This is a genomic window from Silicimonas lutimaris, from assembly GCF_047314965.1.
GTDB lineage: Bacteria > Pseudomonadota > Alphaproteobacteria > Rhodobacterales > Rhodobacteraceae > JAVJUV01.
On sequence record NZ_JBLBVK010000056.1, the window covers coordinates 109,567 to 165,080 of the forward strand.

General features: G+C 61.9%; 60 protein-coding genes (2 of these 60 only partly in view). 30 read left to right on the forward strand and 30 right to left on the reverse strand.

All coding sequences use genetic code 11. The annotated features are described in order from the left end of the window. Positions 1-989, reverse strand: the 5' portion of a protein-coding gene (gene hisS, locus ACKLNI_RS18010; protein WP_413720484.1) for a histidine--tRNA ligase. 493 nt of this gene lie to the left of the window's left edge; 989 of the gene's 1,482 nt are visible here — the first part of the coding sequence; it begins with the start codon at positions 987-989; the stop codon falls past the left edge of the window. Between the two features lie 69 nt (positions 990-1,058). Here hisS and ACKLNI_RS18015 point away from each other — a divergent pair, with 69 nt between their 5' ends. The 15 genes from ACKLNI_RS18015 to ACKLNI_RS18085 all read left to right on the forward strand — a co-directional run bounded on the left by ACKLNI_RS18015 (position 1,059) and on the right by ACKLNI_RS18085 (position 14,003). Further along, the gene (locus ACKLNI_RS18015) at positions 1,059-1,256 is read left to right on the forward strand and encodes a SlyX family protein (protein ID WP_413720485.1); all 198 of its coding nucleotides are present in this window, start codon (positions 1,059-1,061) and stop codon (positions 1,254-1,256) included. Positions 1,257-1,536: 280 nt separating this feature from the next. After that, positions 1,537-2,031 (forward strand): VOC family protein, encoded by a 495-nt coding sequence (locus tag ACKLNI_RS18020; protein ID WP_413720486.1) that lies wholly within the window; start codon positions 1,537-1,539, stop codon positions 2,029-2,031. A gap of 70 nt (positions 2,032-2,101) precedes the next feature. Further along, positions 2,102-2,968, forward strand: a complete 867-nt coding sequence (locus ACKLNI_RS18025) for a branched-chain amino acid aminotransferase (protein ID WP_413720487.1) — start codon at positions 2,102-2,104, stop codon at positions 2,966-2,968. A gap of 3 nt (positions 2,969-2,971) precedes the next feature. After that, on the forward strand, positions 2,972-4,003 hold the full coding sequence (locus ACKLNI_RS18030) for a hypothetical protein (RefSeq protein ID WP_413720488.1): 1,032 nt from the start codon (positions 2,972-2,974) through the stop codon (positions 4,001-4,003). A gap of 37 nt (positions 4,004-4,040) precedes the next feature. Next, on the forward strand, positions 4,041-5,003 hold the full coding sequence (locus ACKLNI_RS18035; RefSeq protein WP_413720489.1) for an ornithine cyclodeaminase family protein: 963 nt from the start codon (positions 4,041-4,043) through the stop codon (positions 5,001-5,003). A 52-nt stretch (positions 5,004-5,055) separates the two neighbouring features. Continuing rightward, the gene (locus tag ACKLNI_RS18040; protein ID WP_413720490.1) at positions 5,056-5,511 is read left to right on the forward strand and encodes a universal stress protein; all 456 of its coding nucleotides are present in this window, start codon (positions 5,056-5,058) and stop codon (positions 5,509-5,511) included. Between the two features lie 90 nt (positions 5,512-5,601). Beyond that, positions 5,602-6,162 carry a NifU family protein gene (locus ACKLNI_RS18045; RefSeq protein WP_413720491.1) on the forward strand — a complete coding sequence of 187 codons (561 nt, stop codon included), beginning with the start codon at positions 5,602-5,604 and terminating at the stop codon, positions 6,160-6,162. A gap of 79 nt (positions 6,163-6,241) precedes the next feature. Further along, complete coding sequence (gene tsaB / locus ACKLNI_RS18050) at positions 6,242-6,961, forward strand: tRNA (adenosine(37)-N6)-threonylcarbamoyltransferase complex dimerization subunit type 1 TsaB (protein ID WP_413720492.1); 720 nt, start codon at positions 6,242-6,244, stop codon at positions 6,959-6,961. Beyond that, positions 6,958-7,377 (forward strand): GNAT family N-acetyltransferase, encoded by a 420-nt coding sequence (locus tag ACKLNI_RS18055; RefSeq protein ID WP_413720493.1) that lies wholly within the window; start codon positions 6,958-6,960, stop codon positions 7,375-7,377. The genes tsaB and ACKLNI_RS18055 overlap by 4 nt, the downstream gene beginning before the upstream one ends. Positions 7,378-7,544: 167 nt before the next feature. Beyond that, positions 7,545-8,546 carry a BMP family lipoprotein gene (locus ACKLNI_RS18060; RefSeq protein ID WP_413720494.1) on the forward strand — a complete coding sequence of 334 codons (1,002 nt, stop codon included), beginning with the start codon at positions 7,545-7,547 and terminating at the stop codon, positions 8,544-8,546. After that, positions 8,546-10,171 carry an ABC transporter ATP-binding protein gene (locus tag ACKLNI_RS18065; protein ID WP_413720495.1) on the forward strand — a complete coding sequence of 542 codons (1,626 nt, stop codon included), beginning with the start codon at positions 8,546-8,548 and terminating at the stop codon, positions 10,169-10,171. The genes ACKLNI_RS18060 and ACKLNI_RS18065 overlap by 1 nt, the downstream gene beginning before the upstream one ends. A gap of 4 nt (positions 10,172-10,175) precedes the next feature. Next, positions 10,176-11,273, forward strand: coding sequence for an ABC transporter permease (locus ACKLNI_RS18070; protein WP_413720496.1), 1,098 nt, complete (start codon positions 10,176-10,178; stop codon positions 11,271-11,273). Between the two features lie 3 nt (positions 11,274-11,276). After that, on the forward strand, positions 11,277-12,245 hold the full coding sequence (locus ACKLNI_RS18075) for an ABC transporter permease (RefSeq protein ID WP_413720497.1): 969 nt from the start codon (positions 11,277-11,279) through the stop codon (positions 12,243-12,245). 91 nt (positions 12,246-12,336) lie between these two features. After that, positions 12,337-13,254 (forward strand): sulfite exporter TauE/SafE family protein, encoded by a 918-nt coding sequence (locus tag ACKLNI_RS18080; protein WP_413720498.1) that lies wholly within the window; start codon positions 12,337-12,339, stop codon positions 13,252-13,254. Beyond that, positions 13,254-14,003: a TIGR02186 family protein gene (locus ACKLNI_RS18085; protein WP_413720499.1), complete on the forward strand. Its 750-nt coding sequence runs from the start codon at positions 13,254-13,256 to the stop codon at positions 14,001-14,003. The genes ACKLNI_RS18080 and ACKLNI_RS18085 overlap by 1 nt, the downstream gene beginning before the upstream one ends. A 5-nt stretch (positions 14,004-14,008) precedes the next feature. Here ACKLNI_RS18085 and ACKLNI_RS18090 read toward each other — a convergent pair whose 3' ends face one another. From ACKLNI_RS18090 to ACKLNI_RS18115, 6 genes are all read right to left on the reverse strand, one after another. Next, entirely contained in the window at positions 14,009-14,746 is a 738-nt protein-coding gene (locus ACKLNI_RS18090) for an SDR family oxidoreductase (RefSeq protein WP_413720500.1), read from the reverse strand. After that, positions 14,743-16,272 (reverse strand): ATP-dependent DNA helicase, encoded by a 1,530-nt coding sequence (locus ACKLNI_RS18095; RefSeq protein ID WP_413720501.1) that lies wholly within the window; start codon positions 16,270-16,272, stop codon positions 14,743-14,745. Before ACKLNI_RS18095 ends, ACKLNI_RS18090 begins: the two co-directional genes overlap by 4 nt. A 70-nt stretch (positions 16,273-16,342) precedes the next feature. Beyond that, a complete protein-coding gene (locus ACKLNI_RS18100) occupies positions 16,343-16,981 on the reverse strand; it encodes an acyl-homoserine-lactone synthase (protein ID WP_413720502.1) in 639 nt (212 codons plus the stop codon). 83 nt (positions 16,982-17,064) lie between these two features. Further along, positions 17,065-17,769, reverse strand: coding sequence for a helix-turn-helix transcriptional regulator (locus tag ACKLNI_RS18105; RefSeq protein ID WP_413720503.1), 705 nt, complete (start codon positions 17,767-17,769; stop codon positions 17,065-17,067). 385 nt (positions 17,770-18,154) lie between these two features. Then, the gene (ccrA, locus tag ACKLNI_RS18110) at positions 18,155-19,447 is read right to left on the reverse strand and encodes a crotonyl-CoA carboxylase/reductase (RefSeq protein ID WP_413720504.1); all 1,293 of its coding nucleotides are present in this window, start codon (positions 19,445-19,447) and stop codon (positions 18,155-18,157) included. Between the two features lie 106 nt (positions 19,448-19,553). Further along, positions 19,554-20,966, reverse strand: coding sequence for a 1-acyl-sn-glycerol-3-phosphate acyltransferase (locus ACKLNI_RS18115; RefSeq protein ID WP_413720505.1), 1,413 nt, complete (start codon positions 20,964-20,966; stop codon positions 19,554-19,556). 225 nt (positions 20,967-21,191) lie between these two features. Here ACKLNI_RS18115 and ACKLNI_RS18120 point away from each other — a divergent pair, with 225 nt between their 5' ends. Both ACKLNI_RS18120 and deoD read left to right on the forward strand, forming a co-directional pair. Continuing rightward, positions 21,192-23,156: a methylmalonyl-CoA mutase family protein gene (locus ACKLNI_RS18120; RefSeq protein WP_413720506.1), complete on the forward strand. Its 1,965-nt coding sequence runs from the start codon at positions 21,192-21,194 to the stop codon at positions 23,154-23,156. A gap of 39 nt (positions 23,157-23,195) precedes the next feature. Continuing rightward, positions 23,196-23,906 (forward strand): purine-nucleoside phosphorylase, encoded by a 711-nt coding sequence (gene deoD / locus ACKLNI_RS18125; protein ID WP_413720507.1) that lies wholly within the window; start codon positions 23,196-23,198, stop codon positions 23,904-23,906. Positions 23,907-23,973: 67 nt separating this feature from the next. Here deoD and ACKLNI_RS18130 read toward each other — a convergent pair whose 3' ends face one another. Continuing rightward, the gene (locus ACKLNI_RS18130; protein ID WP_413720508.1) at positions 23,974-24,234 is read right to left on the reverse strand and encodes a hypothetical protein; all 261 of its coding nucleotides are present in this window, start codon (positions 24,232-24,234) and stop codon (positions 23,974-23,976) included. 52 nt (positions 24,235-24,286) lie between these two features. On the opposite strand from ACKLNI_RS18130, the gene ACKLNI_RS18135 reads away from it, so the two are divergent. Then, complete coding sequence (locus tag ACKLNI_RS18135; protein WP_413720509.1) at positions 24,287-24,763, forward strand: GNAT family N-acetyltransferase; 477 nt, start codon at positions 24,287-24,289, stop codon at positions 24,761-24,763. 48 nt (positions 24,764-24,811) lie between these two features. Here the strand turns inward: ACKLNI_RS18135 and creD are convergent, their stop codons facing one another. From creD to ACKLNI_RS18215, 16 genes are all read right to left on the reverse strand, one after another. Then, positions 24,812-26,233: a cell envelope integrity protein CreD gene (creD, locus tag ACKLNI_RS18140; RefSeq protein WP_413720510.1), complete on the reverse strand. Its 1,422-nt coding sequence runs from the start codon at positions 26,231-26,233 to the stop codon at positions 24,812-24,814. Positions 26,234-26,353: 120 nt separating this feature from the next. Beyond that, positions 26,354-26,545, reverse strand: coding sequence for a hypothetical protein (locus ACKLNI_RS18145; protein WP_413720511.1), 192 nt, complete (start codon positions 26,543-26,545; stop codon positions 26,354-26,356). Positions 26,546-26,551: 6 nt separating this feature from the next. Further along, positions 26,552-27,700 (reverse strand): WD40/YVTN/BNR-like repeat-containing protein, encoded by a 1,149-nt coding sequence (locus tag ACKLNI_RS18150; RefSeq protein ID WP_413720512.1) that lies wholly within the window; start codon positions 27,698-27,700, stop codon positions 26,552-26,554. 81 nt (positions 27,701-27,781) lie between these two features. Beyond that, positions 27,782-28,561, reverse strand: coding sequence for a succinate dehydrogenase iron-sulfur subunit (locus ACKLNI_RS18155; RefSeq protein ID WP_413720513.1), 780 nt, complete (start codon positions 28,559-28,561; stop codon positions 27,782-27,784). Positions 28,562-28,573: 12 nt separating this feature from the next. Beyond that, positions 28,574-28,906, reverse strand: coding sequence for a hypothetical protein (locus tag ACKLNI_RS18160; protein WP_413720514.1), 333 nt, complete (start codon positions 28,904-28,906; stop codon positions 28,574-28,576). Continuing rightward, entirely contained in the window at positions 28,903-29,688 is a 786-nt protein-coding gene (locus tag ACKLNI_RS18165) for an FkbM family methyltransferase (protein ID WP_413720515.1), read from the reverse strand. Before ACKLNI_RS18165 ends, ACKLNI_RS18160 begins: the two co-directional genes overlap by 4 nt. Next, positions 29,685-29,963: a hypothetical protein gene (locus tag ACKLNI_RS18170; RefSeq protein ID WP_413720516.1), complete on the reverse strand. Its 279-nt coding sequence runs from the start codon at positions 29,961-29,963 to the stop codon at positions 29,685-29,687. The genes ACKLNI_RS18165 and ACKLNI_RS18170 overlap by 4 nt, the downstream gene beginning before the upstream one ends. Beyond that, positions 29,960-30,256: a hypothetical protein gene (locus tag ACKLNI_RS18175; protein ID WP_413720517.1), complete on the reverse strand. Its 297-nt coding sequence runs from the start codon at positions 30,254-30,256 to the stop codon at positions 29,960-29,962. Before ACKLNI_RS18175 ends, ACKLNI_RS18170 begins: the two co-directional genes overlap by 4 nt. After that, positions 30,253-30,549, reverse strand: a complete 297-nt coding sequence (locus ACKLNI_RS18180) for a hypothetical protein (RefSeq protein WP_413720518.1) — start codon at positions 30,547-30,549, stop codon at positions 30,253-30,255. Before ACKLNI_RS18180 ends, ACKLNI_RS18175 begins: the two co-directional genes overlap by 4 nt. Continuing rightward, positions 30,549-32,351: a succinate dehydrogenase flavoprotein subunit gene (gene sdhA, locus ACKLNI_RS18185; RefSeq protein ID WP_413720519.1), complete on the reverse strand. Its 1,803-nt coding sequence runs from the start codon at positions 32,349-32,351 to the stop codon at positions 30,549-30,551. Before sdhA ends, ACKLNI_RS18180 begins: the two co-directional genes overlap by 1 nt. Before the next feature lie 7 nt (positions 32,352-32,358). Beyond that, positions 32,359-32,730, reverse strand: coding sequence for a succinate dehydrogenase, hydrophobic membrane anchor protein (sdhD, locus tag ACKLNI_RS18190; RefSeq protein WP_413720520.1), 372 nt, complete (start codon positions 32,728-32,730; stop codon positions 32,359-32,361). A gap of 11 nt (positions 32,731-32,741) precedes the next feature. Beyond that, positions 32,742-33,125, reverse strand: coding sequence for a succinate dehydrogenase, cytochrome b556 subunit (sdhC, locus tag ACKLNI_RS18195; protein WP_413720521.1), 384 nt, complete (start codon positions 33,123-33,125; stop codon positions 32,742-32,744). A 161-nt stretch (positions 33,126-33,286) separates the two neighbouring features. Next, positions 33,287-33,721, reverse strand: coding sequence for a hypothetical protein (locus ACKLNI_RS18200; RefSeq protein ID WP_413720522.1), 435 nt, complete (start codon positions 33,719-33,721; stop codon positions 33,287-33,289). Positions 33,722-33,849: 128 nt separating this feature from the next. Continuing rightward, positions 33,850-34,878, reverse strand: a complete 1,029-nt coding sequence (locus ACKLNI_RS18205; RefSeq protein WP_413720523.1) for a MaoC family dehydratase — start codon at positions 34,876-34,878, stop codon at positions 33,850-33,852. Between the two features lie 4 nt (positions 34,879-34,882). Next, on the reverse strand, positions 34,883-35,443 hold the full coding sequence (locus tag ACKLNI_RS18210; RefSeq protein WP_413720524.1) for an NnrU family protein: 561 nt from the start codon (positions 35,441-35,443) through the stop codon (positions 34,883-34,885). Next, the gene (locus ACKLNI_RS18215; protein ID WP_413720525.1) at positions 35,440-36,297 is read right to left on the reverse strand and encodes an HpcH/HpaI aldolase/citrate lyase family protein; all 858 of its coding nucleotides are present in this window, start codon (positions 36,295-36,297) and stop codon (positions 35,440-35,442) included. Before ACKLNI_RS18215 ends, ACKLNI_RS18210 begins: the two co-directional genes overlap by 4 nt. Before the next feature lie 234 nt (positions 36,298-36,531). Here ACKLNI_RS18215 and ACKLNI_RS18220 point away from each other — a divergent pair, with 234 nt between their 5' ends. After that, on the forward strand, positions 36,532-36,840 hold the full coding sequence (locus ACKLNI_RS18220) for a hypothetical protein (RefSeq protein WP_413720526.1): 309 nt from the start codon (positions 36,532-36,534) through the stop codon (positions 36,838-36,840). Positions 36,841-36,844: 4 nt separating this feature from the next. On the opposite strand, the gene ACKLNI_RS18225 is transcribed toward ACKLNI_RS18220, so the two are convergent. Then, a complete protein-coding gene (locus ACKLNI_RS18225; RefSeq protein WP_413720557.1) occupies positions 36,845-37,594 on the reverse strand; it encodes a sulfite exporter TauE/SafE family protein in 750 nt (249 codons plus the stop codon). A gap of 107 nt (positions 37,595-37,701) precedes the next feature. Between ACKLNI_RS18225 and mdh the strand changes: the two genes are divergently transcribed. From mdh to ACKLNI_RS18275, 10 genes are all read left to right on the forward strand, one after another. Next, positions 37,702-38,664, forward strand: a complete 963-nt coding sequence (gene mdh / locus ACKLNI_RS18230) for a malate dehydrogenase (RefSeq protein ID WP_413720527.1) — start codon at positions 37,702-37,704, stop codon at positions 38,662-38,664. A 250-nt stretch (positions 38,665-38,914) separates the two neighbouring features. After that, positions 38,915-40,108, forward strand: a complete 1,194-nt coding sequence (sucC, locus tag ACKLNI_RS18235; RefSeq protein WP_413720528.1) for an ADP-forming succinate--CoA ligase subunit beta — start codon at positions 38,915-38,917, stop codon at positions 40,106-40,108. Between the two features lie 8 nt (positions 40,109-40,116). After that, positions 40,117-41,184 carry a hypothetical protein gene (locus ACKLNI_RS18240; protein ID WP_413720529.1) on the forward strand — a complete coding sequence of 356 codons (1,068 nt, stop codon included), beginning with the start codon at positions 40,117-40,119 and terminating at the stop codon, positions 41,182-41,184. Positions 41,185-41,198: 14 nt separating this feature from the next. Next, positions 41,199-42,083, forward strand: a complete 885-nt coding sequence (sucD, locus tag ACKLNI_RS18245; protein WP_413720530.1) for a succinate--CoA ligase subunit alpha — start codon at positions 41,199-41,201, stop codon at positions 42,081-42,083. 58 nt (positions 42,084-42,141) lie between these two features. Continuing rightward, a complete protein-coding gene (locus ACKLNI_RS18250) occupies positions 42,142-45,105 on the forward strand; it encodes a 2-oxoglutarate dehydrogenase E1 component (protein ID WP_413720531.1) in 2,964 nt (987 codons plus the stop codon). 6 nt (positions 45,106-45,111) lie between these two features. After that, on the forward strand, positions 45,112-46,632 hold the full coding sequence (gene odhB / locus ACKLNI_RS18255; protein WP_413720532.1) for a 2-oxoglutarate dehydrogenase complex dihydrolipoyllysine-residue succinyltransferase: 1,521 nt from the start codon (positions 45,112-45,114) through the stop codon (positions 46,630-46,632). A gap of 4 nt (positions 46,633-46,636) precedes the next feature. After that, positions 46,637-46,975 (forward strand): hypothetical protein, encoded by a 339-nt coding sequence (locus ACKLNI_RS18260; RefSeq protein ID WP_413720533.1) that lies wholly within the window; start codon positions 46,637-46,639, stop codon positions 46,973-46,975. Then, complete coding sequence (locus tag ACKLNI_RS18265) at positions 46,972-47,295, forward strand: hypothetical protein (protein WP_413720534.1); 324 nt, start codon at positions 46,972-46,974, stop codon at positions 47,293-47,295. The genes ACKLNI_RS18260 and ACKLNI_RS18265 overlap by 4 nt, the downstream gene beginning before the upstream one ends. 81 nt (positions 47,296-47,376) lie before the next feature. Beyond that, positions 47,377-48,765 carry a dihydrolipoyl dehydrogenase gene (lpdA, locus tag ACKLNI_RS18270; RefSeq protein ID WP_413720535.1) on the forward strand — a complete coding sequence of 463 codons (1,389 nt, stop codon included), beginning with the start codon at positions 47,377-47,379 and terminating at the stop codon, positions 48,763-48,765. A 144-nt stretch (positions 48,766-48,909) separates the two neighbouring features. Then, on the forward strand, positions 48,910-50,580 hold the full coding sequence (locus tag ACKLNI_RS18275; RefSeq protein WP_413720536.1) for a peptidoglycan-binding protein: 1,671 nt from the start codon (positions 48,910-48,912) through the stop codon (positions 50,578-50,580). Positions 50,581-50,589: 9 nt separating this feature from the next. Here ACKLNI_RS18275 and phaR read toward each other — a convergent pair whose 3' ends face one another. The 3 genes from phaR to hemC form a co-directional block, all read right to left on the reverse strand. Then, on the reverse strand, positions 50,590-51,156 hold the full coding sequence (gene phaR / locus ACKLNI_RS18280) for a polyhydroxyalkanoate synthesis repressor PhaR (RefSeq protein WP_413720537.1): 567 nt from the start codon (positions 51,154-51,156) through the stop codon (positions 50,590-50,592). Positions 51,157-51,260: 104 nt separating this feature from the next. Next, complete coding sequence (gene fnrL / locus ACKLNI_RS18285) at positions 51,261-51,998, reverse strand: transcriptional regulator FnrL (protein WP_413720538.1); 738 nt, start codon at positions 51,996-51,998, stop codon at positions 51,261-51,263. A 112-nt stretch (positions 51,999-52,110) separates the two neighbouring features. Then, positions 52,111-53,052 (reverse strand): hydroxymethylbilane synthase, encoded by a 942-nt coding sequence (gene hemC / locus ACKLNI_RS18290; protein WP_413720539.1) that lies wholly within the window; start codon positions 53,050-53,052, stop codon positions 52,111-52,113. Positions 53,053-53,154: 102 nt separating this feature from the next. On the opposite strand from hemC, the gene hemE reads away from it, so the two are divergent. Beyond that, positions 53,155-54,189 (forward strand): uroporphyrinogen decarboxylase, encoded by a 1,035-nt coding sequence (gene hemE / locus ACKLNI_RS18295; RefSeq protein WP_413720540.1) that lies wholly within the window; start codon positions 53,155-53,157, stop codon positions 54,187-54,189. 62 nt (positions 54,190-54,251) lie between these two features. On the opposite strand, the gene ACKLNI_RS18300 is transcribed toward hemE, so the two are convergent. Both ACKLNI_RS18300 and atpD read right to left on the reverse strand, forming a co-directional pair. Continuing rightward, entirely contained in the window at positions 54,252-54,650 is a 399-nt protein-coding gene (locus ACKLNI_RS18300) for a F0F1 ATP synthase subunit epsilon (RefSeq protein WP_413720541.1), read from the reverse strand. A 9-nt stretch (positions 54,651-54,659) separates the two neighbouring features. Further along, a protein-coding gene (gene atpD / locus ACKLNI_RS18305) for a F0F1 ATP synthase subunit beta (protein WP_413720542.1) crosses the window boundary here: on the reverse strand, positions 54,660-55,514 show its 3' portion. The gene runs 570 nt beyond the window's last position; the window shows 855 of its 1,425 coding nt (coding positions 571-1,425); its start codon lies beyond the right edge, outside the window; it ends in the stop codon at positions 54,660-54,662.

Consider the following 55,514-nt stretch of genomic DNA (forward strand, 5'->3'; position numbering starts at 1 on the left):
GGATTGCCCTTTTCGTCGGTGATCTCGAAGGTCAGTTCGGCCTCGAAGACAGGCCCGGTGTAGTAGCCGAGGCCACGGACGACCGAGGGGTCCATCACGATGCGATCCTCGCCATAGCCCTGCGCGCGGACAAGATCGACGATGTGGCGCAGTTCGCTTACGCCCTCCTCGCCAACGGATGAACCATCGACGAGGTTCCTCAGTTCCAGCCAACGATCCTCGAACGAAAGTTCCGCCGCACCTACGAACCGCATGATCAGTTCGGCCTGCCGGTCAGTCAGCTTCGCGCCTTCGGTGAAATCCCCGCTTTCGTCTTTCCTGCCATCGCCAAGAAGAGAACGCACACCCGCCGTCCCAAGCCGGTCCAGCTTGTCGATGGCGCGCAGAACGATTCCGCGCGTTCCGCTGTTCTCCTCGCTGTCGGTCAACCCCGCGACCTCCAGAACCCCGTTCAGAACCTTCCGGTTGTTGACGCGGATGATGTAGTCCCCGCGCTCGATCCCCACGGCCTCCAGCGAATCCGCCAGCATCATGCAAATCTCGGCATCGGCGGCCACGGACCCTGTCCCAACGGTATCCGCGTCGCACTGGTAAAACTGGCGGAAGCGGCCCGGTCCCGGCTTCTCGTTCCGCCAGACCGGACCCATCGCATAGCGGCGATACGGCGTCGGCAGATCGTTCCGGTGCTGGGCGTAGACACGGGCAAGCGGCGCCGTCAAATCATAGCGCAGCGCCAGCCAGTCGCCGTCGTCGTCCTCCTGCCACGCGAAAACGCCCTCGTTCGGACGATCAACGTCGGGAAGAAACTTGCCCAGCGCCTCGACGGTTTCCACGGCCGAGGATTCCAGCGGGTCGAACCCATACCGATGATAAACCCCGGCAATGGCGTCCAGCATCGCCTTGCGTTCGGTCACGTCAGCGCCGAAATAGTCGCGAAACCCTTTCGGCGTTTCAGCCTTGGGGCGCGGGGCTTTCTTCTGCTTGGCCATGGGCCCATCCTCTGGTCTGGTCGCGCGGGGGTTTAGCCCGAAGGCATTGGGTCGGCAAGGAGAACAACCATGACCGAGAGGATCGAGGAACGACTGGCGCATCTGGAACGCCTCGCCGACGAGCTGAACGAAATCGTGGCACGGCAAGGTCAAGAGATCGACCTGCTGACCAGGCGTGTCGAGATGCTGATGCAGCGCGAGGCGGCGCGCGAACAGGAAGGCGGCGGCGGCGTGGTTCTGGGCGACGAGCGCCCACCGCACTACTGAGACGCCCTGTCACAAAACCGAGTCCTTCATGCAGTAGTCTCGGTTCCGGATGGACAATCCCGATCCGTGCAAGATGGCCGGTCATGTTTCCCGTCCCCGGTGCCCGGATCACCCGGACGCCACGACCAGTTAGAACCTTGGGCGCTTTTGCGCGCCGATTCTGATCTGGCTCCTCCTACCAATGAATGCGGGGGGAATCATTTTTGCACAGGTCACGTTTGATTTTCACTCTTTTGCGCAGATGTGTTGCTTTGTAGCTAGGCTCCAAAGGAGTTTCGACATGAGCTACTCTGCAGATCCGGGAATGTGCATTGGGCACACGCATCTGAAAGTGTCCGATCTGAATCGCGCCATCGCCTTTTACCGTGACGTTATGGGGCTGGACCTCGTACAACTTTACGGTGACCAGGCAGCGTTCATGTCGGCAGGCGGCTATCACCATCATATCGGCCTGAACACCTGGGAGAGCCGTGGCGGCACGCCGCCACCACCGGGTCACACCGGCCTTTACCACGTGGCATTTCTCTTTCCGGATCGCGCCGCGCTTGGACGCGCCCTGGCGAACGTCGTGGACCATGGGGTCAAGCTGACGGGCGCGGCGGACCACGGGGTGAGCGAAGCGGTCTATTTCGATGACCCGGACGGCAACGGCATCGAGATCTACAGGGACCGCGCCCCCGAGGACTGGCCGCGGGATGCCGAAGGCAACCTGCAGATGGTCAACGCACGCCTCGATCTTAACGCCCTGATCGCCGAGGGTCGGGCCTCAACCTGAAGAAGCACGCCGTCGGCTCTGGACCTCGCCCGCTGCCGCGCCTAGGCTCCGCCTTCGGGAGGACAGGCTCATGGCAACCGGCACGAATATCCGAACCTATTTCGAAGGCACATGGCACGACGGAAACGTGCCGATCATGCGCGCGGCCGATCACGGCGCGTGGCTGGGATCGGGCGTGTTCGACGGCGCACGGTACTTCGATGGTGTCGCGCCGGACCTCGAAGCGCACTGCCGGCGCGTGAACAACTCGGCGAAGGCATTGATGCTCACGCCCACCGTATCGGTCGAGGACATGATGGCGATCGCATGGGAAGGGCTGAAATCCTTCCCCTGGGATGCCGCGGTCTATATCCGGCCGATGTACTGGGGCATCGACGGCGATATCACCGCCATCGTGCCCAACGAAGACAAGACCGGCTTTGCGCTTTGCCTTGAGCAGATCCCCATGGCCAAGGCCGACGTGACCGCCCGCCTGACCCGGACCCGCTTTCGCCGCCCCGTTCTTGAGGATGCGGTCGTGAACGCCAAGGCGGGATGCCTCTACCCCAACAATGCCCGCATGCTGGTCGAGGCGCGCTCCAAGGGCTTCACCAATGCACTTGTCGCCGATGCAATGGGCAACGTGGCCGAGACCGCGACGGCCAATATCTTCATGGTCAAGGATGGCGAGGTATTCACCCCCATCGCCAACGGCACATTCCTTGCCGGCATCACCCGATCGCGCCACATGAAGAACCTCGCCCGCGAGGGCATGACGGTACATGAAAGCGTCCTGACGTTCACGGATTTCGAGAACGCGGACGAGGTTTTCATGTCGGGCAACATGTCCAAGGTGACACCGGTGACCGAGTTCGACGGAACGAACTATCAGGTCGGCCCGGTGACGCGGCGTGTACGCGAGATGTATTGGGATTGGGCCCTGTCCGAGAAAGCATAGGCCTTGATCCGGCTGGTCCGTATCGCCCTTGGCCTGTTTGCGCTCCTGACTTTCACGGCGTCGATCTGGGCGCTTGCCCAGTCTCCTTTCGCCGCCCCCTACCGAGAACGGACAGAAGCCGAACTTCGGGTCGCGTTGGAACGCGCCCTGAAACCGGAACTCACGCCCGACCGCCTCGGCTCTCGCGTCGCCGAGGCTTTGGAGGCGGGAGAGACCGAGGAGGCCGCGGCGCTCGCACGGCTTGCCGCCACGCGTGGCGTTGTCTTGCCGAGTGAAACCCGCGCCGCACTGGAGAAGGCGGAAGCGGCGTCCGGAGGCCTGACCTCCTGCCTTGCCTGCGCATGGGATCCCGGCAATTGCGAAGGGTTCTCGCAGGTCGCCACCTGCAACCTTCCTGCGGAACTGACACCGCTTGGGGACCTGAACGCGATCCGCCGTGGAATCCAGGATTGGATGAACGGCGACTCCATCGACCGGATCGACCTTTCGCTGGGTATCGTCGGCCTCGCGGCAACCGGAGCGATCCTTGTGTCCTGGGGAACCAGCGCTTCCGTGAAGGCCGGCGCGACCGGGCTTCGCGTCGCCCGGCGCGCCGGCGCACTCACACCCACGATGAGCGATGAGGTCGCTACGCTCGCCGCCCGCGCCATCGACTGGGACGCCATCGGCAGCGTTGCCTTGCGCCGTTCCGGCGCCGAGACTCTGCTCACCCCGGCCGCAGCGCGCCTTGCGGATATCGCCGCGGACGTGGGACGCATCGGCGCACGGACGGGTGCCTCCGACACTCTTGCATTGCTGCGCTATGCCGACACGCCGGACGAGCTTGCAAGTGTGGCACGAGTGACCGAAACAGCCGGCGCCGAAACACGTGGTCTCTTCGCCACGCTCGGAAAAGCGCGTGTCATCAGAGCAACCAAGACGCTGACGGAACTGGCCTTGCTGGCCATTGGACTGCTTTCGGCTCTCACCGCGCAAGTGCTCGCAATTGCCGTTTGGCTGCTCCGCCGCTGGCTCAGACGGGTGGACAGAGCATGAAGGCAGTCCCATTCTGACAGCAAACAGGAGACGGGCCATGCATACGACCGATGATTTCCTTTTTCTTCCTGACGCGGTTCTGGACGGTCTCGGGATATCTCCCGCCGAAGTTGCGGACGCGATAGAGGCCGCGCTCATGGCAAAGGCCGACGGTCGTCTTCACACCAGTCCAAAGTCCGCAATCCTTCCGGGTGAAGGCCGCTACATGATGTCCACGCTGGCAGTGGGTGACGACGGTTTCATCGTGGTCAAGCAGGTCAGCGTGTGTCCGGGAAATGCCACACGCGGTCTTCCCACAATCAATGGGGCGATCATGGTACTGGACGCCGAAACAGGGCTGTTGCGTGCCATTGTCGGCGCGAACTGGATCACGGCTATACGAACCGCGGCCCTGTCTGCTGTGGCCGCAAGACGGCTCGCAAACCCGGCATCCGAAACCATAGCCTTCGTCGGGACCGGCGTTCAGGCGCATTCGCACCTCGCGGCATTCGCCGAGATGTTCCCGCTGAAACGAATTTGCGCTGTCGGTCGCGGACAGGCCAATCTCGAAAAGCTTTGCCAGACCGCGCGCGACATGGGCCTCGAGGCCGAGGCATCCAGCGATCCGAGAGCCGCACTGAAGGACGCCGATATCGTCGTCACCTCGGTCACTCTGAACTACGCCATCGAACCCTTTCTCGATGCCCGCTGGCTGAAACCGAATTGCTTCGCCGCCATCACCGATCTTTGCATCCCCTGGCATCAGGAAGGCCTGGATGCCTTCGGCACCGTCATCGTCGACGACCGCGTTCAGGAGGCCGAGAGCGGCAAGCCGATGTTGCCTTACGAGCGGATCGCGGGAGACCTGACCGAACTTGTCGCGGGCGGAACGCCCGCGCTTGTGACGGACAAGCCAACAGCTTTCGCCTTCCGGGGTATCGCGCTTGGCGACTATGCCGCCGCGGTCCTGGCAGTGAAACGCGCCGAAGCGAAGAACGCCGGTCAGCGTGTCGAACCTTGAGGATGGACAGGCCAGTCTGAAGGCTTCATGATCCGCACCAAGAGGAGAAGTCATGCGCAAATTCCTGGTCATACTCGACGACAGCCGCGAGTGTCTGAACGCCATGCGTTTCGCTGCTATGCGGGCCGCGAACACCGGCGGCGGCGTGCAAATCCTTTCAGTCATTCCTCCCGATGAATTCAATCACTGGATCGGCGTCGGCGAAATCATGCGGGAAGAAGCCAAGGAGCGTATCCATGCGCATTTCGAAGTTTTTGCCAAATGGATGCGTGACAGGCAGGGCGTGGACCCTGAACTCGTGATCCGCGAGGGAGAACCCGTTCCGGAGATCCTGAAGCAGATCAACGAAGACGGTGAAATCGGAGTTCTTGTCCTCGGCGCTTCGGCAGAGAAAGGCGGTCCCGGACCTATTGTTTCGGCATTGTCGCGGCAGTTCGGCCTGTTGCCGGTACCGCTGACCATCGTGCCTGGCGAATTGTCGAAGGAAAAGCTGGAAGCCATCACCTGAGGGCCTCGCCGACGCTTTAGAACTGTTCTAAACCTTGACTCCAATGCGCGTCAGGCGCATATCCGAGTGGAACAGTAAGGAAACGCGCAGATGTTCATCCAGACCGAATCCACACCGAACCCCGCAACGTTGAAGTTCCTGCCCGGACAAACCGTTCTGGACGCTGGGACGGCCGATTTTCCAAGTGCGGATGCCGCTGGCAAATCTCCCCTCGCCACTCGCCTTTTCGCGGTCGAGGGCGTGACCGGCGTTTTCTTCGGCACGGATTTTGTAACGATAACCAAAGCCGACGGCGTCGACTGGGATGTGATCAAGCCCGCCCTGCTGGGCGCGATCATGGAACACTTCCAGTCTGGCCAGCCCGTGATGGAAGGCGAGAACCTGTCTTCGGGTCACGCCGAGCACAGCGGTGAAGACGCCGAAATCGTCAGCCAGATCAAGGAATTGCTGGACACGCGCGTACGCCCCGCTGTCGCGCAGGATGGCGGTGACATCGTCTTCCACGGGTTCGAGCGCGGCGTGGTCTACCTGCATATGCAGGGCGCTTGCGCTGGCTGCCCCTCGTCGACACTGACGTTGAAAATGGGGATCGAGAACCTGCTGCGGCATTACATTCCCGAAGTCGTAGAAGTCCGCCCCGTCGCTGCCTGATCCTAGTGCGCCGGCTTCGCCGTCGCCCGATGCGGGGGTTTTGCCCCCGCACCCCCAGAGTATTTCCGAAAAGAAGAAGATGAGCAGACCGCCCCGGATACTCTCCTTCGATACCTCGGGCCCGCATTGTGCCGCGGCGCTCATGATCGGCGGCCAGATTGTGGCCTTGGATTACGAGGAAATGGGACGCGGTCAGGCGGAACGCTTGTTTCCGATGCTCGAGGAAATTCTGAAGGAAGCGGGCGCGGTCTGGGAAGAACTCGACGCGATCGCGGTGGGCACCGGACCTGGCAACTTCACAGGTATCCGGATCGCGGTGAGCGCTGCCCGCGGCCTCGCTTTATCCCTTGGCATTCCGGCTATTGGCGTGACTGGATTCGAGGCGCTTCGCGGCTCCCGATTCCATGGCGATCCGGCGAAGATGATCGTCAGCCTTCCGGCAAGCCGCCGTGGCGCCGACATCGTACTTCAGTACTTTGAAAACGGAGAGGCAGTGGGCGGCCCTGTTGAACTTGCGATATTCGGAAAGGGCGTACTCGACGAGGAATTCAAGGGATTCCCGGGACCTGCACAAATCCTCGGGCACGAGGCAGCGGCCGTGAACTATGCTGTGCAACTCGACAAAGGCAATTACACCTATCTCGAATTCGGCCCCGGATACCCCATCTCCCGCGCGATCGCCGAAGTCGCCGCGCTGAAGTTCTTGTCAGAACACGAATTTCCCCGCCCATCGCCCCTCTACATCCGCCCCGCCGATGCCGCCCCGGCGTCTGACCCACCTCCGTTGATCCTGCCATGACGCCTGAGGAGATGGCGGCGATCCACGCGCGCGCGATGGCGGTGCCACCACCGTGGAGCGCGCCGACACTGGCGGGTTTCAGGGCCGCGCCCGATGCTGTATTCGTGCACGAGGAAAATTCCTTCGCCCTTGGCCGCATCATCGTCGGCGAAGCAGAGCTTCTGACCATAGCCGTGGACCCTGAAGCGCAACGTCGGGGCCTTGGAAGGGCCTGCCTCAGGCGCTTCATCGACACATGCCGCACGCGGGGGGCCAGCCGCATCCTGCTGGAAGTCGCCGAGACGAACGTCGGTGCGCGCGCGCTCTATCGATCCCAAGGATTTACCGAGGACGGACGCCGAAAAGGCTACTACCGCGCAGCCAATGCCCACACGATCGACGCCATTCTCATGAGCATGCACCTCGCGGACGCCTAACCTAACGTCATGCGGTGAAAATTCTGCCGCATGACTCTGAAGACTCCTATTGACGCCTTCGAAGGACTCCGGCCTTAATCGCGCATGATCTGAGACAATTCAGACAGCGATCGGGCGCCGGGGGGTGTCTGCCCCAGCGCTCTTCCAGTTGGACAGGGAGACCATTCATGACCTTTTTGCAGAAATTTCTCGGTGGCGCCGCCGCCCTCGCACTGACTGCGGGTGCCGCGCTGGCCGAACCCGCTTTGATGTACGACATGGGCGGCAAATTCGACAAGTCGTTCAACGAGGCTGCCTACAACGGTGCCAAGCGTTGGGCCGATGAGACCGGCAACAGCTACCAGGAAATCGAAGTGACCGCCGAGGCCCAACGGGTCCAGTTCGCGACCCGTCTGGCCGAAGCCGGGTACAACCCGATCGTGGTTCTGGGCTTCCAGAACGCCGCCACGGTGGAAGAAGTTGCGCCGAAGTACCCCGACACCAAGTTCGCCATCATCGACGTGAACTGGCTGGACATCCCGAACCTTCGCCAGATCAGCTTCGCCGAGCATGAGGGCAGCTACCTCGTCGGTATGCTGGCCGCAATGGCATCCAAGTCCGGGACAGTCGGGTTCATCGGCGGCATGGATGTACCGCTCATCCGTCACTTTGCCTGCGGCTACGCCCAAGGCGCAAAGGCGGTAAATCCGGATATCAATATCGTGGCCAACATGACCGGCACAACGCCAGCGGCTTGGAACGACCCGGTGAAGGGCGGCGAATTGACCAAGGCGCAAATCAGCCAGGGTGCTGATGTGGTCTATGCCGCCGCGGGCGGCACGGGCGTGGGTGTTCTTCAAGCCGCGGCCGACGCAAACATCCTGTCGATCGGCGTCGACTCGAACCAGAACTACCTGCACCCGGGCAAGGTTCTGACCTCGATGCTGAAGCGCGTGGACAACGCCGTGTACGATGTTTTCCAGGCTGGCGTCGATGGGTTTGAACCGGGCGTTCACGTCATGGGTCTTGGCAATGATGGCGTCGGATACGCGCTGGACGAAAACAATGCCTCGCTGATCACCGACGAGATGAAGACCGCCGTCGACGATGCGCGCCAGAAGATCATCAATGGCGAGATCGAGGTTGTTGCCTATTATACCAACGACAGTTGCCCGGCGCTCGATTTCTGATGAGCGACACGCGTGACGCGGAGGGGCGGCCGGCATCGGCCGCCCCTGCCATCGAACTCCGCGGGATCTCAAAGGCCTTCGGGCCCGTACAGGCGAACAAGGACATCTCGATCCGCGTTATGCCTGGCACGATCCATGGGATCATTGGCGAAAACGGCGCCGGCAAGTCGACGCTGATGTCGATCCTCTATGGTTTCTACAAGGCCGACGCGGGCCAGATTTTTATTCACGGAAAAGAGACGCAGATTCCCGACAGCCAGGCCGCCATCGCCTCCGGTATCGGGATGGTCTTCCAGCACTTCAAGCTGGTCGAGAATTTCACCGTTCTTGAGAACGTCGTACTTGGCGCCGAAGAAGGCGCCCGCCTCATGCCTTCGCTCAGGAAAGCACGCACACTTCTTACCGAACTGGCAAAAGAATACGAATTGAACGTCGATCCGGACGCGAAGATCGAAGAGATCGGCGTCGGGATGCAGCAGCGGGTCGAGATCCTGAAATCTCTCTACCGCCATGCCGATATCCTGATCCTCGATGAGCCGACCGGTGTTCTGACGCCCGCCGAGGCGGATCACCTGTTCCGAATTCTGCGCGGACTGCGCGACGAGGGGAAGACGATCATCCTGATCACCCACAAGCTGCGCGAGATCATGCACGTCACCGACACGGTCAGCGTGATGCGCCGTGGCGAAATGACCGCCACGGTCAAGACCAAGGACACCAGCCCGGAGCAATTGGCCGAGCTGATGGTGGGACGGAAAGTCTTGCTCCGTGTCGACAAGAAACCTGCGACGCCTTACGCGAAAGTCCTCGAAATCGAGAACCTGCGTGTCAAGGACGAGGACGGAATCGAGCGCTTGAAAGGGATCAGTCTCGAAGTCCGTGGCGGAGAGATCCTCGGCATCGCGGGTGTCAGCGGCAATGGCCAGTCAGAGCTCCTCGAAGTTTTGGGCGGATACCGAAAGGCGAAAGGCACGGTTCGTTTGAACGGAACCGAACTGGACTTGTCCGGCCGGTATTCCGATGGCCAGACACGGCGATCACGTGGGATCGCCCATGTGCCCGAAGACCGGCATCGCGAGGGCCTTATTCTCGACTTCCAGGCATGGGAAAACATGATTTTCGGCTATCACCATGCACCGGAGTACCAGAAGTCGCGTTGGTTCATGGACAATGCAGCGATCCGGCAGGCCACAGCGGACAAGATGGAACGCTTCGACGTTCGCCCTCCGATTCCCTCACTTGCGGCAAAGAACTTCTCGGGCGGCAACCAGCAAAAGATCGTTCTGGCACGCGAAATCGAACGGGATCCCGAACTTCTGCTGGTTGGTCAGCCGACACGCGGCGTCGACATCGGCGCCATCGAGTTTATTCATCAGCAAATCGTGGCACTACGCGACCGCGGCAAGGCAATCCTTCTGGTTTCGGTCGAATTGGATGAAATCCTTTCACTGGCTGATCGAGTGGCCGTCATGTTCGACGGGCAGATCATGGGCGAGCGCATGACGAACCAGACGGACGAAAGAGAACTGGGCATGCTGATGGCCGGGATCACCGATACCGGCCGCGTCAAGGCGCCCAGCTCCACCGGGGGCATGCGCATCGACAATCCGGGACGGGGGGCCTGAGCACATGGAAGTGATGCCAAAGTGGGTCGACGCCGTTCTGATCCCCCTGATCTCGATCATTCTTGCCTTTGCGATCTCCGCGTTGGTCATCCTCGCCATCGGCGAAGACCCGATCAAGGCGATCCGTATCATGGTCGAAGGCACCTTCGGAAACTCGACCGGTGTCGGCTACATGCTGTACTACGCTACGAACTTCATGTTCACCGGCCTAGCGGTCGCTATCGCCTTTCACGCGCGCTTATTCAACATCGGTGGTGAAGGCCAGGCGACGCTCGGCGGCCTCGGAGTAGCGCTAGTCTGCCTTGCTTTGCCGTGGCCGCACTGGACGCTCGCCCTGCCCTTCGCCATCATCGGCGGCGCCCTGTTCGGAGCAGCTTGGGCGTTGATCCCGGCGTATCTTCAGGCCAAGCGGGGCAGCCATATCGTCATCACGACCATCATGTTCAACTTCATCGCTTCGGCATTGATGGTTTACCTCCTGAACGAGGCACTCAAACCGCAAGGATCGATGGACCCCGCCAGCGCACGCTTCGGCGAAGGCGCCATGCTGCCTCGGATGTCGGATATCCTGGGCTTTTTCGGCATACCCTTCTCCTCGGCGGCCCCGGTGAACATCTCGTTCTTCGTCGCGGTCGTGGCTTGCATCCTGTTCTGGCTGCTCATGTGGAAAACGCGGCTCGGTTACGAACTCCGCGCCTTCGGCCACTCCGAAACCGCCGCGCGGTTTGCCGGGATCTCATCGACGAAGATCATCATCATCGCGATGCTGATTTCCGGTGCACTGGCCGGAATGATGGCCATAAACTCGGTCATGGCCGCTAACCGACTGGTGCTGAACTCCGTGGAAGGCGCAGGCTTCATCGGCATCGCGGTGGCTCTGATGGGGCGGTCTCACCCCTTCGGGATCTTCCTCGCCTCGCTATTGTTCGGATTTCTCGTGCAGGGTGGGGCCGAGATCGACTTCTGGACAAGCATCCCGCGCGAACTCATCGTGGTGATCCAGGCCCTCGTAATCCTCTTCACCGGCGCATTGGACAACATGGTGAGAATGCCGCTGGAGCGGCTGTTCCTCATGTTCCGCCGCAAGCGTCCGGAGACCTGAGCCATGGATTTCCTGACACTTCTGCAAATCCTGGACACCACCGTCCGTCTGGCAACCCCGCTGCTCTTCGCGTGCCTTGCAGGCCTGTTTTCCGAACGGGCGGGCATCTTCGATATTGGCCTGGAAGGTAAGATGTTGCTCGCCGCATTCTTCTCCGGCGCTCTGGCGGCAACCAGCGGATCGGTATGGGTTGGACTGCTGGCCGGCGTCGGCGCATCGCTGGCATTGGCAATCATCCATGGGCTCGCTTCCATCACGTTCCGAGGAAACCAACTCATCTCGGGTGTTGCGATCAATTTTCTCGCCGCTGGCCTTTCGGTGTTGATTGCCCAAAGCTGGTTCCAGCAAGGGGGACGCACGCCTTCGCTTTCGGGTAATGCAAGGTTCAATTCGATTGACCTGCCGTTCTCAGAAGCTTTCGCGGACATTCCCTGGTTCGGACCGATATATCGGGAATTGATCTCGGGCCACTCGATCCTTGTCTACGTCGGCTTCCTGGCCGTACCGCTGACCTGGTATGTTCTTTTCCGCACACGCTTCGGGCTGCGCCTGCGCGCGGTTGGCGAAAACCCCGCCGCCGTGGACACGGCCGGTATATCGGTCGTCTGGCTGCGCTATTCCGCTGTCGCCATCTGTGGCGTTCTCTGCGGGCTGGCAGGCGTTTACCTGGCCACCGGACTGCAGGCCGGTTTCGTCAAGGACATGTCGTCGGGACGTGGCTTCATTGCACTCGCGGCGCTGATCTTTGCCAAGTGGCGGCCGTGGTACGCGCTTTGGGCCTGCCTCTTGTTCGGGTTCCTCCAGGCGCTGTCGTTCCGCCCGGACGTGCTGCAATCCGTGGTACAGATCAGCATTCCCAGCCAGCTTCTCGACGCTTTACCTTTCATTCTTACAGTGGTGATCCTCGCCGGTTTTGTCGGCAAGGCGATCCCGCCCCGTGCAGGAGGCGAACCTTACGTAAAGGAGCGCTGAATAGCTGCTGTTCCGATTTGTCGCATCTGGCCTTATGTGCACAGCGTATTTGGCCGTTGAACCGTAACTGCATGCAGGCGTAAGGGAAGCCATGCAGATTTACCTCCCCATTGCCGAGGTTTCGGTCAATGCCTTCCTGCTCTTGGGGCTTGGAGGAATGGTAGGCGTGCTGTCCGGCATGTTCGGTGTCGGTGGCGGCTTCCTGATGACGCCGCTCCTGTTTTTCATCGGAATTCCCCCTGCGGTCGCAGTCGCGACAGAGGCGAACCAGATCGTGGCTTCGTCATTTTCCGGCGTCCTCGCCCATCTGAAGCGACGAACGGTTGATTTGAAAATGGGCACCGTCCTTCTGGTCGGTGGCCTGGTTGGCGCAGCGATAGGCGTTCAGATCTTCAATGCCCTCAAGGCGATGGGACAGGTCGATCTCCTCGTAAAGCTGTCCTACGTGGTGTTCCTGGGCATCATCGGCTCCCTGATGTTCGTCGAAAGCCTGAACGCCATCAGAAAATCGCGCTCCGGAAAGGCGGCACCAACGCGCAAAAAGCATACCTGGCTGCATAACCTGCCATTGAAGATGAAGTTCCGTACCTCGGGACTTTATATCTCGGTGATTCCCCCTGTTCTTGTCGGCGTACTGGTCGGGATCCTGGCAGCAATCATGGGGGTCGGCGGCGGTTTCATCATGGTCCCTGCCATGATCTACCTTCTTGGCATGCCGACCAAGGTGGTGGTGGGAACCTCGCTGTTCCAAATCATATTCGTCACGGCCTTCACCACGCTCCTGCATGCGACAACGAACTTCACCGTGGATGTGGTGCTTGCCGTCTTGCTTCTGGTCGGCGGTGTTATCGGCGCTCAAGTCGGCGCGCGGCTGGGTGCGCGACTGAAGGCCGAACAACTTCGAATACTGCTGGCGATCATGGTGCTGGCAGTCTGCGGCAAGCTGGGGCTGGATCTCCTGCTACAGCCGTCGGAGCTCTATTCCATCGGCGCGGCGGCGGGACATTGATGCTGCGTTTCTTCCTGATAGCATGGCTCGCCGCCTTCCCCGCTCTGGCTGAAGAGGTGGTCGCGGGTCTGTCCCAGACCCGGATTTCGATCTCGACCAATTTCGAGGGCTCCGAGATTCTGATTTTCGGCGCGGTCAAGCGTGAAGACACCATCGTGGAAGAACCGCCCCTTCAGGTTCTGATTACCGTGGAAGGCCCTTCACGCACCGTGTCGGTGCGGCGGAAAGAAAAGCGCTTTGGCATCTGGGTGAACACGGATTCAGTCGAGGTCGACCGCGCGCCGAGTTTCTACGCCGTCGCAACCTCGGGCCCGTGGACCGAGGTAATCACCGACACCGAAGACCTCCGCCACAAGGTTTCCACGCTCCGCGCAATCAGGTCGGTTGGCGCAAAGATACAGGGCAGCGAGGACTTCACCGACGCGCTCATTCGTATCCGTTCAAAGGACGCCCTCTATCAGACGAATATCGGCTCTGTCGAATTGACAGAGCAGACGCTTTTCAGCACCTCGGTGCAGTTGCCAGCGAACCTGACAGAAGGCGACTACAAGACCCGCTTCTTCCTGACCCGGGGAGGTCGGGTCATCGACAGCCATGAAACCGTTATCGCGGTCCAGAAAGTCGGGCTGGAGCGCTTCCTGTTCCGACTGGCTCATGACCAGCCTCTGATCTACGGCCTGATGTCGCTGGCCATTGCCATCGCCGCCGGCTGGGGAGCCTCGGCGGCATTCCGTTTCCTCCGAAACTGAGCCACTCACCCGCGACCGATATACGGCATCTTCGTCGCCATGATGGTCATGAACTGCACGTTGGCATCAAGCGGCAGTTCACACATCTGCACAACGGCATTGGCCACGTGATTCACGTCCATTGTAGGCTCCGACTTCATGGAACCATCGGCCTGCGGCTTGCCCGAGGCCATGGACTCGGTCATTTCCGTCAGCGCGTTGCCAATATCGATCTGTCCGCAGGCGATATCAAAAGCGCGGCCGTCCAGCGACAAGCTCTTCGTCAGACCGGTTACGGCATGCTTGGTTGTCGTGTAGGGAACCGATCTCCAGCGCGGCACATATGCAGACACCGACCCGTTGTTCACGATCCTCCCGCCTTGCGGCAATTGCGTGCGCATTTGCCGAAACGCGGCTCGGGCACAGTTGAACATGCCCGTAAGGTTGACGGCCAGAACGCTGTTCCACGTCTCGTCATCGATCTCGTCGATTGGAACTGCGGCACTGCCGCGACCTGCGTTGTTGAAAAGGGCGTCGATCCGTCCTGTCGTGTCGGCAAAGCTTGCGAACGCAGCTTCGACGGCAGCGGAGTCGGCCACGTCGGCCGGCAAGGCGATGGCACGATCGCGCCCCGCACAGAACGCCTCCAGCTTTTCGGCGCTGCGCGCCATGCAGCCAACTGTCCAACCGGCCTCGAGAAAGGCATTTGCGGTCGCTGCGCCGATACCCTGGCTTGCGCCTGTGATGATGATGCTGCGGGTCATTCGAAATCGTCTCCTGTAAGTTCCAAGGGCGCGGGTGGCGCATCAAGATCACGTATCGTGAGCGGTTCGGTGGGTTTGCCAAGCCGGTAACGGGTCACCCAGTAAAGCCGCTCCTCGGCACGAGTGATTGCAACGTATGCGAGACGTTTCCAGAGGGGAAGTCCGGCCTCGATCCGTCCGGTGCGGCTCGCCGCATAAAGGTCCGGCGCAAAAACCTGAACTTCCGGCCACTGGCTACCTTGAGCCTTGTGGATCGTAACGGCTGCCCCATGCAGGAATGCAGCCCCCATATTAGCCGCAAAAGGAATGAAGGGCTCTTCTTCGTCCGGCATTTCAATCTTCACGATGGACGCGGCCGAAACCTGGGGGTCGGGCGCACCAATGACATGGAGGCGAGAAAACCCGGCCCGTTTGCCGGGCCCCAGATAGATCACCTGCGCACCTTTGATCAAGCCACGCGCCTCAAGGTCCAGGCGCTTCTTGCGATGCTTGAGTGGCAATTCGATTCCGTCGCAGATCAACGGCTCGCCCGGCAGCAGGGCATCGGGCGGCGCATCAAATGCAGCTCGGAACGCCTGGATCAGCCGAATTCGCGTGGCATTCCGCCAGACCAGTACCGGCGACCGCGCCATCATCCCCGCTTCGACCCGGGGCGCCACGACCACGCGATCGTCCTTTGCCGCGTTCTCTTCGATCAGGTTTTCGAATTGCTCGAACGTCAGGCTGTCGTCACCCAGCGCGTGCGCCAGATCAAGAATCGGGCTGTCGAGATCCTGGCGGTGGATGCGGCTGAGTGTCAGCTTCCGCGACGCCGGCAACTCATCGAATACCATCGATCCGGACTGGTTCACCGGTGCAAGCTGTGCGGGATCGCCAAAGAGCAGCAGTGTCGGGAAGATTTCCTGCAGGTCTTCGAACTGCCTTTGATCCAGCATCGAGGCCTCATCGACGAAACCGATGTCAAGCGGCTCCTCCCGTCGTTTCCAGCCAAGGATGAAATCCGAACCCTTCAATCCGGCGGCGGCGAGGGCACCGGGCACGGACCTGGCTTGCTTGAAAAAAGCAAATGCCCGATCCAGCGCGGCATCCGACAGCCCTTCCACCTCCGGGCGGTCGGCATTGCCAACAAGCCACTCCGCGATCTTTTCATACTCGGGGTCGTAAAGCGGCGTGTAGAGAATTCTGTGGATCGTGGTGGCAGGCACGCCCCTGTTGCGAAGGACGCTTGCGGCCTTGTTGGTCGGTGCGAGGATCGCCAGCGTGCGGCGATCTTTCCGACGACGGCTTTCGTACTCTCCAGAGATTGCTTCGACACTTGCCTCGGTCAAGGCTTCCGCAAGGCGTGCGAGCAGCATCGTCTTGCCAGAACCGGCTTTGCCAACCACAGCCAGAACGCCCTGCCCGCCCTCCGTCCGCGGAAGGGTCATACTCTCCTCAATGTCGACGCCTGCTGACCTCATGACCTCGGCAATTCGATCGAAAGCTTCGGCCTGGTCTTCTGAAAACGAGGTGATGGGCAGGGACATGGGCGGACCCTAACCGCAAGGATAAGGTCCGACCAGTGCACACTGTTTTGAAGCGTGATTTTTCCGTCGCTCAGGCTGACTTATGCAGCGCTTGAACCTGCGCCCCGCCCAGCGCCCTGTCATGCCAGAAACGCGATACTTCGTCCGAAACTGCCGCCCGAGCCAAAAGGCGCGGCCGAATGTCGGGTTCAAATGCCCAAAGCCCGACACTGATAGCCTCCCGGCCCTCGCCATCAGTTCCAAGAATGATCGGTCCCCATCCCAGACGGCGATAGACACGGACCATCCGCACATCAAAGACGCCGACGGCATGCGACAAGTGCGCGCTCAGCCCCAGTTCCATCCCACCCAGCATCAACGCCGCAGATACCCGTGGCGACGCATCGACCGAAAGGCAGAAGCGCGTGCACTCCCAAATGAAGGGACTTCGGATCTCGACGCCATCCGTCAGGTTCCGGAAATGGTCATTGACCATGGTTCGGCCTGTCGTCGGAAGAAAGCGCATTGATCCGCCATGGCAACCATCCAGGTTCTCCCAGATCACGTACAGCGGATTGATTTCATCGTATTCATCACGTTCGGAGCCATCTGGATGAACCGTAACCTCCCAGTTCAGACGCGTTCGAAATTGGTATGCCCTGTCGCGGAACATGCTGCTTGCAAGCCGCGGAAATTGGCAAAGTTCGTCTCCATAAAGATATCGCAGCATGGCGACCCTCCGTTTCTTGATGACGGGAGGGGTCGTATCCGGCGTTCGTTAATGATCGCCGATCTGAGCGAACGAACCAGCTTTCATAGGACTAGCAGTCCCGACATTACTGCTCTTGCCACAGCATGGGTGGTGTTGGACGCAGCCAGCTTGAATCGAGCGCTCTCGATGTAGACACGAAGCGTATGTTCGGAAATGGAAAGGTTTTCCGCCGCTTGTGCGCGGTTATAGCCCAACGCCAGCATCGTCAGAGCATCGGTTTCCCTCGGGCTCAGGTTGGGCGCGTCCAGGAAATCGGAACCCCGCTCCAACTCAAGCGCCTTCTGGTTTATGTAATGCGAGATCAGGATCAGGTTCGTCGCATGCTCGGAAGTATAGCGCGACCAAGCATCGTCAGTGCAACGGTCGCTCACGGAGAACAGGGCGAACTGACCTGAAGGGCCGCGTATCGGTATCGAAAAGCCCTGGCTGCCGACACCGCTCTCGATGGCTTCACCCAAGAAGTTTCGGGCAGCCTTGCCGGACCAGTCGAGTTCCTTCCATATCACCGGACGGAACCTGCGATAGCAGGACAGCACGACGGGATCGATGCGGGAATAGTCGCGCTCTGTGTACCGTTCGGCCCATTCAGGCGCATAGGTCAGCGCCGCGTATTGTTCCCCGCTTGATTTGACGGAATGATAAATGACGTGCTCGACGTCCATGATGCCGCGAAGTGAAACGACTACGTCATTGATTTCTGCGAGCGTTCGGGCCCGGTGCAAATTCTCTATGAAATCTTCCAGCATTGCCAATGTCTTGCCCCACCGCGATGGGCGTTGTCCCCTGCATCGACGCGATTTCTGCGGCGGCTACTGCCAAGACCCTGTCAATCTGTGTCCCAGTCAGGTTCAGCCCGTTTTCTTCCGAAAACGTTCTGAGGTCCGCAAGAACGTCGAGCATCCATTCATTCTTCATCGGCACTCTCATTTCCAAAGGTTAACGAAGCATTAATACAACCATAGCACGAGCGCCTGGATGTTCTGAATTCGCCAAATTCAACTCCCCAAAAATAGCGAGGACGTTTTTTCCAATGCGCTGATTTGGCGAATTTCTTGCGGATTTTCCCAAAACAAGCGAAAGCGCCGGACCAATGGCCCGGCGCGAATCGTCTTTTTGGAAACGGATAGTTTCTTATTTGGAAACACTAGCCTCTAAGGTGTCCTCGAAGGTTCTCAACCCGGTGAAGGGTGCCTGAACAAGAACGGCCATGTTGCCGGGCTTGTGTTCGTTCTTTCGCATTTTGATATGCGCCTGCGGAATTTCGTTCCAGGGAAAAACCTCGGACATGCAGGGATCCAGACGGCGGTCGACCATCAGCTTGTTGGCGGCGGCGGCCTGCTTCAAGTGGGCGAAGTGGCTGCCCTGAATGCGCTTCTGATGCATCCAGATATACCGCGCGTCCATCGTAAGGTTATACCCCGTCGTACCAGCGCAAATCACGACCATGCCGCCTTTCTTCACGACGAAAGTCGAGACCGGGAAAGTCGCCTCACCGGGATGCTCGAACACCATGTCGACGTTCACACCCTTGCCGGTGATGTCCCAGATCGCTTTTCCGAACTTGCGCACTTCGGCGAACCATTCCTTGTATTCAGGCGTGTTCACCTTGGGAAGTTGACCCCAGCAGTTGAAGTCCTTGCGGTTGATTACCCCCTTGGCACCCAGTCCCATCACGAAGTCGCGTTTATCCTCTTCCGAGATAACACCGATAGCGTTTGCGCCCGCAGTGTTGATCAGCTGAATTGCATAGGAACCCAACCCGCCCGACGCACCCCAAACTAGAACATTCTGCCCGGGCTTCAGCTCATGGGGATGGTGTCCGAAGAGCATCCTGTATGCCGTGGCCAGGGTCAGCGTGTAGCAAGCGCTCTCTTCCCAGGTCAGATGCTTCGGGCGCGGCATCAATTGCTGCGCCTGAACCGTGGTGAATTGCGCAAAGGAACCGTCCGGCGTCTCGTATCCCCAAATTCGCTGACTGGGCGAGAACATCGGGTCGCCGCCATTGCATTCCTCGTCGTCACCGTCGTCCTGATTGCAATGGATGACGACCTCATCGCCCACCTTCCACCGCGTGACCTTGTCTCCCACGGCCCAGACGATCCCCGAAGCGTCGGAACCGGCAATGTGATAGTCGGCTCCGTGAACATCGAAGGGGCTGATCGGAATGCCAAGGCCGGCCCAGACACCATTATAGTTGACGCCAGCCGCCATCACGAGAACGACCACTTCGTGGCTGTCCGGCTTCTTCACGTCAACGACTTCAAGCTGGAAAGACTGGTCGGGTTCTCCATGGCGTTCGCGCCGGATGGCCCACGCATGCATTTTCTCCGGCAGATGACCCATCGGCGGCATCTCACCTACATCGTACAGCTCCTTCACAGGCGCATTGTAGGTTACGGTTGTCGCATTCGTATCCAAGGCCATCGCTCCCTCCTGTTCGGTGCTGCGGCGCAGAATCGCCGCTGTGCTGCAGAATCAAGTAGAGATGGCCGCGCAACTTTGCAAACAGAAATTTACCATATTTGAAATTTTATGTCTTTCTCGTTTCGCCTTCGCTGCGAAACTCATGGATGCTCTTGCTTCGCAGCGCGCCAATATGCGGTGTCAGGGAATTCGCATAGTAAGACGCGATATCGCGATCAACTATCGAATAACGCCCACCCTCCAGCTTCACGAAACGTCGAAGGACCAGCACATCCAGGGCATGGCCCACGTCCTCGGCCGGAAAATCGGTGTCCGGCAGCACGATCGTACCGCGCGGCATATCGGCGATCATGTCTCGCACGTCTTGAGCGATTTCCTCGACGGTCGCCGGTTCGCCGCGCGTTATCAGGCTTACGAAATAAAGCGGCATGGCCACCACCGGAAGTCCGGCCCGGATTTCATCGAAAAGCACATCGGCAAGGCGGGCAACAGTATCTTCCGGTTCTTCGCTTGCAATGTCGCGCAATGAGACTGGCCTTCCGAACACGACCGCTGCAACACCAAAACGGCCGACCTGCCCCCTGATCCGCCTCCAGACATAGCGCAGTGAAAAGCGAACGCCTTCGGGAACAGTCGCCCGGAACCGACGCTGACCGGAACGGCCGGCCGCAACAAGGATCCGATCCTCGACCACGCGATCGTAGTTCAGCGAAACGGGAACGAAGACGACATCGCGGCCCTCGTGGCGCCATCCTTCGACGATGTAGCTGAGAATGCCGAGTTTCGGCTCACCCACTAATCCGTCCCTCGACAAGCCGCCCTCTGGGAAGACGGCTTGAGCCACACCCGCTTCCGTAGCCTTCTGGACATAGCTGGACAGCACCTTGCGATAGAGCGCGCCTCTGGAACGGCGACGGATGAAATAGGCGCCCATGGCACGGATCAGTCGCGACATCGGCCAAACCCGTGCCCACTCTCCCACCGCGTAGGACAATGCCGAATGATCCGCCGCCAGGTAGGTGACCAGAACATAGTCGAAATTCGAGCGATGGTTCATGACGAACACGACGGTTGCGTCTGGATCGATGTCCCGAAGCGCCGCCTCATCGATCCTGTGCAACCGCACGTCGAACAGCTTGGTCGCCAACCACCGCGCCAGACGGATGGCTACGCCGTAGTAGGCCATGGCGCTGAAACTGGGAACGATCTCCCGGGCATAGTGCCTTGCCTTCTGAAAAGCCACATCTTCGCGGACATCGTGGCTTTCCGCATAAGTACCGACCGCCCGCACGACATCCGGATCATAAATGACCCGCTGGATCATGTCCTGGCGACGCAGGAGCTTGAAGGGCTGGATCGGGCGCTCAAGCCGCTTGTTGAGCTCGGCAACGATCCTCTCGGCGCGGCGCCGGAAAAACCAGCGGACTGATGGAAACAGGAAATGCGTCGATGCCGTGACCGCGGCAAAGAGCAGGATGAGGATGAAAAGCCAAAGAGGCAGGCTGACGGTCGAATTCATCCGGCGAAAGTGGTGAAATTTCGCGCAGTTCGCAATAGGTCTGTCGCGTCGGATCCCGGTTCTGTCCACCAGCGAAGGCGGGAGAGCAACAGCACTGACCGCGACGCTCATCTCATCGAAGTAAAGGCATTTATCGCCGCAATGCAGCGAATTGACAGGCATACAAAATGTCTGTATCCCGCTTTTCTACGAAAGATTATTACCCAGTGAAACGGAAGCCGCCCAATGCCCGCACCCAAAGATCGCCCCTGGCTTTTCAGGACCTATGCCGGTCATTCCACCGCCAATGCGTCGAATGCGCTCTATCGGGGAAATCTCGCCAAGGGACAGACGGGTCTTTCGGTGGCCTTCGACTTGCCGACGCAGACTGGCTATGACAGCGACCACCGGCTCGCGCGCGGCGAGGTCGGAAAGGTCGGCGTTCCGGTCGCGCATCTGGGCGACATGCGCACGCTCTTCGCGGACATCCCGCTCGATCAGATGAACACCTCGATGACGATCAACGCAACGGCGCCCTGGCTGCTGGCGCTTTATATCGCCGTTGCCGAGGAACAGGGCGCGGATGTTTCGAAACTTCAAGGCACAGTACAAAACGATATCATTAAGGAATACCTGTCTCGGGGCACGTATGTCTGTCCGCCCCGCCCCTCGCTTCGCATGATTACCGATGTGGCGGCCTATACGCGCGCGCATCTGCCCAAGTGGAACCCGATGAACGTTTGTTCCTATCACCTGCAAGAGGCAGGCGCGACGCCAGAGCAGGAGTTGGCCTATGCACTGGCCACCGCACAGGCGGTACTGGACGACCTGAAAGGCAAGGTGGACGACGAGCATTTTCCCGAAATGGTCGGTCGGATCAGCTTCTTCGTAAATGCAGGCATCCGGTTCGTCACCGAGATGTGCAAGATGCGCGCCTTCACCGAGCTTTGGGACGAGATCTGCCGGGAACGTTATGGCGTCGAGGAGGAGAAGTTCCGCCGCTTCCGATACGGAGTTCAGGTGAACTCGCTCGGCCTGACCGAGCAGCAGCCGGAAAACAACGTCTATCGCATCCTTCTGGAAATGCTTGCGGTCACACTCTCGAAAAACGCCCGCGCCAGAGCCGTTCAACTCCCCGCATGGAACGAGGCTCTTGGCCTGCCCCGCCCATGGGATCAGCAATGGTCGCTTCGGATGCAGCAGATCGTGGCCTATGAAACCGATCTGCTCGAATACGGCGACCTGTTCGACGGTAATCCCGTAGTGACGAAGAAGGTTGAAAACCTGAAAGACGGCGCCCGAGCCGAACTGGCCCATATCGACGCGATGGGCGGTGCGGTCGAGGCGATCGAGTACATGAAGTCACGCCTTGTCGAGGCGAACGCAGAGCGGATCGGGCGGATCGAGTCCGGTGAAACCGTCGTCGTCGGGGTCAACAAGTTCGAAACGGGGGAGCCCTCGCCCCTGACCTCGGGTCCCGAGGCGATCATGGTCGCGGACGCGGATGCGGAAGCTGACCAGGTGGCGCGTCTCGTCGCGTGGAGGGAGGCACGCGACGAGACCGCCGTCAACACGGCTCTGGAGGATCTGCGCAGGGCCTGCGCCGAAGGCAGAAATGTCATGGAGCCTTCTCTGGCGGCGGCCCGTGCGGGTGCCACGACCGGCGAATGGGGTGACGTGGTTCGCGGTGTATTCGGCCAGTACCGTGCTCCGACCGGTGTCGCCCGCGCACCATCGAACCGCACCGAAGGACTGGACGAGATCCGCTCCGCCGTGGACGCGGTGTCTGCAAAACTGGGCGAGCGATTGAAATTTCTTGTTGGAAAGCCGGGACTTGACGGCCACTCGAACGGCGCGGAGCAGATCGCCTCGCGCGCCCGCGACGCCGGCATGGACATCACCTACGAAGGTATCCGCCTCACCCCGTCCGAGATCGTGGCAGCCGCGAAAGACACCGGCGCGCATGTCGTGGGCCTGTCGATCCTGTCGGGCAGCCATTTGCCGCTGATCGAAGAAACACTGGCCGAGATGAACTCTTCGGGCCTGGGCGAAGTCCCCCTGATCGTCGGCGGGATCATCCCCGAGGACGACGCCAAGAGGCTCCTGGCCATGGGTGTGGCGCGGGTATACACACCCAAGGATTTCGAACTGAACCGGATCATGTTCGACATCGTGGCCCTTGCCGATCCGGCGGCGGTTGCGGCGGAATAGCACGCGCCTATAGTAAGGCAGTCTTCAGGGAGTGCCTCCATGACCATCCATATCGGCGCCGATCCCGGCGATATCGCGGAAACCGTTCTGATGCCGGGCGATCCCTATCGCGCGAGATGGGCAGCGGAGACGTTTCTCGACGGTGCCCGGCTTGTGAACGAGGTGCGCGGGATGCTGGGTTTCACGGGGACGTGGAAGGGGCACCGCGTGACGATTCAGGGCTCGGGCATGGGGATGCCGTCCCTGTCGATCTACGCCAATGAGTTGATAAAAGACTATGGATGCCAGACACTTATACGCATCGGATCCTGCGGGGGCATGCAGGACGAGGTGAAGGTGCGCGACGTGATCCTGGCCATGACCGCCTCGACCATCTCGACCCCTTCGAGCGGCATCTTCCGCGAACTGAACTTCGCCCCTTCAGCGGACTGGGGACTTCTGAATTCGGCGGCCGACGCGGCCCTTCGCAAGGGCGTTCCGGTTCATGTCGGCGGCATCTATTCCTCGGACGTCTTTTACGACGAACGTCCTGATCTCAATGAACAAATGACGCGCCATGGAATCCTTGGCGTCGAGATGGAAGCCGCGGAACTCTATATCCTCGCCGCCCGTTACAGGCGCCGGGCGCTGGCGGTTCTGACGGTTTCGGACCACCTGATCACGCACGAAGCCCTGCCCTCGGACCAGCGGGAAAAGAGCTTCGGCGACATGGTCGAGATCGCGCTGGAAGCGGCATTCGCCCCGGGCTGATCACACGGTCGGCAATGCGTATGCAAAGCGTCGGCAAAACGTATGGCATTCGTTTGCTTGCAACGGGTTAGCGTTTATGGCCGCCACCTCTCTTGCGACCGGTCAGGTACCGCCACGCCGGCCGGGCATCAAGCGCTGCCACGGCGAAGCCAACCGGGATCATCCAGAACCCCAGTATTGGCAGAAATCCCACAACGCCGCCCGCCATCAGGACCAGTCCGATTGGCAGACGAAAGCCGGGCGGCACGTACTTCCGTGTCTTGTGGCGAACGTGGGCGGTCGTCTTGATCAGTCTCTTCTTGACTTCGGGCGGCATCGGGTCTGGCATCCTTCCTTCTGTCTATATCGTGTCTCGCCAGCCTTCCCACAACGGGGTCTCCATGGATGATATTCGGGTTCAGCACGGCGCCGCCGAGTTCACGGACTGGGAGGCGCTTCACCGGCTCCTGACACGTGCCTTCGCCGGCATGGAAGGACGGATCGATCCTCCCTCGTCGCTGCACCGGATGGACCCACATTTGCTGCGGGAAAAGGCGGCGCACGAAAGCCTTGTAGTGGCGTACCGGGCGGGACGGCTGGTCGGATGCGGGTTCGGCGCGAAGGAGAGCGACATGCTTTATCTGTCCAAACTCGCGGTCGACCCTGACCTTCACCGCAGGGGTATCTTGCGGCGCATGGTTATGCTGTTCGAAGAGGAGGCGCGACGGCGCGCGCTTGCCGGGCTGGTTCTCCAGACACGGGTCGAACTGACCGAGAACCATGCCACGTTCCGCGCGCTTGGCTTCGAGATATCCGCTGAGACCGCTCATCCGGGCTATGACCGCCCGACGAGCTATACATTCCGCAAGATGATCTGAACCGGATGCACCCGCCCGGAGGGAAAGGCCGGGCGGGTGCGGGACGTGTCAGGCGCTGGGCTCTGACACAGGGGGAACGGATGGCCTGCGGAAGAAAGACCAGTTCCTGCCGGTCCGCTCGGGCCCTTGCCATGTCTCGTTCCGCGTCAGCCACATGGTGAGCGCAAGGGCGACGAAAGCCAGCGTGGAACCCGCCAGAAGGGCATAGTCGGCGCTGCGAAGGATCAGGAACAGAACACCATAGACGGCAATCAGAACGCCGCTCAGCAACCATGTCTGTCGCCCGAGTTTCAGAGCCGTCGCGCCGAAGACGGTCAGAAGGCCGATCGTCGCGGCCGACGCGACCAGATAGGCCGCGCCGAAGCCGATCTGTTCGGCATAGGCGACCATCAGCAGGACAAACACTGATTGAGCCAGACCCACCATCAGGTACTGGACAGGATGCGCCGGACGTTCGCTGGCGCGCTCCAGCATCAGGATCGTGAGGAAGGTCAATGAGATGAAGAGGACGCCATAGCGGGCCGACCGCCACGCCTTCTGATAGAAATCGTTGGGCGTGATGAACCGCACCCCCATGCTGGCCTGCTCCCGTGCTGTCATGTCCGGATAGCTCCGCGACATTTGCGGCAGCGACCGGGCAAGGTGCGGGACGATCCATGTCGCCTGGAACCCCGCCTCGGATACCGAGGAATCGTCCGGCAGAAACGCACCGTAGAAGCTGGGATCGGGCCAGTCGCTGTTCAGCGTAAACCGGGTGGTGCGACCCGTGGCGGCGGCGGCAAGCGTCTGCGCGCCGTTGATGCCCAGTCGCAGGGAGTACCCGGTAATGTCACGCGGATCGCCGACCCTGGCCGTGATGCCGGTCTGCTCCTCTCTGCCCGAGGAAATGGGTTCCAGCCTCAGCATCCGTCCGTCAGCCTGAAGCACGGCCTCGCCGCGCAGTGCCTTGTTGCTGGACAGAAAGACCCGCAGACTGGCGTCCTCCCAATGCGCCTCTTCCTTGCCGGTCAGCAATTCCTCGGCCTCGGAAAGATCGAAGTCGAAGGTCATGTCGATATCGGCGGTATACACCGGCACCTCGAACAGCCCGCGATAGCGCGTCTGGGTCTCGGTCGTCATGGCAAGGTCAAAGGTCTCGGCGTAGAGATAGATGGGGTTGCGGTCTTCGGTGACCGTCTCTTCGTAATGCTCGTAGATCGCGTTGCCCTTGTCGTCGCGCAGGGTCAGGCCGGTCAGTGCATCGACGGCTTCGCGGCGGCGGTCATAGGTGACCTCCTCGGTGACGGGGATGGTCAGAAGCGGTCCGCTGAACAACTGTGCCCCGCCCCATTCGGCGGACAGCGTGGCAACGGTTTCGCGGCTGTAGTCGGCGCGGTCCTGCACCACACCGCTTACAAGGCTCAAAGGCAGGGACATCAGGAGCGCGAGAGCGCCGACCATGATGAACCGAAGACCGGCGGATCGTGACATGGAAATTCCTTTGCATTCTGTGTGCTACCGACTTCGACACCTGGCAGCACAAGGCCGCAGAATGCATCGCGCGTCCGTGAAGTGCTTGGGGACGAGGCGTGCAGGCAGCTCAGGAAGCTCTCAGGATTTGCGCAGACAATCCTTGGGGGTGCCGCCGCCGGTGGTAGTCCGCGCGCCGCAGGTCGCACAGACCCAGTCTCCCGCCGCCCGGTCCTGACGCCATCGGCAATCGCGCGTCAGCGTGGTGAATCGCCAGCGCCACCAGCCATAGGCAAGGACGCCAAGCAGAAGAATGACAAGGAGCGGAGCCATGCGGGCTTAATGCCGCTCCAGCACCTCGACGGCAAGCACCGTGGGCAGGTGGCGCGCGATCTCTACCCATGTCTCGCCTTCGTCGGTCGAGGCAAAGACCGAACCCGAATTCGTGCCGAAATAGATGCCTGCCGGGTCCGCGCTGTCTCCCGCCATGGCCTGGCGCAGAACCGTGAAGAAGCAGTTCTCCTGCGGCAGGCCGGCCCGCTTGGCCTGCCAGCTTGTACCTCCGTCGCTGGATTTCCACACCGCCGCCGCCGCGTCCGGTGGGTAACGGCCTGCCATGTCGCTGTTCAGCGGCAGTGTCCAGATCGTGTCCGCATCGCGGGGATGGACCCGGATCGGGAAACCGAAGGTCGAGGGCAGACCCTCGGTGATGTCGTCCCAGCTGCGACCGCCGTCGGACGAACGCCAGACGCCGTGATGGTTCTGCTGGTAAAGGATGTCGGCTCCGCCCGGTGCGCGCATCATGTTGTGTACGCAATGCCCTGTCTCGCCGTTGCGCGGCGCGGCGGGATGGTGATGGTGTCCGCAGGCCTCGGCATTGGACAGCCGGTTGCGCCGCTCCCAGGTTTCGCCGCCGTCCTCGGTGGCAAAGACGCCTGCGGCCGAGATACCGGCCCACATCTTTTTCGGGTCTTTCGGATCGCTGACCAGCGTGTGCAGCACAAGGCCCGCCGCGCCGCCGTTCCAGCTGTCACGGGTCGGGTGGCTGGTCAGACCCCCAACCTGTTCGAAGGTTCGGCCACCGTCGGTACTCTTCAGGAGATTCGCCTGCTTGGTGCCCGCGTAGAGCGCGCCGTGGGCGAAGTGCAGCGACCAGACCTGCGGGAAGGCATCGGCGAAAGGCGGGTTACCGGGTTCCCAGCCGATCATTTCGGCGAACTCCGGATCGTTCGCGGCCCAGTCGTCCATCTGCCCCTTTGTCAGCTTGGAAAGCTCCCACGTCGCGCCGCCATCCTCGGAGCGCCACACCCCGGCGCCCGACCAGTCTCCTCCCCCGCCAGCCCAGATCGTCCCGGTCGCCGGATCTCCGACCGCATGGTTGATCGGCCAGAGATCGCAATGCGGGCCCGTGGTTGTCCACGACATGCGATCGTCGGAGGACAGGACGAAAAGGCCCTTTGTGGTGCCGATCAGAATGGAAACGGACATGGCGCGACCCCGCTGATTAGGCGACAGCCTACCACAGACCAGCGAGTCGCGCAGGAAATCTGCTGACAGCGCGGACCGACTTTAGACGATCCGTTCGACCATCATCTTCTTGATCTCGGCAATCGCCTTCGCCGGGTTCAGTCCCTTGGGGCAGGTCTTGGCGCAGTTCATGATGGTATGGCAGCGATAGAGCTTGAACGGATCTTCAAGCTCATCCAGACGCTCGCCGGTCGCCTCGTCGCGTGAATCGATGATCCAGCGATAGGCGTGCAACAGCGCGGCCGGTCCAAGGTAGCGATCACCGTTCCACCAGTAGGACGGACAGGAAGTGGAGCAGGACGCGCACATCACGCATTCATAGAGACCATCCAGCTTCTTGCGGTCTTCGATCGACTGCTTCCATTCCTTGGCGGGCCGGTTCGTCTTTGTTTCCAGCCACGGCATGATCGAGGCGTGCTGTGCGTAGAAATGCGTCAGGTCGGGGATCAGATCCTTGATCACCGGCATATGCGGCAGGGGATAGATCTTGATGTCGCCCTTGATCTCGTCGGTTCCGTAGATGCACGCCAGCGTGTTGATCCCGTCGATGTTCATCGCGCAGGAACCGCAGATCCCCTCGCGGCAGGAGCGGCGGAAGGTCAGTGTCGGGTCGATCTCGTTCTTGATCTTGATGAGCACGTCCAGAACCATCGGACCGCAGGTGTCCATGTCTACGAAATAGGTGTCGACACGGGGGTTTTCGCCATCGTCCGGGCTCCAGCGGTAGATCTGAACCTTACGCGTGTTGGTCGCGCCCGCGGGCTTGGGCCAGGTCTTGCCCGTGCGGATCGTCGAGTTCTTGGGAAGGGTGAACTGAACCATGGTTCTCTCCTTTCAGAGCCGCGTCAGAAGGGCGGGCAGCCCTTCGCGAGCAAGGCATTCAATGGTTGCGGGGCGCGAGACGACATCGGAGACGATCTCGACCGTGTTGGCAGTGGGCCCCGTGACCGCATCGGCGGCCAGGGCAAGAAGTTCGCTCGACGATGCGTTGTCGATCACGCAATCGGTGGCGGGCTCCAGAGGAATGCCGGGGAAGCGCTGTTCGAGAACCGGGCGGACAGCCGTACGCGCGGCGTCGCGCGTCAACTCGTCCTGCATCTGCGGCGTGCATGCGGCCAACATGGCAACGAGCATTGATGCGGCAACGATGCGAAGCGTCAACTTCATGCCAACCCCACTTTCTGCAGCAATCGTTGTACGGGACCGGCGACGCGCATACGGCGCTCATAGGCCCGCATCTTCGCTTCGACCACGGCCGTCCCGTCAGACAAGGCGCCATCCCCAGAGAAGATGATCGTAGGCGTTCTGTTGAAGACCTCGACCGGCACATAGCCCAACGGCTGTATCAGCGACAGGAAGGAGCTGTACTCGTCCAACGAGGCGAGTTCGGCGGCGATCAGGGGCTTGTCGCGCTCCAGCATCCGAAGCGCGCCTCGAATGACCTGGTCCTGGAAACCCTCGACATCGATCTTGATCACTTTGACCGACTGGTCGAGATCGGCGCACAGAGCATCCAGCGTCGTCGCGGGCACCGTTGCCCCCGAGCCTTCACCGACCTTGTACATCCCGTGGTTCCCTGGGCTGTCCAACGTCATCACGACTTCGCCCTCGTGGTCGTCCAGCGCTTTCCGAACAACCTCGACGGTGCCTCCCAGACCGTTCAGGTCTATCACGCGTTCGAGAATCCGGAAATTCCGCTCCACCGGTTCGACGGCCAGCGTGCGCAGGCCCATGACGCCTGCGAAAAACAGCGTATGATTGCCGATGTTCGCACCGCAATCGACGGCCACCCCCGGCGCAGAGACCTTGCCCGCAAGGTAACGGAGCAAACCGTCCTCGTAGAAAGTGCCCCCCGACTTGATCTTGCCGTGCACATGGTCTCGATCCTGCGGCTCGGGAAACACGAACCGACGATCGTCGAACGCGATCTGGAACGTGCCGGATGTCATTCCAGCACCAGCGGCCGCACCGGCCCCTGCCCCGTCTTCTGGCGCACGCAGGTCTCGTAGACTTCGTAGGGATCGCGCCCTTGCAGATAGTCGGAGGTAATGCCGATCTCGAAGCTGCCCCGGGCATCGCCATCGGAGGTGATTCCAATGCCGATCTCGCCGGTCGGGCCTGTCGCCGCGCGCGCCCGCTCCTCGCAAATCCGGGCGGCCCTCTCCGGGGACATGGGTCCGCAGGCCGCTGCAAGAAGAAAAAGGACGGGCGCAAGCCGTTTCATGAGGGCAACTCGATATTGCTGTTGCGCACACAGGTGACAGTCTCGGGCTTTGACAGAATGGCCGCCGTCGCTTCCTCGGCCAGCTTTCCGCCAAGAGACAGCGCCGCAAGCTGGTCCTCGGTGGCGTTTTTGCGGACGCAACTCGCCAGGCCTTCGACATCGACGCCCGGAAATTCCTGGGCGACCACCTGGCGGGCTTCACTTTCGGCCGCCTGACTGGTCGGATCCGCGGTCCCGCCCGCGGCACATGCCGCGAGGACACCGCAGGACAGTAATGCCAAAGCCCGTCTCATATATAGATCACCACGTTGTTGACACTGAAGCAGCGCGCCGTCCCTTCGCGGTTCAGAACCTGTTGCAGAACCGCTGGCGCCGCCGCGCTTTCGCTTTGGATGATCGCCCATTCCTCCTCCGAGGCGTTTGCGCGGATACAGGCCAGCGCCACAGGATTGTCGATGCGCGATTCAAGCGCCGCGTCCCGGGCCGCCGAGTTCTGCTGTCCGATCCGTGCCGTGCGGTCGCTGGCGATGTCGCTGCCGCAGGCGGCGACGACAAGCAATGCGGGCAGAAGACTGACGCGATTCATCAATAGACCCTTGCCTTCGGAGCGATCTTCTTCAGATCGATACCACCCTGCTCCTCCGTCGTCAGCGGGTCGAGGTGAACCGGCCGATAGCTGAGCGAGACCTTGCCGTCGACATGCGCAAGAGTGTGCTTGCGCCAGTCGGCGTCGTTGCGGTCGGGATAGTCCTCGTGGGCATGGGCGCCGCGCGACTCCTTCCGCGCCTCGGCGCTGACGATGGTCGCCAGCGCGTTGGGCATCAGGTTCGCCAGTTCCAGAGTCTCCATCAGGTCCGAGTTCCAGATCAGCGATCGGTCGGTGACCTTGATGTCGTCCATCTTGGCGGCGACGCTGTACATCTTCTCGACACCTTCGGCCAGTGTCTTGTCGGTGCGGAAGACAGCGGCGTCGGCCTGCATGGTCTTCTGCATTTCAAGCCGCAACTCGGCTGTCGGCACGTTGCCCTTTGCATGGCGCAGCCCGTCGAACCGATCGAGCGCCTTGTCGATCGACGCCTTGTTCAACGTCGGATTGGACGCGTTGGGATCCACGACCTCGGCCGCTTTGATCGCCGCTGCGCGGCCGAACACGACAAGGTCGATCAGGCTGTTCGAGCCAAGCCGGTTGGCGCCATGCACAGAGGCGCAGCCCGCTTCGCCTACTGCCATTAGGCCTGGCGCAATTCGGTCGGGGTCGTCTTGGGTGGGGTTCAGGACCTCTCCCCAATAGTTGGTGGGGATGCCGCCCATGTTGTAATGCACGGTCGGCAGAACCGGGATCGGCTCCTTCGTCAGGTCGACGCCCGCGAAGATGCGCGCCGATTCCGAGATGCCGGGCAAGCGCAGCGCCAGCGTCTCGGGCGGCAGGTGGTTCAGGTGCAGGTGGATGTGGTCGCCATCGGCGCCGACGCCCCTGCCCTCGCGGATTTCCATCGTCATGCAGCGCGAGACGACATCGCGGGAGGCGAGGTCCTTGTAGGTGGGGGCATAGCGCTCCATGAAGCGTTCGCCCTCGGAGTTGGTCAGGTACCCGCCTTCGCCCCGCGCGCCTTCGGTGATCAGGCAGCCCGAGCCGTAGATGCCGGTGGGGTGGAACTGGACGAACTCCATGTCCTGAAGCGGAAGACCAGCACGCGCCACCATGCCGCCGCCGTCGCCGGTGCAGGTGTGGGCGGAGGTGGCCGAGAAATAAGCGCGGCCATAGCCGCCCGTGGCCAGAACTGTCATCTTGGCGTTGAAGACATGCATCGAGCCGTCGTCGAGACACCAGGCCAGAACGCCCTGGCAGGAGCCATCCTCGGCCATGATCAGATCGATGGCGAAGTATTCGATGTAGAACTCGGCATTGTTCTTAAGCGACTGGCCATAGAGCGTATGCAGGATCGCGTGGCCCGTGCGGTCCGCGGCGGCACAAGTGCGCTGAACCGGGGGGCCCTCGCCGAACTCGGTGGTGTGGCCGCCGAAGGGACGCTGATAGATCTTGCCCTCTTCGGTGCGCGAGAACGGAACGCCGTAATGCTCCAGCTCGTAGACCGCCTTTGGCGCCTCACGGGCGAGGTATTCCATCGCATCGGTGTCGCCCAGCCAGTCGGAGCCCTTCACCGTGTCGTACATGTGCCACTGCCAGTGGTCCGGCCCCATGTTCGACAGCGAGGCCGCGATGCCGCCCTGCGCCGCCACGGTGTGCGAGCGCGTGGGGAACACCTTGGTGATGCAGGCCGTCTTCAGCCCCTGTTCCGCCATGCCGAGGGTCGCGCGCAGGCCCGAGCCTCCGGCGCCCACGACGATGCAGTCATATTCGTGTGTTTCGTAGTCGTATGCAGCCATGGGGTCCTCAGAGAGCGATCTTGGCGATGGCGAACAGGCCGGTGGCGGCCGCGCCATAGGAAAGGCAGGTGGTCAGAACAATGAGCGCTTCGCGGGTGAAGCCGTGGGCATAGTCCTCGATCACCATCTTGATGCCGTTCTTGAAGTGCATGAAGCCAACGGCGATCATCAGCGCCGCGACGATGGCCGGGAACGGTCGCGAGAAATAAGCCACGACAACATCGTGCGGTTGGCCCAGCATCTTGCCGAACATAAAGACGAAAAAGGGAAGCAGGATGATCAGCCCTACAGAAGACTGGGTCATCCACCAGTGGCGCCGCGTGCCTTCGCGGGCGGACCCGTGGCCGGTGGCGCGCTTGAGGTCGGTCAGATAGGACATGTGCGCCTCCGTTAGACGATCAGAAGGGTCAGGACGGTCAGGACGACCGACAGCACGATCATCACCAGGCCCAGTTTCTCGGCGAACTCGATTTCGAGGCCCCGGCCGGTATCCCAGTAAATGTGCCTCAGACCGCCCAGCGCGTGGTACCAGAGCGCCCAGACGGAAAGCGCCATGATAAGGTCGCCGAACCACGACGTGATCACGCCGTCGGCAACCGCGAAATACTCGGGAGATGTCGCGGCGGACAGAAACCACCAGACGACCAGAAGCGCGCCGACGAGAAGGCCCGTTCCGGTGATCCGCACGAAGATCGACGAGATCGACGTCATCTGCGGGCGGTAAATGGAGAGGTGCGGCGACAGTGGGCGATTGCCCCGGTTCACATCAGCCATGTCAGGTTCCCTTTTTTGGGTCTTTGGACTTCAATACCAAAAACATTTCCGGAGTCACGCCTCTGCGGCACCGGAGCGCAGGGTTTAACGCTCACATTCCAAATATTTTCCTATTTCGTGATCACACATAATATTTGCGTGATCACATTTACTTAATCATGTCATTTCAAGTCGCTCAGCACGTCGGAAATCGACGTGTTGAAGTTGAACTCGACCAGCCGGATCTCGCCCTGGGCTTCGGCGGCAACAAGCAGCAGCGCCACCGGGGCCGGCGATCCGGAGGGATAGAAGAATACGACCTCCTGATGAAACCCCGGCGCCTCACGGCGCTGCAGGATGGTTTCACAGGAGGTGAAGCCATTGGGAAAGACGACCATCACCTGTCCGAAATAGTCGTTCAGCCGCTCCACCAGATCCGGGAAATAAGGACCAGCAAGTTCAGCGAAGCCACGATAGTCGGCCTTCAGAAACGCCGCTTTCAGATCTTCGAGGTAGGGGATGTCCTGCGCTCGGTCAGGCCCGCAGACCGCAGCCGAAACACCGCCACCGGCGCTGCACAGGAGAGCCACGCAAAGGGTTCTAAGCAAAACCTTCATGACCCGATCAGACCTGAACGCAGGCCATCAGGCAAGCGATCTCTGTCTCGGGCCGAAGCCACGGAAACAGGAGGCATCACCGTAGTATGCGCCCCCCCCTCGCGTCGCTCCTGACTCCGGAAAGCCGGTCAGGTCGGGATCAAACCCCAATAGTCGAGATCCAGCAGAACGCCGGGCGCATACTTGCCATCCTCGCCCTTAAGGCCGAACGGTTCCGCCTCGGCTTTCTGCGCCACCAAACGAAGGCGCAGCGCACCGACCCCCGGCACCCCCGTTTCGACCTTGTCCAGCACCTCGGACCAGGCCGAGATCGTATCGCCTGCAAAGCAGGGCGCGGCGTGTGACCCGCCGTTCAACCCCGCCAGAAGCTGGACATTCGCCAGACCGTTGAATGACAGGGCTCGCGCAAGGCTGATGACATGCCCGCCGTAGATCAGACGCTTGCCATCTTCACGGTTGGTGGCATCGAAATGCACCTTTGCCGTGTTCTGCCAAAGCCGCGTCGCCATCATGTGCTCGGCTTCCTCGATGGTGACGCGGTCGACATGATCTATCTTCTCGCCAATCGTGTAATCGCGCCACCGGTGCGGCTCGCCCGCCAGTTCGAAATCATATCCGTCGAAGGTCAGGCCATTCGGCACCGACAGGGTCTCGGGCGCAACGACGGCCGACAGTTCCGGCACGACGGTCTCGGGCGCGGGCGCGCCGGTATCGCCTTTTCGAACCATCACCCACCGGACATAGTCCAGCACCGCCTCGCTCCGCTGGTTGCGACCCGTGGTGCGCACCCAGACAACGCCTGAATTTCCGTTGGAGTTCTGCTTCAGCCCGATCACCTCGGAGGTCGCCGTCAGCGTGTCGCCCGGATAGACCGGTCGCCGCCATCGCCCCTCGGCATAGCCAAGATTCGCAATCGCGTTGAGCGAGATGTCCGGCACCGTCTTGCCGAACACCGTATGAAAGGTGATCAGATCGTCGAACGGTCCGGCAAGACCGCAACGGGCCGCGAAATCGTCCGAGGAATGAACCGCGTGGCGGGCGGGGTACAGCGCGTGATAGAGCGCCTTTTCACCACCAAGAAGCGTACGCGGCACCGCGTGGCGGATCGTTTCGCCCACGCGATAGTCCTCGAAGAACCGGCCCGGATTGGTCTTCATCGGGTCAGCCTCCGAACGGGTAGTAACCCAACCACGTGTGGATGCCGGCAATGACCGCATAAAGGACGATCGCGATGACGGCGAGGCGGATATCTCCCGCGGCGCTGCCGCCCTTCCAGGGCGTGTAGTCGGTGACGGCACGGTTGATCAGCGCCATCTCGGCCAGAGCCCAGACCGCGATCCAGCCGAACAGGATCAGCGACGCGGAATCGCCGTTTACCAGGATGTGAGAGACCGACCAGATCACGGTGCCCCAGAGCATCGGGTGACGCATTTTTTCGCGCAGGCGCGACTTGGAGTTCCCCACACCGTAAAGTGCGACGGCGACCAGCATGAGCAGGTTGTTGATGCCCGTCGTCGCGGCCGAACGCCCCCAGTAGAAGGCGCTGTCCGCCCCGCGATAGCCGATCACCATAAGGACGACCGACAGAAGAAGAACAACGGCGAATATCCCTTTCGAGGCATCGCCCATGCGATCCTGCAGCGCGGCGCGCGGACCGGGGGCAATGCGCTTGAAGGCATGGGCGACGGTCCAGAGGACCAGCCCGAGAATAAGAAGTGTCATGCGGCCTCCCTTGCGCGGATCGCCTCGGCCTTGGCCAGCACCGCCCGCGCGGTTTCGATGTGCAGGCTCTCGACGATCTTGCCGTCGACAACGGCCACAGCTTCGCCGCGCGCCATCGCTTCGTCAAATGCTTCGATCTGGCGGCGGGCCAGGTCGATCTGCGCCTCGGTCGGGGCGAAAACGCGGTTCGCGATATCCAGTTGAGCCGGGTGGATCAGCGTCTTGCCGTCCATGCCCAGCGCCCGGCCCTGCTCGCATTCCAACATCAGCCCGTCATCGTCCTTGAACGCGTTGTAGACGCCGTCGACACAGACGATCCCGGCCGCGCGGGCGGCCATCAGGCAGGTTTGAAGCGCGGTCATCATCGCCATGCGGTCGCCAACCGTTGCGCAGCCGATCTCCTTGGCCAGATCGTTGGTCCCAAGGATGAATCCGTGGACGAACCGGGCGTCAGCGATCTCGAGCGCGTTGATGACACCGCGCGGAGTTTCCATCATGCACCAGATCGGAAGGTCCGGAACCAGCGCGGCCAGCGCCTCGACATCGCCTTTCCCATCGACCTTCGGCAGCAAAATGGCATCGCAGTCCATGTCCGCGACGGCCCGCGCGTCATCGGCGCCCCACTGGGTATCCAGCGCGTTGATCCGCACCATGCGGTAGCGATTTCCATAGCCCCCCGCATTGAGTTCGGCGGCCAGCGTCGCGCGCGCGGCGACCTTTTCGTCCGGCGCGACCGCGTCTTCGAGATCGAAGATGATGGCGTCGGCAGCAAGGCCGCGCGCCTTGTCCAGCGCCCGCGTCTTCGAACCGGGGATGTAGAGAACCGACCTGAAGAGTGCCGCGCTGTCCGTCATGATTCGCCCTCCGAGCAATAATATTGCGCGAAACCTGCACATCCCCACATCAATCCGCAAGGCTTTTCGCCGCGGCGCGGCATCGCGGGTACTCAGAAGCCTGCCCCGTGGAACTCCGACGCCGGGCGCTCCGTTAACCATATCTTGGCAGCCCTGCGGCCAGACTTCCTCCATTCCGCCCCGACACCCGGGGAGATTGCGAAAGGAAGGCGAACCCTTCCGGAAAGGACCGACATGACGGGGAAAACTGTCTTCCTGACGACCGCCCTCGCGCTGGGCATGGCCACGATGGCCACTGCGCAGGGACAGAACTGCGGTTCGCGAACCACGGTGATCGAGCGGCTTGCAGAGCGCTATGGCGAAAGCCGGCAATCCATCGGCATGGCCCCGGAGGGCCGGGTGGTCGAAGTCTTCGCATCGCTCGAGACCGGCACCTGGACGATCACCGTGACCATGCCGAACGGCATGACTTGCCTCGTGGCGTCAGGTCAGGCCTTCGAACATCTTGAAGAACCGCTGCAGCCGACTGGCATCAAGAGCTGAGCGCTCAGTTCAGCGAATCCGCGATCAGCTTCGACCCGGCTGCCAGAAGCAGTGCATAGGTCACGATGAAGAACGCGCGCTCCGGAATGGCCCGGTGCGCGACGACGCCCAGCCAGGCCCCGAACAGCGCGCCCGGCACAAGCCAGAGACCGGCCAGAAATGACTGGAGCGTGATCGCGCCCAGAAACCCATAGGCAATGGTCTTGGCCACGTTCACCAGACCGAACACCAGCACAGTCGTCGCCTGGTAGCCCGTTTTCGACAGGTCCTGCGACAACAGATAGACCGCAGCCACGGGGCCTCCCGCGTGGCTGACGAAACTGGTAAACGCCGAACCTGCCCCGGCCAGCATGCCCAGCCAGGCCGGTGCGGCCCTCGCGGCGCGGGGCGGATACCACCGCTGCAGCAGCTGGATCGCGACATAGCCGATGGCGATGACGCCGATCAGCAGCCGCAGCATGTCCTGATTGGCAATCTGCCAGAACAAGACCCCCAGAAGAACGCCGGGTCCGGCGCCGATCAGCAGAAGGCGGGTTTGCCGGGCGTCCCACCGTTTCCAGTAGGGCTTCAGCGTCACCCCATCGATCAGCAGAAGCAGCGGCATCAGGATCCCGAGAGCCTGCTCGGGCGGAAGAATTAGCGCCATCAGCGGGGCCGCGACGAAAGACGCGCCCGACCCGAACCCGCCCTTCGAAATCCCCGCCAGGATGACCGCCGGAATGCCGATCAGGAAGAATGTGAGGTCGGTTTCGATGGTCCGGTCTCCTGTGTCGCGGGCTTCACCACCCTTGCGCCTGCGGCAAACTCTGTCTAGGCATCCCCGCGACTCGACCTTCTGAAACGGAAACGGAGATCCTTTCCATGGCCAGACCCAAAATCGCGCTCATCGGCGCAGGCCAAATCGGCGGCACGCTCGCCCATCTCGCTGCGCTCAAGGAACTCGGGGACGTCGTCTTGTTCGACATCGCCGAAGGAACACCCCAGGGCAAAGCGCTGGACATTGCCGAAGCCGGCCCTTCCGAAGGCTTTGACGCCGCGCTGAAAGGCACCAACGACTACGCCGACATAGCCGGCGCCGACGTCTGCATCGTGACCGCCGGCGTGCCCCGCAAGCCCGGCATGAGCCGCGACGACCTTCTTGGCATCAACCTGAAGGTCATGAAGTCCGTCGGCGAAGGCATCAAGAAGAACGCTCCGAACGCTTTCGTGATCTGCATCACCAACCCGCTTGACGCGATGGTCTGGGCGCTGCGTGAATATTCCGGCCTGCCCCACAACATGGTGGTAGGCATGGCAGGCGTTCTGGACTCGGCGCGCTTCCGCCACTTCCTGAGCCTCGAATTCAACGTCTCAATGAAAGATGTCACCGCCTTCGTTCTTGGCGGCCACGGCGACACCATGGTCCCCTCGGTTCGCTACTCGACCGTTGCGGGCATCCCGCTGCCCGATCTCGTCGAGATGGGCTGGACGACGCAGGAGAAACTGGACGCGATCGTCCAGCGCACGCGCGACGGCGGCGCCGAGATCGTCGGACTTCTGGGCAACGGCTCGGCCTATTATGCCCCGGCCACCAGCGCGATCGAAATGGCGGAAGCCTTCCTCAAGGACCAGAAGCGGGTTCTGCCCTGCGCGGCCTATTGCGATGGCGTGTTCGGACTGAAGGACATGTATGTCGGCGTTCCCACCGTCATCGGCGCCGGTGGCATCGAGCGGATCGTCGAGATCAAGCTGTCGAAAGACGAGCAGGCGATGTTCGACAAGTCGGTCGACGCCGTGAAGGGACTGGTCAAGGCCTGCAAGGGCATCGACGAGAATCTGGGTTAAGCCGCATTCGCGGTACGAACGATTGGCCGCCGGAACTTCGGCGGCCTTTTTCTTTTCCGGCGCAGCACCGCCATTCCTCCCTGATCCCGAATCTGGATCCACCTATTTCCCCAATTGTGATCACTTAATTTTTTTGTGTGATCACATAATGGATTTTTTTGGCCTGATTTAGCGTTATCACAAGAATTTCCGTTTATCCGCGCTGCGTCGTCTGCCAAGGACGGACGAAACGGACTATCAGGAGGCCCCCGTGAACATCCACGAATACCAGGCAAAGGCACTGCTGCGCTCCTACGGCGCTCCGGTGTCCGACGGCCGCGCCGTGCTGCGCGCCGAGGAGGCGAAAACGGCTGCTGGCGCGCTTGATGGTCCGCTGTGGGTCGTCAAAGCGCAAATTCATGCCGGGGGCCGCGGCAAGGGAACGTTCAAGGAAGCGGATGCCGGCGATGCTGGCGGCGTCCGCCTTGCAAGATCGGTGGAAGAAGCCGCGACCGAAGCCAAGCGCATGTTGGGCCGCACTCTGGTCACCAAGCAGACCGGACCGGCGGGCAAGCAGGTCAACCGCATCTACATCGAGGACGGCTCGGGCATCGAAACCGAGATGTACCTCGCCCTGCTGGTCGACCGCGTCACGTCGCGGATCAGTTTCGTCGCCTCGACCGAGGGCGGCATGGACATCGAGGAAGTCGCCCACGCGACGCCCGAGAAGATCCTGTCGTTCAGCGTCGATCCCGCGACCGGGTACCAGGCTTTCCACGGCCGCCGCATCGCCTTCGCTCTGGGCCTGACCGGCCCGCAGATCAAGCAATGCGTCGCGCTGATGGGAACGCTCTACAAGCTCTTCGTCGAAAAAGACATGGAGATGCTGGAGATCAACCCGCTGATCATCACGGACAAGGGTGATCTCAAATGCCTCGACGCCAAGATGGGCTTTGATGGCAACTCGCTCTATCGCCACCCGGACATCCTCGAACTTCGCGACGAGACCGAGGAGGATCCGAAAGAGCTTCAGGCGTCGAAATACGACCTGAACTATATCGCTCTGGACGGAGAGATCGGCTGCATGGTCAACGGCGCAGGCCTCGCCATGGCGACGATGGACATCATCAAACTATTCGGTGCATCGCCGGCGAACTTCCTCGACGTGGGCGGCAGCGCGACCAAGGAAAAGGTGACCGAGGCGTTCAAGATCATCACGTCCGACCCGAACGTGAAGGGCATCCTCGTCAACATCTTCGGCGGTATCATGCGCTGCGACGTGATCGCCGAGGGCGTGGTCGCCGCGGTCAAGGAAGTGGGCCTTCAGGTGCCGCTGGTGGTCCGTCTGGAAGGCACGAATGTCGAGAAGGGCAAAGAGATCATCGGCAACAGCGGACTGAACGTGATCGCGGCCGATGACCTGAAGGACGGCGCCCAGAAAATTGTCAAAGCGGTGAAAGGGTGACGACCAACTTGCCCAGAACAGCGGAACGCCAGGCGGAGGTACACGGATCGGCGCGCTCGGCCGTCCCGGTATCAACGCTTGGATTCGCTCTCTGTGCACTGGTTCTTTCGTCTGGCGGGGCATCCGCGCAGGCAGGTCTGATCGACTCCGTCTGGCAAAAGTTCGGTGAATACTGTGGCGCGATCATCCAGTCCGGCTCGGTCGACCCGGCAGCCTATGTTTCGCTTCCGCCTGAACATCGGATTGCTCAAAGCACCGACGGCAACCGTATTCAGATTGATCACCAGACTCAGGACCAGAAGTGGTCACTGTCGATTACGCAAAGCGATCTCGGTGACAGGCGCTACCTGCACTGCCACGTCGGATATCACAATCTCCAGCCATTGGAGAGCTTCGAGGCCATCGCTTCCGATTTGCGCGCGCGCCTTGAACTGAGCGGCGCCACGGCACTCGCCGGCGGCGAAGACCGGGACATCAAGATCACTTCGCTCTACGCAACGCCTGGCAGCGGCGTAGACAAGATGGTCAACATCGATGCACTTGGCCTGCTCTCGGACCCGGAAATGGTCGCGCAGTTCCAGGTGTATTCCTATGGCATCGGCATCGGCGCCTTCGGAATCGTGTCGCGGGGCGAACAGGCAGCGCAGGCCGGAACCAACGACAGCGCCGAGACCATGCGCGCTGTCATTGATATCTGCATGCGCAACTACCGGACCCCCCAGCAGTCTTTGTCAGCGCTGGAGTCCGCGGGCATGGCCCTTGCCCCAACGGGCGATCAGGGTGGCTGGGAATTCTCAGGCGGTGGCGTTTTCGGGAATGTGACGGTGAACGACACGATCTACTGCTCGATCCAAAGCCAGTCCGTTCCGCTTGACACCGCTCAGGCCATAGGCACCGAACTTGCATATGCCCTTTTTCCAAATCTCGTGCAGCCCGGCGCACCCGAAGGGGGCCGCGGACCCTGCGACGGGCTTTCGATTTTCGCCCCACGCCAGATGCTCTGGCTTCGATATGCACAGGCCGGGAATTCCGGCGAATGCATAAACGACGGCACGTCCGCCGTCATTCTTAACTGAAGAAGAGAACCTGCATGTCCGTACTTGTAGACGAAAACACCAAGGTCATCTGCCAGGGCTTCACCGGCTCTCAGGGCACCTTTCACTCGGAACAGGCCATCGCCTACGGCACGAAGATGGTCGGCGGCGTGACTCCGGGCAAAGGGGGCCAGACACACCTGGACCTGCCGGTCTTCAACTCCGTGCATGAGGCCGTGGCGAAGACAGGGGCAAACGCCACCGTGATCTATGTGCCCCCGCCGTTTGCGGCCGACTCGATCCTCGAGGCGATCGATGCCGAGATCCCTCTCGTCGTCTGCATCACCGAGGGCATCCCGGTGCTGGACATGATGAAGGTGAAGCGCGCGCTGATGAACACGGACACGATCCTGATCGGCCCGAACTGCCCCGGTGTCATCACGCCGGACGCCTGCAAGATTGGCATTATGCCCGGCCATATCCACAAGCGTGGCTCGGTCGGTGTTGTATCGCGCTCAGGCACGCTTACCTACGAGGCCGTGAAACAAACGACAGATGTGGGCCTTGGCCAGTCGACCTGTGTCGGCATCGGCGGCGACCCGATCAAGGGGACCGAGCATATCGACGTGCTGGAATGGTTCCTTGCGGACGATGAAACGCAGTCGATCATCATGATCGGCGAGATCGGCGGCTCGGCCGAAGAAGAAGCCGCCCAGTTCCTGAAGGACGAGGCGAAGCGCGGCCGGAAGAAGCCCGTCGCGGGCTTCATCGCAGGGCGCACGGCACCTCCGGGCCGCCGCATGGGCCACGCAGGCGCCATCGTCGCCGGCGGCAAGGGCGGCGCCGAGGACAAGATCGAAGCGATGCGTTCGGCCGGGATCGTCGTGGCGGAAAGCCCGGCGGGTCTTGGCGAAGCGGTGCTGGAAGCAATAGGGAAATAAGACCGGGGCCATTTTGGCCCCGTCACTCAATCGGGAACCGGCGGTTCGGGAGGACCCCATGACGGATCAAAGCCCCAACGACATCTTCAAGGCCTCGTCCTTTCTGCAAGGACATAACGCGGAGTACATCGAACAGCTCTACGCCCGCTATGCAAACGACCCGAACGCGGTCGATGCAGCCTGGCAGCAGTTCTTCCGCGAACTGGGCGACAGCGGCATGGATGCCAAGGCCGAGGCCGCAGGGCCTTCCTGGGCGCGAGCCGACTGGCCGCCACAGCCCTCGGACGAACTGACCGCAGCGCTGGACGGGCAATGGGGCGCGCTTGGCCCCAAGGAGGCCGCGGGCGCAGCCGACAAGATCAAGGCCAAGGCCGCGGAACAGGGCGTGAAGGTCACCGAGGCTCAGGTACGCCAGGCAGTGCTGGATTCGATCCGTGCGCTGATGATCATCCGCGCCTACCGTATCCGGGGTCACCTGGTGGCGGAACTCGATCCGCTCGGGATGCGGGACGAAACGCCTCACCCAGAGCTTGATCCGCGATCCTACGGCTTCACCGAAACAGACATGGACCGTCCGATCTTCATCGACAACGTGCTGGGGCTGGAGATGGCCTCGATGCGCGAGATCCTCTCGATCGTGAAGCGCACCTACTGCGGCACCTTCGCGCTTCAGTACATGCACATCTCGAACCCCGAGGAAGCCGCCTGGCTGAAGGAGCGGATCGAAGGCTACGGCAAGGAAGTCGCCTTCACCCAGGAAGGCCGTCGCGCAATCCTGAACAAGCTGGTCGAGGCCGAGGGCTTCGAGAAGTTTCTGCACGTCAAGTACATGGGTACCAAGCGCTTTGGCCTCGACGGAGGTGAAAGTCTTGTCCCGGCGATGGAACAGATCATCAAGCGCGGCGGTGCGCTTGGCGTGAAGGAAATCGTCATCGGCATGCCGCACCGGGGCCGCCTGTCGGTTCTGGCCAACGTGATGGGCAAGCCTTACAAGGCGATCTTCAACGAATTCCAGGGCGGCAGCTTCAAGCCCGAGGATGTGGATGGCTCCGGTGACGTGAAGTACCACCTCGGCGCTTCGTCGGATCGTGAGTTCGACGGCAACACCGTGCACCTGTCGCTGACCGCGAACCCCTCCCACCTGGAAGCGGTCAACCCGGTCGTGCTTGGCAAGGCCCGCGCCAAGCAGGATCAGCTTCACGACCATGACCGCAGGCAAGTCCTGTCGATCCTTCTGCACGGCGACGCGGCCTTCGCGGGCCAGGGCGTCGTGGCCGAATGCTTCGGGCTCTCGGGCCTGCGCGGCCATCGGACCGGCGGCACGATCCACATCGTCGTCAACAACCAGATCGGGTTCACCACCGCGCCGCACTTCAGCCGGTCGTCCCCCTATCCGACCGACATCGCGCTGATGGTCGAGGCCCCGATCTTCCACGTCAACGGCGACGACCCCGAGGCGGTCGTTCACGCCGCCAAGGTCGCCACCGAGTTCCGCCAGAAGTTCGGCAAGGACGTGGTCATCGACATGTTCTGCTACCGCCGCTTCGGTCACAACGAAGGCGACGAGCCGATGTTCACCAACCCGATCATGTACAAGCGGATCAAGGGTCACAAGACGACCCTCTCGCTCTACACCGACCGGCTGGTGAAGGACGGGCTGATCCCCGAGGGCGAGATCGAGGACATGAAAGCCCAGTTCCAGGCCTACCTGAACGAGGAGTTCGAGGCTGGAAAGGTCTATCGCCCGAACAAGGCCGACTGGCTGGACGGCCGCTGGAGCCACCTTGACCGAGAGGGCGAGAAGTACCAGCGCGGCAAGACCGCCATCAAGAAGAAGACGATGGAGGAGATCGGCAACGCGCTTACCACCGTTCCCGGTGGCTTCCCCGTCCACAAGACCGTCGAGCGCCTGCTTGAAACGAAAAAGCAGATGTTCGACACCGGCGAAGGTTTCGACTGGGCCACGGCGGAAGCACTTGCCTTCGGCAGCCTGCTCACCGAGGGCTATCCGGTGCGACTGGCAGGCCAGGATTCGACGCGCGGCACCTTCAGCCAGCGCCATTCCGGCATCATCAACCAGGAAAACGAAGACCGGTACTATCCGCTGAATCACATTCGCGACGGTCAGGCGCGTTATGAGGTCATCGACTCGATGCTTTCCGAGTACGCGGTGCTTGGCTTCGAATACGGCTATTCGCTGGCCGAACCGAATGCGCTGACGCTCTGGGAGGCCCAGTTCGGCGACTTCGCGAACGGCGCGCAGATCATGTTCGACCAGTTCATCTCGTCCGGCGAGCGCAAGTGGCTGCGCATGTCGGGCCTTGTCATGCTCCTGCCCCACGGCTTCGAAGGCCAGGGACCGGAGCATTCCTCGGCCCGCCTGGAACGCTTCCTGCAGATGTGCGCGGAAGACAACTGGATCGTTGCGAACTGCACGACGCCGGCGAACTACTTCCACATCCTGCGCCGCCAGTTGCACCGCTCCTACAGGAAGCCGCTTGTGCTGATGACGCCCAAATCGCTCCTGCGCCACAAGCTGGCCATCAGCGATCAGGCCGACTTCCTGACCGGATCGTCTTTCCACCGCGTTCTCTGGGACGACGCCGAGAAAGGCCATTCCGACACCAAGCTTGCCGCCGACGACAAGATCAGGCGCGTCGTGATGTGCTCGGGCAAGGTCTATTACGACTTGTTGGAAGAGCGTGACGCGCGCGGCATCGACGACGTCTACCTGTTGCGTGTCGAGCAGTTCTATCCCTTCCCGGCCCAGGCCATGGTGAAGGAATTGAAACGCTTTCCCAATGCCGACTATGTCTGGTGCCAGGAAGAGCCCAAGAACCAGGGTGCATGGACCTTCATGGAGCCAAACATCGAATGGGTGCTGACCCGCATCAAGGCAAAGATCACCCGGCCTGTCTATGCCGGGCGCGCCGCGTCGGCTTCACCGGCCACGGGCCTTGCCTCGGCACATAAATCACAACAGGCAGCGCTGGTCGACGACGCGCTCACAATCAAAGGGTAACCGAAAATGGCCACTGAAATCCGCGTGCCCACGCTGGGCGAAAGCGTGACCGAAGCGACCGTCGCGACCTGGTTCAAGAAGCCCGGCGACAGCGTCGCCGTCGATGAGATGCTGTGCGAACTGGAGACCGACAAGGTCACCGTCGAGGTACCCTCGCCCGCTGCCGGCACCCTGGGCGAGATCGTCGCCAAGGAGGGCGAGACCGTCGGCGTCGACGCGCTACTGGCCACGCTCAGCGAAGGTACCGGCGCTGCGGCAGCCCCTGCCCCCAAGGCCGCGGCCTCCGCGCCCAAGCCCGCCGGAAACGGTGCGGCCAAGGGCGGCGCGAAAATCGACGTCATGGTCCCGACGCTTGGCGAAAGCGTCGCCGAAGCCACCGTCTCGACCTGGTTCAAGAAAGCCGGCGACGCAGTTCAGCAGGACGAGATGCTGTGTGAACTGGAGACCGACAAGGTTTCGGTCGAGGTGCCCGCTCCCGCCTCCGGCGTGCTCAGCGAGATCCTCGCCGCCGAGGGTTCCACCGTCGAGGCAGGCGGCAAGCTGGCCGTCATGACCGCCGGCGAAGGCGCTGCCGCGGCAACCGCCCCGGACGCTGCACCGGCCCCCGCCCCCGCCGCCGCTCCGTCGGGCAAGGACATCGAGGATGCGCCCTCGGCCAAGAAACTGATGGCCGAGAAGGGCCTCAGCCCCGACGAGGTGACAGGCACCGGAAAGGACGGCCGCATCATGAAGGAAGACGTTCAGAAGGCGCTTCAATCCCCAGCGCCCAAGGCAGAGGCGCCCGCCCCGGCCCAGGCGCCCCGAGCGCCTGTCGCCGCCGAGGACGCCGCCCGCGAGGAACGGGTGAAGATGACCCGCCTCCGCCAGACCATCGCGCGCCGCCTGAAGGACGCGCAGAACACAGCCGCCATGCTGACCACCTATAACGAGGTCGACATGGGCGCGGTCATGGCGCTTCGCAGCGAGTACAAGGACCTGTTCGAGAAGAAGCACGGCGTAAAGCTGGGCTTCATGTCCTTCTTCGTGAAGGCCTGCTGCCACGCGCTTCAGGAAGTGCCCGAGGTCAATGCCGAGATCGACGGCACCGACATCGTCTACAAGAACTTCGTCCACATGGGCGTCGCCGTCGGCACGCCTACGGGTCTTGTCGTGCCCGTCGTCCGCAACGCCGACCAGATGAGCTTCGCTGCGATCGAGAAGAAGATCGCCGAACTGGGGCTACGCGCCCGTGATGGCAAACTTTCGATGGCCGAGATGCAGGGCGGCACCTTCACCATCTCGAACGGCGGCGTCTACGGCTCGCTGATGTCCTCGCCCATCCTGAACCCGCCACAGTCGGGCATCCTGGGCATGCACAAGATCCAGGAACGCCCGATGGTCGTGAACGGCCAGATCGTGGCGCGCCCGATGATGTATCTCGCGCTCAGCTACGACCACCGGATCGTCGACGGCAAGGGGGCGGTGACGTTCCTCGTTCGCGTGAAGGAAGCACTGGAGGATCCGCGGCGGCTGCTGATGGACCTCTGAGGCCGTGCCGTCCGAGGGGATAAGATTTCCGGCAGCAGCAGTTCTCGCGCTGCTGCTGGCCCTCTTCACCACCGTCTTCGCCCGCCAGACCCACAACACCTTCGACCTGCCCACCTGGATCGACCTGACAGAATGGCCCGCAACGCTCCTCTACCTCGCCGCCGCTGTCGCGGCTTGGGTCAGGCTCGAACGGGTGGCCGCCCTGGCGCTGGTCGCGGCCATGCTTGCGTTCCTCGCGGCACAGTCGGCGCATCTCTTTACCGTTCCATTGGGCTTCGCGCTGGTGATCGCCGCATCGCTTGCCTTCCTCCTGATCCTGCCGACCACGTGGAGACCCCGATGAAACGCCTTCTGCCCTTGGCGCTCCTCGCGCTCGCCGCCTGCGGCGCCCCGGTCTCCGAAACGCTGACGACCGCGCGCCACGTGCCCTCGAACGTGCCCTACGGCACCGAAGGCGCACGGCTGCACCTCTTCGTCTTCGACCCGTCCGAACCGCGACCGCTGGCCGACCGCAAGGCCATCGCGCGCCGTCAGGTCGCGCTCGAACCCTCCTGCGCCTGGGTAGAGGCGCCCGATTCCTTCCTCATCGAGGAAACCCGCAAACAGGGCGAACGGTACGCCGACACGATGCTCGTCGCCCCCCTCAGGTGCTCAAGAACTTGATCCTTCCTCTTGGCCCAAATACTTCGGGGGTGCGGGGGCAGAGCCCCCGCCGACGCGCCCGACAACAAAAGGACCCGACCCATGGCAAGCTATGACGTCATCGTAATCGGCAGTGGCCCCGGCGGCTATGTCTGCGCCATCCGCTGCGCGCAGCTGGGCCTCAAGACCGCCTGCGTCGAGGGGCGCGAGACCTTGGGCGGCACCTGCCTCAACGTCGGATGCATCCCGTCAAAGGCGCTTCTGCACGCCACCGAGATGCTGCACGAGACCGAAGAGAACTTCGCCAAGATGGGGCTCAAGGTTCTGCGCCCCGACGTCGACTGGAAACAGATGCTTGCCTACAAGCAGGAAACCATCGACGGCAATACCAAGGGCATCGAGTTCCTGTTCAAGAAGAACAAGATCGACTGGCTGAAAGGCTGGGGCTCGATCCCCGAGCCGGGCAAGGTCAAGGTCGGCGACGAGGTGCACGAGGCGAAGAACATCATCGTCGCCACCGGTTCGGAATCCTCCTCGCTGCCGGGCGTCGAGGTCGACGAGAAGACCGTCGTCACCTCCACCGGCGCGCTGGAACTGGGCAAGATCCCCGCGAAACTGGTCGTCATCGGCGCGGGCGTGATCGGCCTGGAACTCGGCTCGGTCTACAACCGCCTCGGGTCGGAAGTGACGGTGATCGAATACCTGGACGTCGTCACCCCCGGCATGGACGGCGAGGTCCAGAAAACCTTCCAGCGCATCCTGAAGAAGCAGGGCATGTCCTTCGTCATGGGCGCTGCCGTTCAGAAGGTCGAAAAGACCAAGGGCGGCGCAAAGGTGACCTACAAGCTGAAGAAGAACGACAAGGAAGAAACGGTCGAAGCCGATACCGTCCTGGTTGCCACCGGGCGCAAACCCTACACCGACGGACTTGGCCTCGACGCGCTCGGCGTCGCCACGACCGACCGCGGACAGGTCAAGACCGACGCGCATTATGCGACCAGCGTGAAGGGTATCTACGCCATCGGAGACTGCATCGCGGGGCCCATGCTGGCGCACAAGGCCGAGGACGAAGGCATGGCGGTAGCCGAGATCATCGCGGGCCAGGCGGGCCACGTGAACTACGGCGTCATCCCGGGCGTGATCTACACCCATCCCGAGGTCGCCAGCGTTGGCAAGACCGAGGAACAGCTCAAGGAAGAAGGCCGCGCTTACAAGGCGGGCAAGTTCATGTTCATGGGCAACGGACGCGCCAAGGCGAACCATGCCGCCGAGGGCTTCGTGAAGATCCTCGCCGACAAGGAAACCGACCGCATCCTCGGGGCACATATCATCGGACCGATGGCCGGCGACCTGATCCACGAGATCTGCGTTGGAATGGAGTTCGGCGCTGCGGCCGAGGATATCGCCCGCACCTGCCACGCGCACCCGACCTATTCCGAGGCGGTGCGCGAGGCCGCGCTGGCTTGCGGCGACGGCCCGATTCACAGCTAGAGCGGCGGACCGCCGCCCATTCGGGGCAAACCGCGCAGCCCGACCGCATCGATGATATTGCCTAGCGGCCCCGAAACGTGAACTTTGGACGCATCGCGCGGCAGGCGGGGGTGCCGCGCACCGATGCTTTTGGAGGTTTCATCGATGCTGCGCGTTCTTCTGCCCATTCTCGCCCTCGGCCTGGCCGGCACGGCCTCTGCCCAGACGGCTGCCCTGCTCATCGGCACCGAGGATTACGACCGGATCAGCGATGTCCGGCGCGGCGATGAACTGGTCGATGCGTCCCGCGCGCTCGACCGGGCCGGTGTCCGCGTGGTTGCACGCCGCGATACCGACCTCGACGGCATGCGCCAGGCGCTTGCGGAATTCGGACAGATGGCAGACAGGTCCGACCGTCTCCTTGTGGCCCTTGGCGGTCGCTTCCTTCACTCGTCGACCGAGACCTATTACCTGCCTTCCGACGCCGACACCGGGCCGCTTGCAACCCTGGCAGCGACCACCCTGCCCCTGTCCACGGTCACGGCGTGGCTGGCCGAGCATCCTGGAAAGGCCGTCCTGATCCTCGCCACCGATGACCTCGAGGCCGAGTACGGCACTTTTCTCTCCGCCGGGATCGGCGATATCACCATCCCTCAGGGTGTGACCGTTCTGACAGGTGATCCGCGCACGGCCGCCAATTTCATCGAAGATCGCATGGCCCGCCCAGGCACCGATCTTGTCGATGCCGCGCGCCGGGCCGGACTTGGGGTTTCCGGCTTTTCCGCCGCAGGCCAAAGCTTCGTGGACGAAGCGGCGCCCGAAAAGCCCCTGACACCCCTACCGGTGCCCCCTTCGGACGCCGACCAGCGCCTGCGCGACATTCGCGCCTGGCGCGACGCCGACGCGGCGAACACAGCCGAGGCCTATCAGCGGTACATCTCGGAATTCCCGACCGGCCAATTCCGCCGCATGGCCGAGAACCGCATCCAGTCTCTGACCGATACGCCCGAGGCACGTGCCGAGCGCACCGAACAAGCGCTGGACCTCAACCGGGACCAGCGCCGCGAAGTCCAGCGTGACCTGTCGCTCCTCGACTACAACACCCGTGGCATCGACGGCATCTTCGGCCGCGGCACCCGCACCGCCATCAGCGCATGGCAGCAGTCTCAGGGTTTCGAGGCAACCGGCTATCTCACGGCCGACCAGATCACGCGGCTCGACGCGCAGGCAGAGCGGCGCGCGGCGGAACTGGAGGCCGAGGCCGAGCGGCGTCGGGCACAGCAGCTGGCAGAGGACCGCACCTTCTGGAGCCAGACCGGCGCGCTTGGCGACGAAGCGGGACTGCGGGCCTATTTGAATCGCTACCCTGTCGGGGAATATTCAGAGACCGCACAAGAACAGCTGGCTGCAATCGAACGTCAAAAGCGCCGCGAAACCGATGCGCGCGATCGCCAGCTATGGGATGAAGCCACGCAGGAAAACACGATCCGTGCCTATCGCGATTACCTCGATCTCGCGCCCGGCGGCGCCTTCCGGGACGAAGCACAAACCCGCATCGCGGCCATTGAACAGGCCGAACGCGAATCGCAGTCCAACTCTGCGGCCGCACGCGAGGAACAGGCCCTGAACCTTTCTCCTCGCACTCTGCAGATCATCGAGTCTCGCCTCGAGTCGCTGGGCTTGCGTCCCGGGCGGGTCGACGGCGTTCTGGACGACGACAGCCGGCGCGCGATCCGGCGCTATCAATCCGCCCGCAATCTTCCCGAGACGGGTTACCTCAGCGAAGCTGTCGTTGTTCAACTTCTTGCGGATTCGGTCCGGCAGATCTTTCGGTAGAAAGGGCTCTCAGTCCTTCTTTCCGATCTTCGCCAACTGTTCCTGCATGGCCGCCAGTTGCGACCGGATCTCATCCAGTTCGGACGCGCCCGTGTCCTCTTCAGACGTGGGCTCATCATCGTCGCTGGCGGACGGTCCCGACCAGCCGCCGCCAAGGCCACCGGTCATCGCCTTCATGAAGGCTTCCTGCTGCGCCTTCATCGCCTCGAATCCAGGCATGGCGGACATGGGATTGGTCATGCTCTCCATCATCTTCGACTGCCCTTCGCGCAGCATGTCGAAGCTCATCGCAAGGAACTGGGGAACGACCGATTGCGCCTGGGTGGTGTAGGACCGGACAAGATCGGTCAGAACATCCACCGGCAAGACATTCTCGCCGCGGCTCTCGTGCTCGGCAATGATCTGCAGAAGGTATTGCCGCGTCAGGTCGTCGCCCGACTTCAGATCGACGATCTGAACCTCGCGGCCGTCGCGAATGAAACCCGCGATATCCTCAAGGGTGACATAGTCCGAAGTCTCGGTGTTATACAGCCGCCGGCTGGCGTACCGCTTGATCAGCAATGGTTTGGATGCCACGTCCCGTCCTCCCCGACGATTGTCGCTGCGGTGCAGCTTAACGAGAGAGACCGTGAAATCAAAGAGTTTCTGCGCAGCATGATTTTCATGCTGCGCAGCGAAACTTAGACCAGATCGTCGTCGCCGGTCTCGTCCATCAGGCGCATCATGTCCGGCACGATCACGTGTCGGTTCCCTTCAAGGCGAATGATGCCATCCCGCTTCAGAGCCGAAATCTGACGCGAAACGGTCTCCAGCGTCAGTCCCAGGTAATCCGACATCGCTTCCCGAGTGAGCGGCAGATCGAAGGTCACCGGCTGGTCGAGAGGAATTTCGCCTTCTGCCGAGGCACGCCGCGCAATGATCGACAAAAGGCTGGCGATCTTTTCACGAGCCGTCTTGCGTCCCAGAAGCAGCATCCAGTCGCGCGCCGCGTCCAGTTCGTCCAGCGCCATTTCCAGAAGCCGTTTCTGGATATGCGGCATCTCGTCGAGCAGCCGCTCGAACGGCTTGCGTCGGAAACAGCAGATCACCGTCTCTGAAACGGCGGTCACGTCGAACCGGGCCAGTTCCCGTCCCGGTCTGCCGATAAAATCCGATGGCAGCAAAAGCCCCACCATCTGGCGGCGGCCATCCTCCATCGTCTGGGTCAGCGATGCGACCCCCGAGACGACCGAAGCCACAAAGTCCATTCTGTCGCCCGCCCAGAGAATATTCTGCCCGGCCGCGACGGTCCGATAATACTTGATCTCTTCAAGCCGAGCTAATTCATCGGTCTCACATCGTGAGCAAACCGCTCTGTGACGGATGGGACAGCCCGAACACGGACCGACCTCCGTAACTTCCAAAGAAATTGACGCCATTGGTTCCCCCGCACTTCCTGTTCGCGTCGAAGCGCTACGACTATCTTATACAACTTGGGATGGTCGGCCACCAAATTCAACAGTTTGCATGTATTTTTTCCCGAACCGGACCTCAGCGCCAGTCGAAAAAGCCCTCTCCGGCCCTGTTCAGCAAGCCAGCTGCAAGGTCACGCCCCAGGGCGTCCGCGTCCTCGATGGCACCGCTACACTCATCAGAAACGGCTTCGGATCCGTCGGTTCGAAGTATCTCGCCCCGTAGCCGCAACTGGCCCCCATTCAGTTCCGCCAGACCCGCGATCGGTGTCTCGCACGATCCGTCGAGAGCCGCGAGAAAGGCACGTTCCGCCGCCAGGCGCTGCCCGGTCGGCGTGTGGTGGATAGCCTCCAGCATCGCTGCTGCCCGCATGTCGTCCGCACGTCTCTCTATCCCGATAGCGCCCTGGGCGACCGCCGGAAGCATCTCCTCGGGTTCGATGGCCGAGGACACGATATCGCTCATACCCAGGCGGTTGAGCCCGGCCATGGCAAGGAACGTGCAAGCGGCAACCCCGTCTTCCAGCTTCTTCAGGCGCGTCTGCACGTTGCCGCGGAACTCCACGACCTCAAGGTCGGGACGCCGGTTCAGAAGCTGCGCCTTTCGCCGCAGGCTGGACGTACCAACCTTGGTGCCCGCATCCAGACCGGCCAGAGTGCCGCCCGAGGGCGAGATGAACGCATCCCGAACGTCTTCGCGCGGAAGATAGCAGTCCAGCAGCAGTCCGCCGGGCTGTTCGACGGGCATGTCCTTCATGGAGTGAACGGCGATATCGATCTCGCCCTTCAACATGGCGTCCTCAATCTCGCGCGTGAACAGACCCTTTCCTCCGATCTCCTTCAGGGGACGGTCGAGGACCCGATCGCCCGTCGTCTTGATGACAACGATTTCGAAGGCTTCCTCGACAAGATCGAAGGCCGCCGACAGACGCGCGCGCGTTTCATGGGCCTGTGCCAGCGCCAGGGGCGAACCACGGGTGCCAATACGGAACGGAGAAGAGGGATTTGGTAAATCTGTCATGGGCCTAGGTGTAATGGCGTCAGAAAAAACTGACAATCCATTGTATTGACAAGATGACGCTTGGCTGTGACCACAGGAGCGAAAATTTCGAAGGGGAAAGACATGGCAAACAAGCTCATCCTGCGGGCACTTGAAGGCGAGACACTTCCCGTGCCGCCGATCTGGATGATGCGGCAGGCCGGCCGTTACCTGCCCGAGTATCGCGCGACGCGCGCCCAGGCCGGCGATTTCCTCTCGCTGTGCTACACGCCGGATCTGGCCGCCGAAGTCACCCTTCAGCCGATCCGCCGCTATGGCTTCGACGCTGCCATCCTGTTCGCCGACATCCTGCTGATCCCGGACGCGCTTGGAATGGATCTCTGGTTCGTCACCGGCGAGGGGCCGCGCCTGTCCACGATCACAAGCGAAAGCGATTTCAATACCTTGAAGCCGGCCGATGCCATCCACGACAAACTGGCCCCGGTCTATGAAACGGTCCGCATCCTCTCGCGAGAACTGCCAGAAGAGACGACTCTGATCGGTTTCGCCGGTGCGCCCTGGACGGTCGCTACCTACATGATCGCCGGACGCGGCACGCCGGATCAGGGCCCGGCCCATGCGCTCAAGGCCGAGAACCGCGCCCTGTTTCAGGCCGTCATCGATCGGCTGACCGAGGCCACGATCACCTATCTCTCGGCCCAGATCGACGCCGGCGCCGAGGTGGTCAAGATCTTCGACAGCTGGGCCGGGTCGCTCAAGGGGCAGGACTTCGACGATTTCGCGCTCGAACCGGCCAAGCGCATCATCGCGGCGCTGAAGCAGAAGCATCCAGACATCCCTGTCATCGCCTTCCCGCGCGAGGCCGGCGAACGCTATGAAGGCTTCGCCAAGGCCACCGGCGCGGATTGCGTCGCCCTGGACAATTCGGTGGATGCAGCCTGGGCGGCAGTGCATGTGCAGAAGGACGGCTGCGTGCAGGGCAACCTTGCCTCCTCGCACATGGTGACCGGAGGTCAGGCCCTGGTCGACGAGACCCGCAGGATCGTCGACGCCTTCTCGAAGGGGCCGCACATCTTCAATCTCGGTCACGGCATTACACCCGACGCGGATCCCGAGAATGTTCAGCTGATGATCGACACGGTGCGATCACACCGTTGATTCAAAAAGAAAAGGCCCCGCTTCCGGGGCCTTTTTTCAATTTCGAAGACGCGCAGTCGCCGTCAGACCATGTCCTGCAGCAGATGCTCGAGGTCGGCAACCAGCTTGGCCGCGACATCGGCGTCGGGGCCTTCCTTGGCCGCCTGCGCCTCTTGCGCTTCCTTGATGCGCTGCTGCAGCAATTCGGAGCTCACGTCCGTCTTGCGCATCGCTTCGTCGGCCAGAACGGTCGCGCTCTCGGCCGTGATCTGGGCGAAGCCGCCCAGAACCACGAATTCCTGCTCGCCGCCGTCTTCCATCTCGACGACGATGGTGCCCGGCCGCAGCGTGGTGACCGTTGGCGCATGATCGGGCATAGCCGTCATGTCGCCATCGGCGCCCGGTAGCCGGACCGCCTTCGCCTGTCCCGAGGCCAGACGGCTCTCGGGCGAGACGAGGTCGAATTGGAACGTGTCAGCCATTGGCTCTCCTTACGCGGCTTCCGCCGCCAGACGCTCGGCTTTCGCCTTCACTTCCTCGATGCCGCCGACCATGTAGAAGGCCGCTTCCGGCAGGTGGTCGTATTCACCGGCGACAACCGCCTTGAACGACGAGATCGTGTCTTCCAGCGGAACCTGAACACCGTCCGAGCCGGTGAACACCTTGGCCACGTCGAACGGCTGGCTGAGGAAACGCTGGATCTTCCGGGCGCGGGCCACGGTCAGCTTGTCCTCTTCCGACAGTTCGTCCATGCCGAGGATCGCGATGATGTCCTGCAGCGACTTGTAGCGCTGAAGGATACCCTGCACGTCACGGGCAACCTGGTAGTGCTCTTCGCCAACGATGGCCGGGTCGAGGATCCGCGACGACGAGTCGAGCGGGTCCACAGCCGGGTAGATGCCCAGTTCCGAAATCGCACGCGACAGAACGGTCGTGGCGTCGAGGTGGGCAAAGGTCGTTGCCGGCGCAGGGTCGGTAAGGTCGTCCGCGGGAACGTAGACGGCCTGGATCGAGGTGATCGAGCCGGCTTTCGTCGAGGTAATGCGTTCCTGCATCGCGCCCATGTCGGTCGCCAGCGTGGGCTGATAGCCCACGGCCGAAGGAATACGGCCCAGAAGCGCCGACACCTCGGAACCCGCCTGCGTGAAGCGGAAGATGTTGTCGACGAAGAACAGAACGTCGGTTCCGGACTGGTCGCGGAATTGCTCGGCCAGCGTCAGGCCGGTCAGCGCAACACGGGCGCGGGCTCCCGGAGGCTCGTTCATCTGGCCGTACACCAGGGCCACCTGGCTTTCCGGCAGGTTGTCCGGCTTGATAACGCCGGATTCGATCATTTCGTGGTAAAG

Bases quoted from the DNA above. Each gene is read 5' to 3' on its own strand.
- ACKLNI_RS18015 (WP_413720485.1), top strand. From the start codon at position 1,059: ATGACCGAGAGGATCGAGGAACGACTGGCGCATCTGGAACGCCTCGCC.
- ACKLNI_RS18020 (WP_413720486.1), top strand. From the start codon at position 1,537: ATGAGCTACTCTGCAGATCCGGGAATGTGCATTGGGCACACGCATCTG.
- ACKLNI_RS18025 (WP_413720487.1), top strand. From the start codon at position 2,102: ATGGCAACCGGCACGAATATCCGAACCTATTTCGAAGGCACATGGCAC.
- ACKLNI_RS18035 (WP_413720489.1), top strand. From the start codon at position 4,041: ATGCATACGACCGATGATTTCCTTTTTCTTCCTGACGCGGTTCTGGAC.
- ACKLNI_RS18040 (WP_413720490.1), top strand. From the start codon at position 5,056: ATGCGCAAATTCCTGGTCATACTCGACGACAGCCGCGAGTGTCTGAAC.
- ACKLNI_RS18045 (WP_413720491.1), top strand. From the start codon at position 5,602: ATGTTCATCCAGACCGAATCCACACCGAACCCCGCAACGTTGAAGTTC.
- tsaB (WP_413720492.1), top strand. From the start codon at position 6,242: ATGAGCAGACCGCCCCGGATACTCTCCTTCGATACCTCGGGCCCGCAT.
- ACKLNI_RS18055 (WP_413720493.1), top strand. From the start codon at position 6,958: ATGACGCCTGAGGAGATGGCGGCGATCCACGCGCGCGCGATGGCGGTG.
- ACKLNI_RS18060 (WP_413720494.1), top strand. From the start codon at position 7,545: ATGACCTTTTTGCAGAAATTTCTCGGTGGCGCCGCCGCCCTCGCACTG.
- ACKLNI_RS18065 (WP_413720495.1), top strand. From the start codon at position 8,546: ATGAGCGACACGCGTGACGCGGAGGGGCGGCCGGCATCGGCCGCCCCT.
- ACKLNI_RS18070 (WP_413720496.1), top strand. From the start codon at position 10,176: ATGGAAGTGATGCCAAAGTGGGTCGACGCCGTTCTGATCCCCCTGATC.
- ACKLNI_RS18075 (WP_413720497.1), top strand. From the start codon at position 11,277: ATGGATTTCCTGACACTTCTGCAAATCCTGGACACCACCGTCCGTCTG.
- ACKLNI_RS18080 (WP_413720498.1), top strand. From the start codon at position 12,337: ATGCAGATTTACCTCCCCATTGCCGAGGTTTCGGTCAATGCCTTCCTG.
- ACKLNI_RS18085 (WP_413720499.1), top strand. From the start codon at position 13,254: ATGCTGCGTTTCTTCCTGATAGCATGGCTCGCCGCCTTCCCCGCTCTG.
- ACKLNI_RS18090 (WP_413720500.1), bottom strand. From the start codon at position 14,746: ATGACCCGCAGCATCATCATCACAGGCGCAAGCCAGGGTATCGGCGCA.
- ACKLNI_RS18095 (WP_413720501.1), bottom strand. From the start codon at position 16,272: ATGTCCCTGCCCATCACCTCGTTTTCAGAAGACCAGGCCGAAGCTTTC.
- ACKLNI_RS18100 (WP_413720502.1), bottom strand. From the start codon at position 16,981: ATGCTGCGATATCTTTATGGAGACGAACTTTGCCAATTTCCGCGGCTT.
- ACKLNI_RS18105 (WP_413720503.1), bottom strand. From the start codon at position 17,769: ATGCTGGAAGATTTCATAGAGAATTTGCACCGGGCCCGAACGCTCGCA.
- ccrA (WP_413720504.1), bottom strand. From the start codon at position 19,447: ATGGCCTTGGATACGAATGCGACAACCGTAACCTACAATGCGCCTGTG.
- ACKLNI_RS18115 (WP_413720505.1), bottom strand. From the start codon at position 20,966: ATGAATTCGACCGTCAGCCTGCCTCTTTGGCTTTTCATCCTCATCCTG.
- ACKLNI_RS18120 (WP_413720506.1), top strand. From the start codon at position 21,192: ATGCCCGCACCCAAAGATCGCCCCTGGCTTTTCAGGACCTATGCCGGT.
- deoD (WP_413720507.1), top strand. From the start codon at position 23,196: ATGACCATCCATATCGGCGCCGATCCCGGCGATATCGCGGAAACCGTT.
- ACKLNI_RS18130 (WP_413720508.1), bottom strand. From the start codon at position 24,234: ATGCCAGACCCGATGCCGCCCGAAGTCAAGAAGAGACTGATCAAGACG.
- ACKLNI_RS18135 (WP_413720509.1), top strand. From the start codon at position 24,287: ATGGATGATATTCGGGTTCAGCACGGCGCCGCCGAGTTCACGGACTGG.
- creD (WP_413720510.1), bottom strand. From the start codon at position 26,233: ATGTCACGATCCGCCGGTCTTCGGTTCATCATGGTCGGCGCTCTCGCG.
- ACKLNI_RS18145 (WP_413720511.1), bottom strand. From the start codon at position 26,545: ATGGCTCCGCTCCTTGTCATTCTTCTGCTTGGCGTCCTTGCCTATGGC.
- ACKLNI_RS18150 (WP_413720512.1), bottom strand. From the start codon at position 27,700: ATGTCCGTTTCCATTCTGATCGGCACCACAAAGGGCCTTTTCGTCCTG.
- ACKLNI_RS18155 (WP_413720513.1), bottom strand. From the start codon at position 28,561: ATGGTTCAGTTCACCCTTCCCAAGAACTCGACGATCCGCACGGGCAAG.
- ACKLNI_RS18160 (WP_413720514.1), bottom strand. From the start codon at position 28,906: ATGAAGTTGACGCTTCGCATCGTTGCCGCATCAATGCTCGTTGCCATG.
- ACKLNI_RS18165 (WP_413720515.1), bottom strand. From the start codon at position 29,688: ATGACATCCGGCACGTTCCAGATCGCGTTCGACGATCGTCGGTTCGTG.
- ACKLNI_RS18170 (WP_413720516.1), bottom strand. From the start codon at position 29,963: ATGAAACGGCTTGCGCCCGTCCTTTTTCTTCTTGCAGCGGCCTGCGGA.
- ACKLNI_RS18175 (WP_413720517.1), bottom strand. From the start codon at position 30,256: ATGAGACGGGCTTTGGCATTACTGTCCTGCGGTGTCCTCGCGGCATGT.
- ACKLNI_RS18180 (WP_413720518.1), bottom strand. From the start codon at position 30,549: ATGAATCGCGTCAGTCTTCTGCCCGCATTGCTTGTCGTCGCCGCCTGC.
- sdhA (WP_413720519.1), bottom strand. From the start codon at position 32,351: ATGGCTGCATACGACTACGAAACACACGAATATGACTGCATCGTCGTG.
- sdhD (WP_413720520.1), bottom strand. From the start codon at position 32,730: ATGTCCTATCTGACCGACCTCAAGCGCGCCACCGGCCACGGGTCCGCC.
- sdhC (WP_413720521.1), bottom strand. From the start codon at position 33,125: ATGGCTGATGTGAACCGGGGCAATCGCCCACTGTCGCCGCACCTCTCC.
- ACKLNI_RS18200 (WP_413720522.1), bottom strand. From the start codon at position 33,721: ATGAAGGTTTTGCTTAGAACCCTTTGCGTGGCTCTCCTGTGCAGCGCC.
- ACKLNI_RS18205 (WP_413720523.1), bottom strand. From the start codon at position 34,878: ATGAAGACCAATCCGGGCCGGTTCTTCGAGGACTATCGCGTGGGCGAA.
- ACKLNI_RS18210 (WP_413720524.1), bottom strand. From the start codon at position 35,443: ATGACACTTCTTATTCTCGGGCTGGTCCTCTGGACCGTCGCCCATGCC.
- ACKLNI_RS18215 (WP_413720525.1), bottom strand. From the start codon at position 36,297: ATGACGGACAGCGCGGCACTCTTCAGGTCGGTTCTCTACATCCCCGGT.
- ACKLNI_RS18220 (WP_413720526.1), top strand. From the start codon at position 36,532: ATGACGGGGAAAACTGTCTTCCTGACGACCGCCCTCGCGCTGGGCATG.
- mdh (WP_413720527.1), top strand. From the start codon at position 37,702: ATGGCCAGACCCAAAATCGCGCTCATCGGCGCAGGCCAAATCGGCGGC.
- sucD (WP_413720530.1), top strand. From the start codon at position 41,199: ATGTCCGTACTTGTAGACGAAAACACCAAGGTCATCTGCCAGGGCTTC.
- ACKLNI_RS18250 (WP_413720531.1), top strand. From the start codon at position 42,142: ATGACGGATCAAAGCCCCAACGACATCTTCAAGGCCTCGTCCTTTCTG.
- odhB (WP_413720532.1), top strand. From the start codon at position 45,112: ATGGCCACTGAAATCCGCGTGCCCACGCTGGGCGAAAGCGTGACCGAA.
- ACKLNI_RS18265 (WP_413720534.1), top strand. From the start codon at position 46,972: ATGAAACGCCTTCTGCCCTTGGCGCTCCTCGCGCTCGCCGCCTGCGGC.
- lpdA (WP_413720535.1), top strand. From the start codon at position 47,377: ATGGCAAGCTATGACGTCATCGTAATCGGCAGTGGCCCCGGCGGCTAT.
- ACKLNI_RS18275 (WP_413720536.1), top strand. From the start codon at position 48,910: ATGCTGCGCGTTCTTCTGCCCATTCTCGCCCTCGGCCTGGCCGGCACG.
- fnrL (WP_413720538.1), bottom strand. From the start codon at position 51,998: ATGGCGTCAATTTCTTTGGAAGTTACGGAGGTCGGTCCGTGTTCGGGC.
- hemC (WP_413720539.1), bottom strand. From the start codon at position 53,052: ATGACAGATTTACCAAATCCCTCTTCTCCGTTCCGTATTGGCACCCGT.
- hemE (WP_413720540.1), top strand. From the start codon at position 53,155: ATGGCAAACAAGCTCATCCTGCGGGCACTTGAAGGCGAGACACTTCCC.
- ACKLNI_RS18300 (WP_413720541.1), bottom strand. From the start codon at position 54,650: ATGGCTGACACGTTCCAATTCGACCTCGTCTCGCCCGAGAGCCGTCTG.